Origin of the sequence: Corallococcus sp. AS-1-12 (assembly GCF_020036995.1) — a bacterium.
GTDB lineage: Bacteria > Myxococcota > Myxococcia > Myxococcales > Myxococcaceae > Corallococcus.
The window spans coordinates 57239-112875 of the sequence record NZ_JAIQDD010000026.1; the positions used below are offsets into that span (position 1 = coordinate 57239).

Below are 55637 nucleotides of genomic sequence, written 5' to 3' on the forward strand. Positions count from 1 at the left end.
GTCGGCACGGCGCGGCCGCAGAAGGGGCACTCGAAGTCGGACCAGGCGACGATGGTGATGGGCGCGTTCTTCGGGCCGCGCACCGGCGCGTTGCCCAGATCCACCTTCTGCACGGCCGGCTCGGCGGGCGCCGCGGGGGCGGCCGGAGCGGCGTTCACGTTGTCCTGGTTCAGCTTGGCGTAGAGGTCCTCCGCCTTGGTGCCGGCGGCGAGCGCCTTGTCGGCCTTGGCGATCTCCTGGTCGATGAGGGGCTTGAAGGCCTCGAAGGGCTGCGCGCCGGAGAGGAAGCGGCCGTTGATGAAGAAGGCCGGGGTGCCGTTGGCGCCCACCGCGTTGCCCGCGGAGGAGTCCGCGTCCACCTTGGCGGAGATCTTGCCGGACTCCAGGTCGGCCTTGAACTTGTTCATGTTCAGGCCCAGCTCCTGGGCGTACTTCTCCAGGCTCTCGCGGTCCAGCGCGCGCTGGTTGGCGAAGAGCTTGTCGTGCATCTCCCAGAACTTGCCCTGCTCGTGGGCGGCCATGGAGGCCTGCGCGGCGAGCTTCGCGTGCGAGTGCATGGGCAGCGGCTGGTGGCGGAACACCACGCGCACGTCCTTGCCGTAGGTCTCCTTGATCTTGTTGAGGGTCGGCACGGCGCGGCTGCAGAACGGGCACTCGAAGTCCGACCACTCGACGATGGTCACCTTCGCGGTGGCCGGGCCGAAGGAGGGGGAGTCCGCGGGGATCTCGATCTTCTTCGCGGCGGCGGCGGGCTCCGCCTGCGGCTGGGCGGCGCGGGACGGGGCGCGCTCGACGCCCTTCTCGATGATGCGCGCGTACACCTGCGACGGCGCGACGCCGCTCTTCACCAGGCCCTCGGCCTTGGCGAGCTCCTCGTCGATGAGGGCCTTGAAGTTTTCGATGGGCTGCGCGCCGGACAGGAAGCGGCCGTTGATGAAGAAGGCCGGCGTGCCGCTGGCGCCCATCTGCTGGGCCAGGGCCTGATCCTTGTCGATGGTGGCGCCCAGGCGCGCATCCGCCATGTCCGCCTTCCACTTCGCCACGTCCAGGCCGAGCTGCTTGGCGTAGCCCTCCAGGCTCTCCCCATCCAGCTTCTTGTTGTTGGCGAAGAGCAGGTTGTGCATGTCCCAGTACTTGCCCTGCTCACCGGCCGCGAGCGCCGCGAGGGCCGCGGGCCGGGCGTGCGGGTGGAAGGACAGCGGGTTCTGGCGCATCACCACGCGCAGCTTGCTGCCGTAGTCCTTCTGGAGCTGCTCGACGGTGTTGTGCGCGCGGCTGCAGAACGGGCACTCGTAGTCGGAGAACTCCACGATGGTGACCAGCGCGTTGACGCTGCCCTTCGTGGGGGCGCCGTCGACGGGCACCTTGAAGACGGTGGGGTCCACGGCGCGCGCGGGCTTGTTGGCCGCCTGCGCGACGGAGGGCGTGTTGCCGGGGGTGGCTTTCGAGCCGGTGGCGGCACGGCCGCCAACGAACCCGAGCACCAGGCCGACCAGCAAGGCCACGATGACATTGGGCTTCATGGGTTGGGAATGCTCCTGCGCCATAGGTCCGACTCCGGGCCCCAAGCGGGTGTCTGGGTAGGGAAAGGGCGGGGTACTTAACAGAGGGAATTCCAGACACGCAAGCCGCGATGACCGCCTGCGTCCGCCCGATATCCAGAGGCCTCGAAGGGGCGGACAACGACGCTGGGGACACCAAAATTCCCTCTCAGCGCGCGTGTCGTGACGCTTCGTCCGTTCGGGTTCCGTGCCAGGATGCGCGGCCATGGAAGCCGGTGTGCGCGTGGATACGTCCGGGGCCCTCTGCCCGGTGCCCATCCTGGAGATCGCCAAGGCGATGCGCCGCCTCGCGCCCGGGACGCTGGTGGAGCTCGTCTCCACCGACCGTGGGCTGGAGGCGGACCTGCCCGCGTGGTGTGACGCGACGGGCAACGAGCTCGTCCGCATGGAGCGCCGGGGCGCCCACTACGTGGGCTGGGTGCGCAAGGCGGGGTGAGCGCCCGTGGGGCGAGGGCCTACAGCAACTGGAGGACGCGGTCCTCCAGGCGGCGGCCGCGGCTGACGCCGAGGATGAGCACCTGGTGCTGGAGGAGGTGGCCGACGGTGCGGCTGATGACCTCCTCGGCCTTGTGGGCCTGGCCGTCGAAGCGCACGCGCAGCACGTCCGTGCCCTCCATGCGCGCGTCGGTGACGCCGGGCAGGGAGGTGATTTCGGGGATGATGACGTCGCCCCGGGCGATCTGGACGCGGAACTCGGCGCCCTGGCCGGTGAGCTCCGACATGGTGCCGGACTGCGCGAGCGTCCCCTTGTCGAGGATGGCGGCGGCGTCGCACAGCTCCTCCAGCTCCTGGAGGTTGTGGCTGGAGACGACGACCGTCTGCGTGCCCTTCATGTCCTTGATGATCTGGCGCACCTGCGCGGCGATGCGCGGATCCAGGCCGGCGGTGGGCTCGTCCAGGAGGACGAGCGGCGGGCGGCCCATCAGGGCCTGGGCCATGGCGGCGCGCTTGGCCATGCCGTGGCTGAGCGCCTGCGTCTGGACCTTCCAGGCCTCCATCAGGCCCACCTTCTCCAGGGCGCCGCGGGCCTCGTGCTCGGGCTGGGGCAGGTCCGACAGGCGGGCCCAGTAGGTGAGCAGCGCGCCCACCTCCCAGCCGGGGGGCAGCACCGCGTCCTGGGGCAGCGCGCCCACGCGGCCCTTGAGGGCGCCGGGCGTGGTGGGGGACACGCCCATCACCTGGAGCGAGCCCTCGGACGGGTAGAGGTAGCCGCACATCATGGAGAAGGTGGTCGTCTTGCCGGCGCCGTTGGGGCCGATGAGGCCGAACACCTCGCCCTGGCGCACCTGGAGGCTCACCGCCTTGACGGCGACCTTGGGGCCGAAGTGCTTGGAGACGTTGTTCAACTGGATGGCCAGGTCGCTCACAGGTCCCTCGCGCGCAGGACGCCGTAGGCGCCGAAGAGGAAGAGGGCCGCGAAGGCCGCGTAGGCCGCGCCGCTCATGGCGAACTCCGCGAGCTTCGGGTGCAGCAGGTTGCCCGAGTAGTACGACGGGGACAGGTAGCGCAGGAAGCGCAGCACGTTGTCCTCGCTCACGGCGCGCCCCACGGAGTCCATCAGCCAGAAGACGAAGAGCAGGATGAAGTTGAAGACGAGGCTCACCGCGGGGACGCGGAAGAGGCTGGAGCACAGGGTGGTGAGGGACACGTACGCCAGCGAGAAGACGATGGTGGCGCTCCAGAACTTCAGGAGGTTGAGCACCAGCACCCCGAAGGCGAAGTCCTCGTTGATGATGCGCGCGTAGATGAAGATGGCCAGGTCGATGATCAGCACCAGCCCCACCAGCAGCGTGGCCTGGGAGAGGAACTTGCCCAGCAGCACCGAGGAGCGGCGCGCGCGCACCGTGAGGTAGCGCATGGAGCGCGGGCCGACTTCGCCGCTCACCTGGTCGAAGCCCATCAGCGCGACGTAGGCGGGCAGGAAGAAGAGGGTGATCTTGAAGACGATGAGCACCACGATGGGCACCTTCGCCAGCGCCTCCATCATCGCGGCGTCGTTGCTGGCGAGGAAGCCCAGCACCCCCTGGCGCATCTGCTCCGCGGCCTGCGTGGCCATCTCCGAGTCGCCGCCGGACTCGGCGAGCTTCGCGTTCACCTGGGCCTGCAACTCCCGGGTGACGAAGCCCACCACGAGCAGCACCAGCGCGGAGAACATGCTGTAGAGCCCGAGCAGCACGATGGCCCGGCCGCTTCGTACGGCCCGGCGCAGCTCGGCTCCCCAGATCACCAATGTCTCTTTGAGTCCGTCCAAGGTGCACAGGACCCTACTGGACCTCCGGGCACCTTCCCAGGTTTCTCGCGGACGAAGGCAGCGGTCGAGGAGGCAAGCCGTGGACAGCGCGCCCTCAGCGACTAGGATCCGGCGGCCTGCTCCCTGCCCCCCCAAGGAGAGCCCCGAAGCATGACGATGCGCCGCCTCCTCGCCGCCCTGCCGCTGTTCCCCCTCACGCTGCTCCTGGGTGCCTCCGCGCCCGGGCCGGACGCGAACACCGCGCCGTCACCCGCCGCACCGTCGGATGCCCAGGCCCTGGCGCAGTCGTTGAGCGCCCTGGGAACGGACGCGGGGCCCGTGGGTGCCCGTGCGCTGGTGGAGAGGGTGGAGGCCGAGCAGCGCGGCGCCCAGGCCTCGGCTTCCCCGGACGCCGGGGCCTCCGCGAGCGTCGCGAAGGCGCCGGGCGCTCCGGCCGAGCCCTCGTCGAGCGGGGCCGCTACCGCGCAGGCTTCGGGTGCGACCGCGGCTCCCGCGTCGAGCGGGGCCGCCACCGCGCAGGCTTCGGGGGCGGCTGCCGTCGTGGGGGCGGAGGAGGCCTCCGTCGCGCAGGGCCCGGACACGCGCCCCGTGGATGCCCGCGCGCTGGCGGAGGCGCTGGCCGCGAAGGACGCCGCCGCGCTGGAGCCCGGGATGGTGCCTCCCATGCCGGTGCCGTCGCGGGAGAAGGCGCCGCCGTTCGGCAAGCTCCAGGGGCTGCCTCGCGCGCAGGACCTGGTGGCCCGCGCGAAGCTGGAGGGCAACAAGCTGGTGGTGAAGGGCGGCAAGAGCGCGCCGGATCAGGTGCTCACCATCGACCCCGGCCTCCAGGCGTCCCTCACGAAGATCATGCAGAACTACCAGGTGCCGTACGGCGCCGCGGTGGTGCTGGAGCCCTCCACCGGCCGCGTCCTCGCGATGGCGGAGCACTCGGAGGCGAAGCCGGAGCTGCGGGGGCTCCCCATCCGCGCGGTGTACCCGGCCGCGAGCATCTTCAAGATCGTCACCGGCAGCGCGCTCCTGGAGGCCGGCGTGTCGCCCGACACCGAGGCGTGCTTCCACGGCGGCAAGCGCCGCCTCAACGAGCGGCAGTTGGAGGACACCGACCGCGACGGCGCCTGCTATTCGCTGGCGCTGGCCATGGGCAAGAGCGCCAACGTCATCTTCGCCAAGATGACCAGCAAGCACCTGACCGCGGAGTCCCTCAAGCGCATGGCGGCGCGCCTGCGCTTCAACCGCGAGATTCCTTTCGCCCAGCCGCTGGACGTGTCGCTCGCGTACATCCCGGAGGACGGCTTCGCGCTCGCCAACACCGGCGCGGGCTTCGGTGACGTGTACCTGTCCCCGCTGCACGGCGCGCTGCTGGCCGCCGTCGCCGCCAACGACGGCCGCTGGGTGGACCCCGTGCTGGTGGAGCCGGAGCCCTTCATGCCCCTGCCGGAGCCAGAGCCCGTGCTCACCCCCACCGCCGCGCACGAGCTCACGCGGATGCTGGAGGAGACCGTCACCCACGGCACCGCGCGCGGCGTCTTCCGCGAGCGCGGCTTCCAGGTGAAGGACGCGGTGGGCAAGACGGGCACGCTCGCGGACCGCGAGCCCTTCCGCGACTACTCGTGGTTCGTCGGCTTCGCGCCCAAGGACAACCCGCGCGTGGCCGTGGCCGCCCTCATCGTGAACGACCCCAAGTGGCGCATCCGCGGCTCCTACCTGGGCCGCGAGGCCCTGCGCCTGGCGCTGGAGCGCATCCCCGCGCCGGTGGAGCTGACGGCCCCCGCGGGCGCCGCCGGCAAGCACTGAGGCGCGACGTCAGGACAGCGGACGCGCGGTGAGCTTCACCAGCCCCGTGTCCACGAAGCCCTGGAAGAACTTCAGCGCCTCCAGCTCCTGGAGGGGTGACACGTGCACGATGGCGGCCACGTCCCGCCGCCCGTCGATGCGCGACAGCAGGTAGCGCTCCGGTGACGTGAGGGGCAGCGTCTTCAGGTGCGCGGGCGTCACCATCAGCGCCGGCACCCGCGACGGCTCCATCAGCGCCTTGCGCAGCTCCGCGAGCAGCCGGCCTTCCGCGTCGCGCAGCAGCTTCGTGGTGTGCTCGGTGGGCGCGATTTCATGCGCGCGCCGGGCCAGCGCCTCGCCGTCGCGCAGGTTGCCCGCGTCCAGGAAGAGCTGGGCGGCCTGGAGCACCTCGTCGGAGGAGGACTCGGAGCCGATGACGCCGCCCGCGTTCAGGTCGTCCTCGTCGTCGTCCTCCACCACGACGACGGTGTGCGCGCCGGGGTCCGGGGCGGGCAGGGGGGCTTCGTCCGACACCCGCAGCGCGTCCTGGCGGTAGAGCGCGTACAGCCGCTGATAGAGGAAGAAGTCGGTGGCGTGCAGCGCCAGCGCGATGCCGTCGATGCTGAGGCCGTCCTTCGCGAGCTGCACGATGCGCTCGTCCATGCTGCCGGCCTTGCGGTCCGTCAGCTTGCGCTCGTCCACCTCCAGGCGCACGCGGCCGGAGGGGAACACCGCGCGGATGGCCTGCCACGCCGTCTCGCGGAACTCGCCCTCGCGGCTGACGTCCAGCAGGTCCACGCTGACGTCCAGGCCCTCCAGCTCCGGCGCGGCGTCCGTGGGCCGGAAGTCGAAGCCGCCTTCCTCCCACGTGAAGGCATCCAGCAGCATCTCCCGGAACTTGTGGGAGAGCACCGTGCGCACGGTGGCCTCGGACACCGTGCCCGTCATGATGAGGATCTTCCCCAGCAGGATGTGCGTCTCCGCCTGCGTGGCGAACGCGCGCTCCAACTGGTCCTCCGTCAGGTGACCCTGGTTGATCAGGAACTGGCCGAAGTACTCGCGCGGCTGGTTGGAGCTGGCGGTGATGACGTTGCCGTCGCGCAGGAGCAACTGCTTGCGCACGTCTCCCCGCTCCACGTTCAGGGTGCCGGTGGCCCGGCGATTCCCGAGGTGGACGACCAGGTCCTTGAGGGGCATCGTCGAAAAATCACCACACACGCCGCGCATCGAGCGCCCATCCTGCAACGCATGCGAGTCGATATCTACTCGAAACCCCGGTGTTCCCTCTGTGAGCAGGCCCTCGCCGTGGTCACCGAGGTGCAGGCCCGGCTGCCGTTCGAGCTCTACGTCACCGACATCCTCCAGAGCCCGGACCTCTTCGAGGCCTGGCGTTACGACATCCCCGTGGTCCTCCTCGACGGGGTGCCCGCCTTCAAACACCGCGTCGACGCGGAGACCCTGGAAGTCCGGATCCGCGAGGTGATGAATGGCATACCCATTGCTAAAACCGTGGGCCAGGATGGGTAACGGAGTGCCCTTCCCTAAGAAATCCAAGGGGATACGTAGGGCGCGAAAGTAGCGGGGCTGTAAATCTGGGCAGGCGGGCAGGGTGGTGGGGAAGAAAATGCTGGAAGGGAGGGCACGGCGGTGGGTGTGAAGCGCAAGCGAGCGGGAAGGTCGGGCCAGCCTCCCACGGTGCTGCTGGTGGAGCCGCGGGCGGAGGACCTGGAGCGCACCCGGGCGCTCCTGGGCGAGGCCGGCTTCCGCGTGGTGCCGCTGACGCGCTTCGACGCGGCGGTGCCCCTCTTCGAGGTGATCCGTCCGGATGCCGTCCTGCTGGCCGCGCAGCCACCGGACTTCGCGGCCATCCAGACGGCGCGGCGCCTGCGCCAGGTGGGCAAGGGCACGGTGCCGATGATGTACCTGGTGGATTCGCACGACCGGGACGCGTGGAAGTTCTGCGTGGAGAAGGGGCAGTGCGTGGACGTGGTGCCGCGCACGGTGGATGGCGCGGAGCTGTCCATGAAGCTGCACGCGCAGATGCGGCTCAAGCAGTCGGTGGAGCGCGCGGCCTCGGGTGAGGAGGCCGGCACGGCGCTGGCGCTGCACGACCCGGTGACGGGGCTCTACAACCGGCCCTTCCTGCTGGCCCTCATCGGCCTGGAGGCCCGGCGGACGGAGCGCTACGGCGGGACGTTCTCGGTGGTGGCGGCGGAGGTGACGGGGTGGAGCGCGCTTCGCAAGGAGCACGGCAAGAGCATGGCGGAGCGGCTGCTCGTCTACAGCGCGGTGGTGCTGGGGCAGACGGTGCGCGAGGCCGACGCGGTGGCGCGGGTGGGGGACAGTCAGTTCGCCATGCTGCTGCCGGGCACGCCCGCGGAGGCGGTGCCGGAGGTGCTGGCGCGGGTGGAGGCCCGGTTCGAGGCCGCCCGGTTCCAGATGGAGGGTCGGGTGGTGCGCACGGGGCTGGAGCTGGGGGCGGTGAGCTTCCCGGACACGGTGGGGGCTCCCACCCAGTTGCTGGGCGCGGCACTGCAGACCTTGAGGCGTACACGCGAGCTTCGGCGGGCGGCCGGTCCAGCCCGTCTGATGTCGGTTTGATTCAGTTCACGAGGGTTTGATGCACAGGGCGAGCGGAGGCGTGGGGATGGATCGGATCGCGGTGCTGGTGGTGGATGACGAGGAGTCGGTGCGCACGTTCCTGTCCGAGCTGCTGGGCAGCTCGGGGTACCAGGTGCGCTGTGCGTCGAGCGGTTCGCAGGCGCTGGAGATGCTCTCTGGTGGCTCGTTCGACGCGGTGCTGCTGGACGTGGTGATGCCGGAGATGAGCGGGCTGGAGGTGCTGCGCCGCTACCGGAGCACGGGCGGCACGGCGCCGGTCATCGTGTTGAGCGCGCTGTCGGGCGCGGACGACGCGGTGCGCGCGCTGAAGATGGGCGCCTCCGACTATCTGGCGAAGCCCTTTGGGAACGACGAGCTGCAGGACGTGCTCGCGCGCGCCCTGGGGACCCGGGTGCCGGAGCGGCAGGCGACCGCGCCCGCGCCCCGCGTGGTGTTGACGCCCGCGGAGGCCGCGGCGGAGGCCCGCGTGCTCATCTCCACGTCGCCGGCCATGCGCCGCGCGCGTGCGCTGGTGGAGCGCATCGCGGACACGGACGTGCCGGTGCTGCTGCTGGGTGAGTCCGGGACGGGCAAGGAAGTGATTGCCCGGGAGATCCACGCGCGCAGCCAGCGCCATGGCCGGCCGTTCATCAAGGTGAACTGCGCGGCGCTGCCGGGGGAGCTCCTGGAGAGCGAGCTGTTCGGCCACGAGCGCGGCGCCTTCACGGGCGCCACGGCGGAGAAGCCGGGCAAGTTCGAGCTGGCGGATCAGGGCACCATCTTCCTGGACGAGATTGGCGAGATGGCCATCCGCCTCCAGGCGAAGCTGCTCCAGGTGCTGCAGGACGAGGAGTTCTTCCGCGTCGGCGGCAAGAAGAGCGTCCGCGTGGACAGCCGCGTGGTGGTGGCGACGAACCGCGACCTGGAGAAGGAGATCGCGCTCGGCAACTTCCGCGAGGACCTGTACTACCGCCTCAACGTGGTGGCCATCCGCCTGCCGCCGCTTCGCGAGCGCCGCGAGGACGTGGTGCCGCTCACCGACCACTTCCTGAAGAAGTACGGCCGGGGCTTCATGACGAACGTGTCGGAGCTGCCCTCGGAGGTGCTCCACGCGTTCAGCGACTACGAGTGGCCGGGCAACGTGCGCGAGCTGGAGAACATGGTGCGCCGGCTGTGCGTGCTGAAGGACCCGACCCTGGTGCTGGATGAAATCCACGCCGGTGGCCGTGCTCCGGCGAGCGCGCCGTCGCTGCCCACGTCGTTCGGCGGTGGGGACGAATACATGCCGCCCCCGTCGCGCCACGTGGAGGAGTCCGCCCGCGTCTTCGCGGCGCCGCCGTCCGCGCTCGCGACGTCTTCGGGCGCGGGTGTGCAGGTGCTGGAGATGCCCGCGCGCGGCGTGTCGATGACGCCGCCTCCGGTGATGACGGAGGCCACGCCGTTCAACGCCGTGGCGCCGCAGCGGTACGCGAACCCGTTCGACGCGCCTCAGCCTCCGCCCCCGCCGCCTCCGGCCGGGGAGCTGTCGCTCAAGGACATCGGCAAGCGCGCGGCGATGCTCGCGGAGCGCGAGGCCATCCTCGCGATGCTTCAGCGCACCGCGTGGAACAAGCGCCGCGCGGCGGGCAAGCTGCGCATCAGCTACAAGGCGCTGCTCTACAAGATCAAGGAGTGCGGCATCATCGACCCGCGCGCGAGCGCGGAGTTCTGAGCCGCGACTGACGAAGTGAGGTGACGGCCCTTCTTCCGGATGACGGGAGGAGGGCCGTTCTCTTCGCGCGGTCTTGCGCGGAGCGGCCGTTGCCCGGTATCGCGGGGCCATGACCGCTCCGCTCCTTCTGCTTGGCTGTGGCTATACGCTGACGCGGCTCGCGGTGGTGGAGGCCCGCGCGGGCCGGGAGGTCCTGGCCACGACCCGGGATGCTGCTCGGCACTCGGTGCTGGAGGGCGCGGGTGTCCACGTGGTGTCCATTGACGACGCGCTGTCTCGGGCCGGGGGCGCGCACGTCGTGGACTCCGTTCCTCCGGATGCCGGGCTGGATGCCCGCCTCGCGGAAGCGCTGTCCCGCGCTCGTCCCTCCCGGCTCGTCTACCTGTCGTCCACGGGCGTCTACGGCTCCGCTCGCGGACACGTGGACGAGTCCACGCCGGTCGACACGACCTCCCCGGCCTCCCGCGCGCGCCTGGAGGCGGAGGCCCTGTTCCGTCCCCTAGGCGCGAGCGTCATGCGCATCGCGGGCATCTACGGTCCGGGGCGCGGGACTTCCGGCCGCTTGAAGGCGGGCACGCTGCGCATCCCGGAATCGGGTGGGGGGCGGCTGTCGCGCATCCATGTGGACGACCTGGTGGACGCGGTGCGCGTGGTGCTCGAACGCGGCGCGCCCGGTGAGGTGTACTGCGTGGCCGACCGCCGGCCCGCGACCCAGGAGGAGACGGCCTCCTGGCTCTGTCAGCGGCTGGGCCTCCCCATGCCGCCGCGCGTGCCCCTGGAATCCCTCCATGAGTCCCTGCGCGGCGACCGAGCCATCCGCGCCGCGAAGCTGGAGGCCCTGGGCTGGACGCCGCGCTACCCGGACTTCACCACCGGCTTCCTCGCGGCGATGGAGGAGGAGGCGCGCGGCTGAAGCACTACCCGGGTGACTCCGCCAGCAGGAGCTGTTGCAGGTCGAGCTCCGACCAGTCCAGCTCCTGCTCCACCTGCTGGAACGCCGCGTCCCCGATGGTGCCGTTCGCCCGGAGCTCCGCCAGCTTCCGCCGCCCCGCGGCCATCGCTGCACGCACCGTCTCCGCGTCCGCGGTGGGCGGCCCCCAGGGGGAAGCGCTGGGGCGCCCGGAGCTCGTGAGGGTGTGCTCGTCCAGGAGCTGCCTCGCGCGCCGCAGTTGCAGCTCGTACCGGCGCCGGACCAGCGTCGCCATCTCCGTGCCCGGTGAGTCCTGCGTGGCCTCCAGCCCCGCGCGCAGCGTCTCCACCCGGGCGAGCCGCACCTCGTGGTCCACCTCGCCGTCGTCGTCCAGCTTCAGGCGCGTCATCAGGGGCTTGAGCGTCATCCCCTGCACCACGAGCGTCCCCAGCACCACGGAGAACGACGTGAAGAGGATGAGGTCCCGGTAGGGGAAGGCCGCGACCCCGTCATGCCCCGTGGGCAGCGCCAGCGCCGCCGCGAGCGTCACGATGCCCCGCATCCCGCACCAGCCCACCAGCACGGCCGCGCCCGGCGAGAGCGTGACGGGGCTGGACTTCGACCTGCGCTGCCTCCAGCGGTTGACCGCCGCCGCCCCCATCACCCAGGCGATGCGCGCGAGGATGGCCGCCCCCGTCACCACCGCCGCGATGGCCGTGTATTCCCACCACGTCTCCCGGTCGAAGCGCGCGACGATGCCCTTCAACTGGAAGCCCACGAGCACGAAGGCCAGCACGTTCAACACGAACGTCGCCACCTCCCATACGGCATAGGACGGGATGCGGATCCGCGCGGGCGTCACCACGGAGGCCGTGCGGGAGATGGTCATCGCGTACACCACCGTCGTCAGGATGCCGGACAGGTGCAGCCGCTCCGCGAGCATCCACACCGCGAACGTGCTGCCGAACTGGGTGATGACGGCCGTGGACACGTCCTCGACGCCGGCGTTGATGCGCAGGCTCACCCGGGACAGCACCACGCCCAGCAGCACGCTGCCCACCGTGACGACGAGCAAGGTGGGCACCGCGCTCCAGCCCAGCACGCCGCCCGCGGCCACGGCCCCCAGCGCGAGCCGGTAGATGAGCAGGGCGCTCGCGTCGTTGAAGAGGCTTTCGCCCTCCAGGATGACCATCAGCCGGTGCGGGGGCTTGAGCTGCTTCAGCACCGCCGTGGCCGCCGCCGCGTCCGGAGGCGCGACGATGGCGCCCAGCGCGATGGCCGCGGCCCAGGGCATCTCCGGCACCATTGCCTTCACCACCACCGCGACGGCGATGACCGTGAGCACCACCGCCCCCAGGGCCAGGCTCGCCACCGGCCGCCAGTTCGCGCGCAGGTCGCGAGGGGACGCGTCGAACGCCGCGTCCAGCAGCACCGGCGCGACGAACAGGGTGAGCGCCAGCTCTGGATCCAACACCAGCTCCGGGCTGCCCGGCACGAGCGCCAGCACCGCCCCGGCGAGCGCCACCAGCGCGGGGTAGGGCGTGCCCACCCGCCGGGACAGCGCCGCCAGTCCCGCGCCTCCCAGCAGGAGCGCGATGACGATCTCGAACACCAGCATGAGGGCCTCGGGAGCAGTCCACCCTGGACTTCCGGCGACCTAGCGCAGGAGGGCCCGCGGGGGACAGTGGCGGATTCCGGACGGCGGAACCCCGCGTCCCACGGGAGGCCGGCCGCGTCATCAGCCGAACGCGATGGGTGCCATCAGCCGGGGAAGGGGCGCGCCTTTGCGAGGCGTGGGCCCCCGGTGACAGGCTTGCGCTTTCGGGCCGCGTGAAGTGCGCGGCCTTGCGAACCCTGTCCCAGGGGGGAACCGAAGATGTCCAGGTCGTTGCTGTTGGCGTCGTTCAACGAGGGCGTCCACCGCTCCATGGCCGGCCACCACGAGGCCGCGCTCCAGTCGTTCGATCAGGTCCTCGCCGTGGATCCACGCCACTTCCCCGCGCTCACCGCGAAGTCCTTCGCCCTCAAGCAACTGGGGCGGACCGAGGAGGCCCTGAAGGGCTTCCAGCGCGCCATCGAGCTGGACCCCACCGCGGCGGACCCCCACCGCGAGGCCGCGCTCTGCCAACTGGAGCTGGGGGAGCCGGAGGCCGCCGCCCTGCTGATGAACCGGGCGGTGCAGCTCAACCCCACCCCCGGCTACCGCGAGGCCGCCGCCATCGAGGTCTACCATCTGGGTAACGCGCTGCTGACCCAGGGCCGGCGGCCGGACAAGGCCCGCTACCGGCTGGCCCGTCAGGTCTTCGAACTGGCGCTGGAGCTGTCGCCTGCCTACGTGGAGGCGGCCAAGGCCCTGGCGGACGTGTGGGAGCACCTGGGCGACCCTACCCAGCGGGAGCACTACACCCAGCTAGCGACCCGGCTGCGCCCCGCCTCCTCCTGAGTCGCCCCGCGTCAAATTCCATACAAATGCGGAGGGAAAGGGCGGTGTGCCGGTGTTGAATACCGAAGCGCCCCCCCACCAGGAGAACCCTTCGCATGATCGTGATGCTCGAGCCGGATTCCCCCGAATCCGTCGTGAACGCCGTCCTCCAACTCGCGTCGCAGTACGAGGGCGTCACCCCGCGTGCCCACGTGGTCCAGGGCGCCGAGTCCACCATCACCGAGCTGTACCTGCTGGGCTCCACGTCGCAGGTGCCGCTGGAGCCGTTCCAGCAACTGCCCGGCGTGCGCCAGGTGGTCCGCGTCTCGCAGAAGTACCGCATCATCGGCCGGCACGGCGGTCAGCGCACCACGGCGGGCTTCGAGTACAACGGCGTCACCTTCGACGACAACTCGGTGAACCTCTTCGCGGGCCTGTGCGCGGTGGATTCGCTGGAGAGCGTGGACGCGATGATGGCGGCGCTCGCCCGCTGCGGCATCAACACCACGCGCATGGGCGCGTACAAGCCGCGCACCAACCCGTACGAGTTCCAGGGCCTGGGCGCGAAGTGCCTGCCCTGGGTGTTCGACTCCGCGGGCAAGCACGGCATCAAGGTCATCGCGATGGAGGTGACGCACCCGCGCCACATCGACGAAATCAATGACGCGCTGAAGAAGTCGGGGGCCCCCACGGGCGTGATGCTCCAGGTGGGCACGCGCAACGCGCAGAACTTCGAGCTGCTCAAGGTGATTGGCCAGCAGCGCACCTTCCCGGTGCTCTTCAAGCGCGGCATGGGCATCACGCTGGAGGAGTCCCTCAACGCGTGCGAGTACGTGGCGAGCGAGGGCAACCCGAAGATCGTCTTCTGCCTCCGCGGCGTGAAGACGCACCTGGGCGACCCGCACCGCAACATGGTGGACTTCGCGCACGTGCCGGTGGTGCGCCGCCTCACGCGCATGCCGGTGTGCGTGGACCCCTCGCACGCGATTGGCCGCGCGGAGGCCCCGCCGGACGGGCTGCCGGACATCTTCCACGCCATTGGCCAGGGCCTCATCGCGGGCGCGTCCATGGTGCTGGTGGACTTCCACCCGACGCCGGAGAAGGCGCTGTGCGACGGGCCACAGGCGCTGCGCCTGGAGCAACTGGCCGCGCTCCAGCGCTACACGAGCATCGTGCGCTCCGCGTACACGGAGGCCGTGCGCAACGGCGACGGGACGCAGGCCGCCGCTCCGGCCAAGGCCGTCAGTCGCTGAGCGCGTAGCTGCCCAGCACCCGGAGCGACGTGCAGGCGCTCCGGGCTTCCGCCAGGGCCGCCTTCACGGGCGCGGACGTCAGCGCGCCCTCCACGTCCAGGCACCAGCGGTAGTCCCAGGCGCGGACGCCGCCGGGCCTCGACTCCAGCCGCGCGACGTTCACCCCGTGCGCGGCGAAGGCCGTGAGCACGCCCGCGAGCGCGCCAGGGCCGTTGTCGAGCGTGAGCACCAGGGACGTCTTCCACCGCGAGCCCAGATTCGGCGGCACGGCCGGCCCCACCGCGAGGAAGCGGGTGGCGTTGTCCGGCGAGTCCGCGATGCCCTCCGCGAGCACGGCGAGGCCGTAAAGCTCCGCCGCGGTCCGGCTGGCGATGGCGGCCGTGCCCTCCAGCGCCTCCTGCGCCACGCGCCGCGCCGCCACGGCGGTGTTCGCCTCGGGCACGGGGTGCAGGTGGTGCTTCCTGAGCCAGCCTCCGCACTGCGCCAGCGCCTGGGGATGCGACAGCGCGCGCGTGAGCCCCTCCAGCGTGCGGCCCGGCGGCGCGAGCAGGCAGTGGCGCACGGGCAGGCGCAGTTCGCCGGAGAGGGTGGGGGTGAACTCCAGGAGCAGGTCCACCACCTCCGCCACCGGCCCCGCGAGCGCGCTCTCCATGGGCACCACGCCGCCGTCCACCGCGCCCCGGGCCACGGCCTCGAAGACGTCGCGGAAGGTGGGGCAGGGGATGCGCGTCACGGAGGCGCCGAAGAGGGCGCCCGTGGCCTCGTCGCCGTACGCGCCGCGCTCACCCTGGAAGGCGATGCGGCGGGGGGCGGCGTCGTCAGCCATCGATGGGCTCCGCGCGCGGGTAGGTGCCCAGCACGCGAAGGGACGACGTGAGCGGGCGCAGGTCCTCCAGCGCCGCCGTCACCGCGGCGGACGCGGCGTGGCCCTCCACGTCCAGGTAGAAGCGGTACTTCCACGGCGAGCCCGGGATGGGCCGCGACTCCAGCTTGGAGAGGTTCACCCCTCGCTGCGTGAGCCGCTGCAGCACCTGGCCCAGCGCGCCCGGGCGGTGCTCCAGCACGACGAGCAGTGACGTCTTGCACGGCACGTCCGGCGCGAGCGGCGTGGGCTGGCGCGACACCTCCACGAAGCGCGTGAAGTCCGAGCCGGGCTGAAGGTCGCTGGCGAGCACCACGAGCCCGAAGCGGCCCGCCGCGGACTCGCTGGCGATGGCTGCCACGGTCGGGTCATTGCGGTCCGCGACCATCTGCGCCGCGATGGCGGTGTCCGGTCCCGGCACGGCGCGGGCCCGGGGCACGTGCGTGCTCAAGAAGTCCTCGCACTGCGCCAGGGCCTGCGGGTGGGACAGCACCTCGCGCAGGTCCTCCAGCTTCGAGCCCTTCACGCCCAGCAGCCGGTGGTCCACCTGGCTCACCACCTCGCCGGTGATGACGGCGTCGCCCGCGGCGAGCACGTCGTACGTCTCATTCATGCTGCCGGCGGTGGTGTTCTCGATGGGCAGCAGCAGCACGTCCTGCTCGCTCTGCTTGAGGGCCTCCACGGCCTGGCGGGCGGTGTCGAAGCCGGTGAGGAGCACGCCGCCCGGCCGGTGGCCATAGCGCTGGCGGGCGGCCAGGTGGCTGTAGGAGCCCTCGACGCCCAGGTACCCCACGCGCAGGGGGGTGGTGTCCAGGCGGGTGACCAGGGCCTGCTGCCGGGCCACGGACATGTCCAGGATGACGCGGTAGAGGCGCTCCACCTCATGCGGGTCCAGGCCGCGGTCCGCCGCCCGGCCGCGCAGCTTGCGCAGGAGCAGGTCCTCGCGCTGCGGGTCCCGGAAGGGCCAGGCCGTCACCAGCTTGGCGCGCGCGACGTCGTCGGCCAGGGCCATGCGCCGCTGGAGGGCATCGAGGACGTCCTCGTCGATGCGTTCGATTTGCGTCCGCAGGGTCTCCAGGGAGGGGATGTCCGCCATGCCCGGAACATAACAACTCGCGTCGAAGGCGCGGACTCCTCTGACGCGCCGCTCACATTCCCAGGCGCCGGGCGAGGTCCGAAGGGACCGGGTAGACGGACTCCTTCGGCAGGTGGCGCGTGGCCTGGTCGGAGCGGCCGTCGTCCAGGTGCTTGCGCAGCTTCTGGACCCGGGGCGTGAGGTCGGTGATGGACACGGTCCAGTCGTCCACGAAGCGCTGGATGACGGCGCGGCTCAAGCCCACCTGGATGCTGTCGTGGGGCAGGCCCGCGCCGCGCAGGCTGCGCTCCGGGTCCCACTGGATGTGGACGGGCGCGGAGTCGAAGGCCTTGCGCCACGCGTCCGGCGAGCCGTGGGCCTTCGGCTCGAAGCCGGTGAGGACGCCGGCAGCAAGTGCTTCCTCCCAGCCGGAGCGTTTGATGCGCACCGCGAGCGTGCGCTCCTGGCCGCTCTTGCGGCCCCAGTTGGAGCGGTGCATGAGCCACAGGAAGCTGGGTTTGATCCACGTCATCCGGCCCACGGAGAAGGGCGGGCCGAACTTCTGCTGCTTCACGGCCACGTCCGCGATGGCGTCGGAGTAGGCCTGGTACACGACGATGGTGGCTCGGTCGAAGTCGGCGCGGACTTCGCGGGCTGCGCTCATGGGCGGGCTCTGGGCCTGGCCTTCGGCTTGGGTGTGGCGGTGGTGGCCTTGGGGAGCTTCGTCTTGCCCATCTTGAGGACGAGCTCGAAGTGCTCCACGGGGGTGGGGGTGACGCTGAGGCGGCTGCGGGTGAGCAGCGGGAAGTCCTTGAGCGCGGGGGTGGCCTTGATGGTGGCGAGCGTCACCGGCGTGGTGAAGGCGACCACGGGGCCCACCTCCACGGAGGCCCAGTCCTCGCCGGGAGCGGTGGGGTCGGGGCCGGGCTTGGAGAGGACGCGCGCCACGCCGACGACGGCCTTGTCCTCATTGGAGTGGTAGTAGAGGCACAGGTCCCCGGGCGTCATGGCCCGCAGGTTGTTGCGCGCCTCGAAGTTGCGCACGCCCGTCCACTCCGTCCTGCCGTCCTCCTCCAGCTTCGCGTACGCGTAGACGGAGGGCTCGCTCTTGATCAACCAGTACCGCGGAGTCGCCATGGCGGCGCACCCTAGCGCAGGGCTGACTCGGTGCTCCACAGACCCACGGTTCCATCCCCCTGGGCACAGGCGATGAGGCGGCCATCGGGTGAGGAGATCGCATCACCTGTAGGAAGCTCACTGTCGTCCGAGTGGCTGAACAGCACCTCGCCGGTATCGAAGTGGTAGAGCGCGAAGCCATGGTTGTCAGAGGCGGAGACCATCCACTCCCCATCCGGGCTGAAGTCGACGTTGCTCACGTAGTGAGTGAAGTCGGTGAACGTCCTCAAGACGCGACGCTCATGCACATCCATCACCACGACCTCGTGGACACCTCTCGCGACGAGCAGGGGCCGCGTGGGGTGGAATGCAACGCCCGCCGCGAACTGAAACCCAAGGGGATGAACCCAGGGATGGGAGCTCGCCTTCAGGTCCCAGAGGTAGAGCGCCGCCTGGTCATGGTCGTAGTACGTCACGATCACCGCCGCGAAGCGTGAGTCACGGGAGAATGCACACGCCTTGACCGAGGCCTGCCACTGAACGCCGAGCAGGTCACGAATCCGCTTCCAGCCCGCCACGTCCCAGAGGAGGGCCTCGCCACGTTCGAGGATGGCCAGCAGCATGCCGTCCCGGGACATGGCCAGCCCGATGGCGGGCGCGGAGAGGGTCTCCTCCCGCCAGAGTGAACCGTCCGTCGTGGAGAAGGCCATGAGCCGGGGCCGCCAGGTGACAGCGGCCTCCGCGACCGGCGGCCCCGCGGTCACGATGTGATTCGAGCCGTGGAAGAGGGCCTCGATGGGCTCCATTTTCAGTTCCACCGAGCCGCTGGGGACGTCCGTGGCCGCGTCCAGGTTCCACCACCGCAGCCGGGAGTCGGCTTTCGCGAGCAGCCGGGCGCCTGAGGGGTCGAAGCAAAGCTTGTCCCAGAGGACGGAGCTGAGCTGGGAACCCAACTGCCGCACACGCTTCAGGCCGGGCGCATTCGTCGGGGTGATGACCGCACGGGTCAGGTCTGTCGGGTTCATGTCGTGTAGGCCGGAATGGAAACGCGTATGCGAAGGAAGGCTCCAACCGTCAGGTCCCTGGCGGACGCGGCCATGGACCGGGCTTGGACGATCGAGGAGACGCGGCCTGACGACCGCAAGGCCCTCTTCGAGGCCTACCTCGCGGCGGCGCGGCTCGGGAAGATGGAGGCCATGACGAACGTGGGGCTCCATTTCCTCTACGGAGACGGCGTCCGGCGTGACCCGAAGCGCTCCCGGATGTGGACGGAAAAGGCAGCCGCCCTGGGAGACGACGTCGCTGCCTTCAACCTGGGCCTCGCCTATGACAATGGACGGGGGGCCCGGAAGAACAAGACCCTCGCGGAGGCGTGGTATCGCCGGGCCGCCAACATGGGATTCGCCGTCGCCGAGGGAAACCTGGCGTATCTCCTGTTCGAAAGCACCGAGTCCCATCTGCAGCAGGAAGCGGTCCGGATCTACCGGAAGCACGCTCGGCAAGGACACCCGATTCCGGCCTACAACGTCGGGCTTGCGTATGAGCTGGGAAAGGGCGTCCGCAAGAACCTGAAGCGAGCCAATGCGTATTACGAAATGGCCGCGAAGGGTGGCTACGCGGAAGCCCAGTTGGCCCTGGGCTACAACCATTCCAACGGCGTGGGCCTTCCTACGAATGCCTTGTGTGCCTTTGGTTGGTTCCGGCTGGCAGCGCAGCAGGGGAACGCCAGTGCGTCCTTCAATCTGGGCTTGATGTTCGCGAACGGAGAGGGCGTGCCCCAGTCCAAGGCGCGCGCCATGCGTCACTTTCGTGATGCCGCGAGCCAGGGACATGCGAAGTCCGCCAGATGGCTGCGGAAGCTTGAGAAAGCCTGAGCACCACTCCATGCCTGGGCGAAGCATCCCCGCGGATGGTAGGGCTCGGTCACGCGAGGAGTTCCAAAAGTCCGTCCAATCCTCGCATGCGACAAGGGGTCCTCCATTCCCAACAGCACGTCACGGCTTGTCAGCCATGTCGTCAAGCTGCCCCTGTGCCGTCTCAAGGTAGAAGGGCACGACTTCGACGGCGAGCACGTCGCGCATCTCCTGTCGCGCGCCCTCCCAGTCGCCCGAGTCCTGGAGCCGGTGCATCCGATAGAGTGCGTCCACGAGTCGGTTGGAGCCGTCGGTGATGCGGCGGGCACACTCGCGGAGGAGCGCAAGAGTCCCTGCTTCCGTTTGCAGTGCCGCGGCGGCGTCTGAGACGGCCACTTCATCGGCGGTCCGGAGCAGGAGCGCGCGCACGTCATCGGTGACGACGAGTGGCGCACCCTCACGGAGGACTCGCCGCGACAGGTTGCGGATCTCGTCCCAATTGGGGTGGGTGGACATCTAGCGCCTCCTCTTCGGACCGCACATGTCGATGGGCCATTCGTGCTGGCCTTCGCATCGTCGCAAGCAGGCGGTGCAGTCGCCGCCATATCGGCCGTCAGCGCACTCGTTCCAGGTTCGAAGGCATCTGTTCTTCCAGTCGGGAAGGCGCGGGTCGTCAACGTAGTCGCTTGCGTTCGCGCTGGAGTGTGCGCCCGTGGCCCCGACGGCAGCGGCCATGAGGGCGGCGGCCTCGGCGGCGGTGAGCCCGCATGCTTCCGGGAGGCCGGGGTGTCGCTGGATGCAGTCGGTTTCGGTGTCCATGGCGACGGTGGCGCATCCCAGGCTCAAGGCCGCGAGGATGGGGGCGAGGTGCCGCCGCCAGTGGGCGTGCTTCGGGGCTGTCATGGCGCGCGCACCCTACAGCATGCCATGCGCCTTCTATCAGGCGAGCACCTCCTGTGACCGCTCAACCCACGTTGGTCTTGCTGAACACCCGCAGCGCCTCCGCCACACTCCAGGCCTGGGCGAAGCAGCCTCGCGGACGGTAGGGCTCCGTCGCGTCGAAGATCTCCGAAATCTGTCCAATCCCCGCGTGCGACAGGTGGTCCTCCATTCCAGACAGCAGGGCCCTCGCGGCCTTGAGGTCCGGGGACACCTTCAGCGTCGCGTCCACGTAGTGGCCCATCAGCCAGCCCCACACCGTGCCCTGGTGATAGGCCGCGTCGCGGGCTCGCAGGTCTCCGTCGTACTTCGGTTTGTAGTCCTTGCTCCCCGGCGCCAGGCTGCGCAGCCCCACGGGTGTCACCAGTTCGCGACGCACCACCTCCAGCACCTGCGCCCACTTGTCCCGCTTGAGCACTGGATGCTTCAACGAAATGGCGAAGACCTGGTTCGGCCGCACGCTCGCGTCCTCGCGGCCGTCCTCTCCGTCCACCACGTCGTAGAGACACCCGGCCGCTTCGTTCCAGAAGCGCCGGTTGAAGCTGCCCTGCGCCTTCTCCGCCGCGGCCCGGTACGGCCCTGATTCCAATCCCAGCCGCTCCGCCCAGCCCGCCATCAGCCGCAGGGCGTTGAACCACAGCGCGTTGATCTCCACCGCCTTGCCCCGGCGCGGCGTCACCACCCAGCCCTCCACCTTCGCGTCCATCCAGGTGAGCTGGTAGCCGTCCTGCCCCTGACTCAGGAGCCCGTCCGTAGGGTCCACTCCAATGTGGAAACGCGTGCCCTTCTGGTGGTGCGCAACGATGTCCTGCATCGTCGGGAACAGGTCCCTCAACAGCGCCTCGTCTCCCGTCTCCTCCAGGTAGCGGTCCACCGCGTGGAAGAACCAGAGCGTCGCGTCCGCCGTGTGGTAGACGCCCTCGTTCTCTCCGTCCGGGAAGTAGTTCGGAATCAGCCCGTCCCGCACGTAGTGCTGGAACGTGCGCAGGATGGCCGCCGCTTCTCGGTAACGCCCCGTGGCCAGCGTCAGCCCGTCCAGGCTGATCATCGTGTCCCGGCCCCAGTCCGTGAACCACGGGTAGCCCGCGATGACGCTCCTTGCGTCCAGACCCATCGACCGCGCCCACGCGGCGTCCGCGGGCCTTGGCGGGTCGATGATGAACTGGTCCGCCGCCAACACCAGCCGCGCCGGCACCCCCGTGCGTGCATGCTCCGGGGCACGCTCCAGCAGGCGCTCCTGCCTCCCCAGCTCCCGCTCGAACACCTCCTGGGGGTTCCGCTCCAACAGGTGCCCCGGCGCCTCCACCGTGAGCCCGAAGTACAGCGTGCCCCCCGGCTTCAGCGTCGCCGTGAAGTAACCCGGCGAGTGCTGCACCTCCGTGAAGTCGTAGCCGCGCGCCTTCTCCGTCCGCAGGTGCTGCGGCCGGGACGTCTCCGCCAGGCTCACGTACGGCGTGGGCCCGTCCGAATACAGCCGCATCCGCTGGAGCGGGCCGTCCTCGCCGTTGCGCAGCTCCACCAGCGGGCCTCGCAACGTGACGATGGGCGCTCCCACGGCCTTCAACAGCGGCCCGTCATGCGGGCGCAGCACCGGGTACGGCCGCAGGTGCAGCGTCACCTCCGGACCGGACAGGTGCTCCCACTGGAGGAACACCGTGTCCTCGCCGTGCACCATCACGCAGCGGCGCCTCAGCCGCGCACGCCCCACCGCGAACTCCCAGACGGGAATCAGCCCCTCCAGGTGGAAGTGCCGCAGGTGCCTCGCGCCGTCCTCCCACGCGCCGCCGTCGTCGTGCTCCTCGGACGTGAGCCGGTAGCGCTCCCCGTCCACCAGCGCCGTCTCCTCCAGCCTGGCCATCAGCACCGTGCGCCCCAGCTTCTCCAGCGTGGGGATGAACAGGCCGTGGTAGCGGCGCGTGTTGCAGCCCACCACCGTGCCGGAGGCGTAGCCTCCTCGGCCGTTGGTCAGGAGCCACTCGTAGTGCACGCTGTCGCTGAAGTCGGCGCCGTCCGGGAAGTCGAACGACAGGCGGGGCAGGGCAGGGGCTGGTTCATTCACGCCGTCGTCTCCTCCGCTCCCGTCTCCCTGGGCGGAGACGCGCGGGAAAGGGTAGGAAGCAGGAATCCGTCGGACATCGCCCTCGCGGAGAGGTTGCTCATGCAGGCCCGCGCCACAAAGCGCATCCCCCGGCCCCGGGGCTCGAGGGGAGGACAGCCGGGCAGCCAGGCCCTCGACGCCAGCGCGAGCGCCCTGGAGTCCCTTCACGCAAAACCCTTGCGACCGTCCCCAGGGGACCGCACTTCACCCAGAGCCTTCGGGCGCGCCCCGATTTCCCGAGGAGACACGCCGTGGCCATCGTGAAGTCATCGGGCATCAGCGGCCGGCAGCACAACCTCGCTGAACAGGTCTTCTCCCGCGCCGCGGGCGCGCCGCTCGTGCCGGGCAACGACGTGCGCCTGCTGCGCGACGCGCGCGAGAACTACCCCGCGTGGCTGAGCGCCATCCAGCAGGCCCAGCGCTCCATCCTCTTCGAGAACTACATCATTGAAGACGATGACGTGGGCCGCGCCTTCGCGGACGCGCTGGCCGCCCGCGCCCGCGACGGCGTGCAGGTCCGCGTCCTCTATGACTGGCTGGGCTGCCAGGGCCCCGCGTCCCGCCGCTACTGGCGCTTCTTGCGCGACGCGGGCGTGGAGGTGCGCTCGTTCAATCCCTTCCAGTTCGACCGGCCCCTGGCGTGGCTGGGCCGCAACCACCGCAAGACGCTCACCGTGGACGGCGAGGTGGGCTTCGTCTCCGGCCTGTGCGTGAGCCACAAGTGGGTGGGCGACGCCCAGAAGGGCGTGGCCCCGTGGCGCGACACCGGCCTGGAGATTCGCGGCCCCGCCGTGACGGACCTGGTGCGCGCCTTCGCCCAGGGGTGGAGCACCGTGGGCCCTCCGCTGGACGAGGAGGGATGCCTGTCCGCTCGCGCCTCCCAGCCCATGGGCGACGTGTCCCTGCGCGTGGTGGCCGGCGTGCCCTGGAGCGCGGGCCTCTTCCGCGTGGACCAGCTCATCGCGTCGCTCGCGCGCAAGCGGCTGTGGCTCACCGACGCGTACTTCGTGGGCACCGCCACCTATGTCCAGGCGCTCCGGGCCGCGTCCCGCGACGGCGTGGACGTGCGGCTGCTCGTGCCCGGCAGCAGCGACATCCCCGCGCTGCGCCCGCTCACCCAGGCCGGCTACCGCCCGCTGCTGGAGGCCGGCATCCGCGTCTATGAATGGAACGGCACCATGCTCCACGCCAAGACGGCGGTGGCGGATGGCACCTGGGCGCGCGTCGGCTCCTCCAACCTCAACCCCGCCAGTTGGCTGGGCAACTCCGAGATCGACGTCGCCGTGGAGGACGCCCCCTTCGCCCGGTGCATGGAGGACATGTACCTCCAGGACCTGGAGCACGCGACGGAGGTGGTGCTCAGCGGAAGGGAGCGCCGCCTGGTCGCAGCGCCCGCGCTGCCTCGCGCGCGAAGGGGGGCTCCCGGACGGCGGGGCAGCATGAGCCGCGCGGCCGCGGGCGCGGTGCGCCTGGGCAACACCGTGGGCGCCGCCGTCACCAACCACCGCGAGCTGGGCCGCACCGAATCCAAGGTCGTCTTCGGCGCGGGCGTGGTGCCGCTGGCCCTGGCGGGCGTGGCGCTCTACTGGCCCCACGTCGTGGCCGTGCCGGCGGCGCTCCTGGGGGCGTGGGCCGGCATCGCCTTGTGGAGCCGGGCCCTGCGCCTGCGCCGCCAGGAGGCCCAGGGCACCGAACAGCAGCCGCTGCCGGAGCAGGAGGTGCCGCCCCAGGCCGCCGTCCCGGAGCCGCCCGCGCTGCCGGAGGCGCACGCCTCCCACGCTCCGGAGGCCGGGCCCCGCCAGCCTTGAGGTGAAGGGAAGGGCAGGGCCTGGAAACGAAGAGGGCCCACGGGCCGGCAGCGGGTGGAAGCGTGCTTCCCACTCCGCTGAGCCGGCCCGAAGGCCCTGTGATTCCTACAGCGCTTCAGACCGCGCTGGCGTGTGGCGCTACGCCTGCTTCGCGACCCCCGTGGGCTCCGCCGCCTTGCCGCTCAAGAGCGAGCTGCCGCCGTACAGGGCCAGGCCCACCATGCCCAGCACGCCCGCCTCGACGCCGCCGCCCAGCGAAGCTCCCATCAGCCCCACGATGCTGGTTCCGAGCATGAAGACCACCCCCACCGCCCCTGCCACCTTGCCCATCCGCTGTCCCCCTCTGGACTGAATTGGACCCCTGAAACAGTACCGCTGTCCGACGCCCATACCCTTATCAAGTCCCGTGCCAGGGCTTTGGCACGGGCGCCCCAGAGGGAGCCCGGAAGTGCGAGGAAGGTACGGGGCTCACGTTGGGCAAAGGTCTTCCACCCCGTGGAAGCGATCGGCAGAAAGCACAGGGGCGAACACCGGGGTAGGACCGGAATTTTTCCCGGATGCGCCCAGGTGCGCCTGATGTGGCACGCCGTAACCCACTGCATTCCAAGGGATTTCCCTCCCCCCAAGCGCTGGCACACGCGCTGCTAGGAGCCTCCGCCAGAAGCGAACCACCCGGCCCTTCAGGGCGTGTGAACGGTGGATCGCGCGGAACATCAGTGAACGAAGGAGAGCGGAAGATGGGAATGCGGCGCACGGGGTTCTGGACGGTGATGGGGATGCTCCTCCTGTCGGGTTGTGCTCACCAGCAGACGCTGAAGGTCGACAACGCGGATCAGCCGTACCGCATCGGCCGCGAGGACGTGCTCGACGTGAGCGTGTGGCGCGACCAGGAGCTGTCGCGCACGGTGCCGGTGCGCCCCGACGGCTACATCTCCATTCCGATGGTGGGCGAGATTGAGGCCGCGGGCAAGACGCCCACGGAGCTGGCCGAGGCGCTCAAGACGGGCCTGTCGCCGTACGTGCAGGAGCCGCGCGTGACGGTCATCGTCCGCGAGGTGAACAGCAGCCGCGTGTTCGTCACGGGCGAGGTGGCCCACCCGGGCGCCTACCCGCTGCGCGGCCGCGTGTCCCTGCTGCAGGCCATCGCGCTGGCCGGCGGCTTCACGGACTTCGCCAACTCCGACGGCATCGTCGTCATCCGCACGGACGGCAAGGGCGGGCAGATCCCGGTGCGCTACAGCGACCTGGTCTCCCCGGACGGCGAGAGCGTCATCCTGCGGCCGGGTGACACCGTCGTCGTCCCGTGAAGCGGGACGGGCGCGCGGACGGCAAGGACAGACATCGGGAAGCAGCGAACGTGGGCGTGGGTCAGGACGGGAGGGCGGCGGTGAGGGGCAACTGGAAGCGAGCAGTGATTGCGGGCTGTCTCATCGCCGCGCCGGCCGCGCAGGCGGCCACCATCCTGGAGCCGCGCCTGCGCCTCACGGCGGAGGAGCGCTTCGACAATGACATCCGTCTGGGCGGAGCCGGCACCAACGGGCAGTTCATGACGAAGCTGTCCCCGCGGCTGGGCCTGGACGTGAAGAACGAGCAGTTGACGCTCGAGTCCTTCTACGCCACGGACCTGCTCGCGCGGCACGGCTCCGGGACGACGACGGTGGACCACCGCGCGGGCGTGGGCTTCCGGGACGTGCTGTCCCGGCGGCTGCGGCTGGACGCCAGCGCGCGGGTGTTCCGCGTCACCGACCCCACGTCGCTGCCGCGCGACGGCCTGGCGCGCTCCACGGCGCCCACCTTCTATGCGCAGACGAAGGTGGGCATCACGGGGCGCGTCACCGAGCGCATGGACGTGCGCGGCAACTACATGTTCGAGGCGACGCGCATCATCGAGCCGGGGCGGGTGGCGGGCTATGCGCACACCCCGTCCGTGGAGCTGTGGTACCGCACCACGCGCCGGCTGTCCCTGGGCGCCGAGTACCGCTACCAGGGCTTCCTGTACGACCAGGACTACAGCCAGGCGCATGGCGCTTCCGCGGCCCTGCGCTACCGGCTGACGCGGCCCACCACGCTCACCGTCCGGGGCGGGCCGGTGCGCTACATGCCGTCGGACGCGTCGCGCGGCGGGTGGTTGCCCCGCGTGGCGCTGGAGCTGGTGCGCGAGGGCGAGCGCAGTGACTTCGGCTTCGCCATCGGTCACGACCTGGTGGGCGCGAGCGGTTTCTCCGGCGCGGTGTGGGCGGACTACGCGTCGGTGATGGGGGCGCATCGTTTCTCGCAGAAGCTGTCCGCCTTCGGGGCGGCCAGCTTCTTCCGGAACGGCACGGCGCCCGATGAGAACTACACGCAGTGGCGCAACACCACGAACGTGTCGCAGGGCTATGCGGTGGGTGGAGGCGTCGAGTACCGGCTGAGCCGGAAGCTGGCGCTGCAGGGCGCGTTCGACCGCATCGCGCAGGTGGGTGCGGCGGATGTCGCTGGGGCGGGGGACCTGACACGCAACGTGTTCGCCCTCCGTCTGGTCATGACAGCTTGGTAGGCAACCTTTGAGAGCTACGAGGATGGAGGAGCGGATCATGGAGCGTGGGATGACGGCGGACCAGTTGCTTTCGGCGCTGTGGCGCCGCAAGGCCCTGGTGGGGGCGATCGCTGCAGCAATCTTCGTGTTGGGTGCGGCCATCGTGATGACCCGGCCGAGCATTTATGAAGCGTCCGTGGTGGTGCGCGTGGAGCCGCAGCGCCCCGGCGAGGAGATGGTCCAGCGCACGGTGAGCGAGCTCATCGAGCAGCGGCTCGTCACCGTCCGCCAGGAGCTGCTGGCGCGGCCGGTGCTCCAGAAGGCCATCGAGGAGATGAACCTCTACCCGGAGCTGGTGTCCGACAAGGGCATCGAGGCGGCGGTGGAGCAGATGCGCAAGGACCTCACCGTGCGCGTCGAGGGTGAGACGGCCTTCGAGCTCACCTACGCGGGCCGCGACCCGCAGGTGGTGGCGCAGGTGGCCAACCGCCTGCCGGCCATCTTCTCCGAGGAGACGCTGAAGATCCGCCAGGCGCAGGCGGCCCGCGCCACGGACCTCTTCAACGAGGAGATGGTCTCCATGGGCAAGGCCGTGTCCTCCTGGGAGACGAAGATCTCCAAGTTCAAGGTGGACCACCTGGGCGAGCTGCCCGAGCAGATGGAGATGAACATGCGCGGCCTGGAGCGCATCAGCGCCCAGTTGCAGACGAAGTCCGAGGAGCTGCGCACGGCCGAGGCGCGCCGCTCCGACCTGGCCCGCGCCCGCAACGCCGCGGACAGCGAGGCGGGCCGGCTGGAGGCCACGGAGAGCGGCCTGTCCCGCACCCTCACGCAGGCCAAGACGCAGTGGACGCCGGACCACCCGGAGGTGAAGCGGATGGAGCGTGAGCTCAACGACATCAGCGCCCAGCGCAAGGACGCCGAGGGCCGCATGTTCGCCGAGCGCAACGAGCGCACCCGCGTGGCCACGCTCATCACCAACATCCAGAAGGACATCGTGGACCTCCAGAAGCAGGCCGAGGCGTACCAGGCGCGGCTGAACAACACCCCGCGCTGGGCCCAGGAGCTGGCGGTCATGAACCGGGACTACGAGATCGCCCGCACCAAGTACCAGAGCGTGGTGAGCCGCAAGGTGGAGGCGGAGATCGCCCAGGAGCTGGAGGCCAAGAGCGCCAAGAGCCTGTTCAACGTCATCTCGCCCGCCGGGGTGCCTTCCTCGCCTGCTCGCCCGGACCGCATGACGGGCCTGCTCATCGCCGCCCTGGTGGCCCTGGCGCTGGGCGTCCTCACCGGCACCGTCCTGGAGATGCGCGACGACAGCCTGCGCGACGGCACGGAGGTCCGCGAGCGCCTGACGCTGCCGGTCCTGGCGGTGGTCCCGAACATGCAAGGCAAGACGGAGAAGCGGATTCTGATGCCGATGGCTGGGAGCAAGAACAGCGTCTCCTCGCCTACTTCCCTGAACTAATTGCCGCCCCCCTACGGAAAGGATTGGAGAACTCAGATGGATTCGACGATGGAGCGGGCCGGTAACTTCCTCCCCCGCGTGGACGACAGCGCGGCTTCCTCGAACGCGGTGGACCGCCGGGTGGTGACGCTCACGGCCCCTGCTTCCGCGGCCGCCGAGCAGTACCGCAGCCTGTACTACCGCCTGGAGCGGATGCGCGAGCAGCGCCCGATGAAGGTGGTGGCGCTCACCTCCGCGATGCCCGGCGAGGGCAAGACGGTGACGAGCGTGAACCTGGCCCTGGCCGCCGCCCGGGCGAACCCGGAGCGCCGCATCCTGCTGGTGGACGCGGACCTGCGCCGGGGGCAGGTGGCCCCCACGCTGGGCATGCGCAACAAGCAGGGCCTGGCGGAGCTGCTGGCCGGTGAGTGCGACGTGCGCGACGTGGTGCGCCGCTTCAACTCCACGCGCCTGGCCGTCATCCCCGCCGGCGCCACGCCGGAGGAGAGCACCCAGGTGCTGGCGAGCGCCCGCATGAAGCAGTTCCTCAAGGCGGTGCGCGAGGGCTTCGACGAGGTGTACGTGGACCTGCCGCCCACGCTGCCGTTCGCGGACGCGGCCATCCTGGGCCACCAGATGGACGGCGTGCTGATGGTCATCCGCGCCAACGTCACCCCCTCCAAGGTGGTGAACCAGGCGGTGGAGCAGTTGGCGGGCGCGGCGCTGGTGGGCTGCGTGCTCAACGGGGCGGAGGTGAACGCGACCCCGTACCTGAAGAACTACGTGAAGAAGTAGCGGTCGGTTGTCGAGGTGAGTGTTTCACGGGCCCGGACCCGCTCCTCGCGCCGATGAGGTGCGAAGGGCGGGGGGCCTGGAGCGGCGGCGGGTCGGGGTTGGAGGAGTCACGTGCTTCGCGTTTTCCACCACTATTTTTCAGCCAAGAAACTGACGTTCTTCCTCGCCGAGTCCTCGGCGATCGCGCTGGCCTGTGTCGCGGGTGCCGCGGCCTGCGCGGCCCTCTTCGCGCCCCTGGGCTCCACGCCCCCGTTCGCCACGATGTGGCCGACGCTGGTGGGGCTGGGCCTGGCCTTCGTCGTCACCTTCCAGTTCACGCTGTACCTGTTGGACCTGTACGACCTGCGCATCGCGGCCGAGGACCGCACGCGCGGCTACCGCTTCCTCAAGGCCGCGGGCGTCACCGCGATGGTGGCGGGCGGCGTGATGCTCCTCCTGCCGCTGGCCCTTCCGGTGGTGCTGCCCCCCGGGACGCTGCTGGGCGGCGCGATGGGCGCCCTGGCCGGCACGCTGGTGGTGCGCGTGTCCATCCGGGCGCTGGTGGGTGAACCCGACGCGGTGCTCATCGTGGGGGATGGCCTCAAGGCCCGCGCGGTGGCCAGCGCGATTGAAGATGGCGGCGAGGGGTCCTTCCGCGTGGTGGCCCTGGTGGAGCCGCGCAAGGTGGAGGAGCCGCTGGACGCGATGGCGGCGCGCCTCAACGCCTCCTACGTGGTGCAGGCCGCGGACGACATGCGCGGCGCCAACTGGGTGGACTCGCTCTTGCGCTGCCGGCTGGACGGGCGGCGGGTGTACGACGCGGCGGGCTTCTGCGAGCGCGTACTGCGCCGCATCCCGGTGCAGTTCCTGCGCGCCAGCGACTTCGCCTTCGCGGATGAGATGACGGTGTCGCCCCTGCGCCGGGCCTTCAAGCGCGTGTTCGACGTGGCGGTGGCGTCGCTGCTCCTGCTGCTGGCGTCGCCCTTCCTGGTGCTGGTGGCGCTGGCCATCAAGCTGGACTCCAAGGGCCCCGTCTTCTACCGGCAGGACCGCGTGGGCCTGGGCGGCAAGGCGTACCCGCTCTGGAAGTTCCGCAGCATGCGCACCGACGCGGAGAAGAACGGCGCGGTGTGGGCGCGCTCCAACGACGACCGCGTCACGCGGGTGGGCAAGTTCATCCGCAAGACGCGCATCGACGAGATTCCGCAGGTGTTCAACGTGCTCCTGGGCCACATGAGCTTCGTGGGCCCCCGGCCGGAGCGCCCGGTGTTCACCGAGCAGCTCAAGCAGCAGATTCCGTTCTACGGCGTGCGCGAGGCGGTGAAGCCGGGCATCACGGGCTGGGCGCAGATCCGCTACCCCTACGGGGCCTCGGTGGAGGACGCGCGCAACAAGCTGGAGTTCGACCTGTACTACGTGAAGAACGGGTCGCTGTTCCTGGACGTCGGCATCATCTTCCACACGGTCCGGCACGTGCTGCTGGGACGAGGGGCGCGGTAACCGTTCAGCAGTGGATGGGGATGACCATCCGCGGCCTCTGGTTGTCGGGGGAGGCCGGGATGCCAAGGGTGGGTAGCCATGGATTGGGATGGGCGAGGGGGTTGGCACATGGTGGGCATGGACGTGGACGCACCGTTCTCAGAGCAGTGGAGCCAGGACGACGCGCGCAACAGGCAGCAGGGCGTGGAGCGCAACGAGCTGCTGCAGGCGCCGAAGCACCGTCCCACGCGCATCGTCGCGATGGGCGGCGGGACGGGCTTGCCCATGGTGCTCAAGGGGCTGGCCCGCCGCGCGGCCCCCAAGGGCGGCCAGCCTGGCGTGGACATCACCGCGGTCGTGGCGATGAGCGACGACGGCGGCAGCTCCGGGCGCCTGCGCCGGCTGCACGGCGCGCTGCCCCCGGGGGACATCCGCAACTGCCTGGTGGCGCTCGCGGGCGGCAAGAGCGCGCTGAGGGACGTGTTCCAGTACCGCTTCGGCGGCGCGAAGGGGCTCGCGGGGCACGCGGTGGGCAACCTGCTCATCGCGGCGCTCGCGGAGCTGAAGGGCGACTTCCTGGAGGCGGTGCGGCTGTCCGGGGAACTCTTGGGCGCCAAGGGCCAGGTGCTGCCCAGCACGCTCGCGTCCGTGCAGCTCGTGGCCCAGATGCATGACGACACGGAGGTCGTGGGCGAGCGCAACATCTGCCGCGCCCAGGGCCGCGTGCGCCGCGTGTCGCTCAGCCCCCGCTCACCGCCGGCGGTGGACGGCCTGCTGGAGGCCATCTACTCGGCGGACCTCATCGCCATCGGGCCGGGGTCGCTGTACTCGAGCGTGCTGCCCAACCTGCTGGTGGACGGCGTGGCCCAGGCGCTGAAGGAGACGCGCGCGCTGAAGGTCATGGTGGCCAACCTGATGACCCAGCCGGGTGAGACGGACGGGATGAACTGCCTGGACCACGTGCAGGCCGTCATCGACCACGTGGGGCCGGTGCTGGACGCGGTGCTCGTCAACGGCCGGATGCCTTCCGAGGAGTCCATCCAGCGCTATGCGCGCAAGGGCTCCTTCATGGTCACGGCGGAGACGCGGGAGCTGCTGTCCTCCGGGGTGATTCCGGTGCAGGCGGATCTGCTCAAGGAAGGTTCCAAGATCCGACACGACAGCCGCAAGGTCGCCGCCTGCCTGCTGAAGATGGCGCGCAGCGGGTTGTAGGCCGCCCTGTCCATCACCACCTTGGGGCCCTCGAACATGGAAGCCATTCAACTTTCGACCGCCTCCCAGGTCGTGGAAGTCAACGACCGGGCGGCCTTCATGTCCCTGGAAGCCGAGTGGAACCAGCTCGTGGAGACGACCTCCCACGAGCTGTTCTACCGGCATGAGTTCCTGCGGCTGTGGCTGGACAACTTCGCCGCCGGGGCGCGCATGCGCGTGCTGCTGCTGCGCGGCGAGGACGGAGCGCTCACCGCCGCGCTGCCGCTGGTGGAGGAGCGCACGTCGATGTACGGCGTGCCCGTGCGCCAGCTCACCTCCGCGGCCAACGCGCACTCCTGCCGCTTCGACATGCTGGCGCGGGAGCCGGATGCCGCGGCCCGGGCCTTCCTCGCGCACCTGCGCGCGACGGGCGGCTGGGACGTGCTGCGGCTGACGGACGTGCCGGACGGCGGCGTGGGCTTCCGCCTGCTGGAGGCCGCGAAGCAGGGCGGGCTCCCGGTGGGCGAGTGGGAGTCGCTGCAATCGCCCTACGTGCCCCTGCCCGCGAAGAAGGACGCGTACTTCGCGAAGCTGCCGTCCAAGTTCAAGGCCAACTGCCGCCGCCGGCGCCGCAAGCTGGAGGAGAAGGGGAAGGTCACCTTCGAGCGCGTCCCTGGCGGGTTGGACCTGGAGGGCACGCTGGAGGAGGGGCTGCTGCTGGAGCAGAGCGGCTGGAAGGGCGCGAATGGCACGGCCATGGCGCAGGACGCGAAGACGCGCGGCTTCTACACGGAGCTGGCGCGGGACGCGGCCTACCGCGGCCGCCTGGCGCTGTACTTCCTGCGCCTGGACGGGCGCGCGGTGGCGTTCCAGTACGGCCTGGAGTTCGGCGGGCGCTACTTCCTGCTGAAGCCCGGCTACGACGAGTCCCTGAAGGAATGCAGCCCGGGGCAGCTCCTGATGGAGGAGGTGCTGGGGGACTGCCTGGACCGGGGGCTCACCGAGTTCGATTTCCTGGGGCCGGACATGGTGTGGAAGCGCGACTGGACGGATCAGGTCCGGCGGCACACCTGGCTCTATGTGTTCAACGACACCGCCTTCGGCCGGGCCCTGTGCGCGGCGAAGTTCCGGTGGGTACCGGCGGCGAAAGAGGTGGTGGCGAGATGGAAGAAGTGAAGTCGACCGACAGGCTGTTCGTGCCGTCCCTGCCCACGCTGTGGCCCAGCATGTTGGTGGCCCCGCCGCGCCCGGGGGCCCTGCCGCCGTTCTCGTCTCCCAACGCGCGCTACTTCTACTTCGCGCGCAACGCCGTCTGGCTGACCATCAAGATGCTGCGCCTGGACGGCGGCGAGGTGCTGATGCCCGCCTACCACCACGGCGTGGAGGTGGAGGCGGTGGTGGACGCGGGCGCCATTCCGCGCTTCTACCGCGTGGGCAGCCGCTGGGACGTGGACGTGGCGGACGTGGCGAAGCGCATCACGCCGAAGACGCGCGCGCTCTACCTCATCCACTACGCGGGCTTCCCGGGGCCGGTGGACGCCATGCGCAAGCTGGCGGACGAGCATGGCATCCCGCTGATTGAGGACTGCGCGCTGTCGCTCCTGTCGTCCGACGGCGCGACGCCGCTGGGCACCACGGGCGACGTGGGCATCTTCTGTCTCTACAAGACGCTCCCGGTACCCAATGGAGGCGCGCTGGTCGTCAACGGCAAGCGCTCCTACAGCCTGCCGGAGCCGCCCGCGCCGCCGCTGGCGTCCACCTTCAGCCACACCGTGTCCGCGCTGCTGCAGAACCTGGAGCTGCGCGGCGGGGCGGTGGGCCGGGGGCTGCGCGGCCTGGTGCGCTCGGTGGGGCACGGCACGGTGAAGGCCGCGAGCATCGAGCGGGTGGCCACGGGCACGCAGCACTTCGACCGGCGGCACGTGGACCTGGGCATGAGCCCGCTGACGAAGCGGATTGCCCTGGCGCAGGACCTGGAGGCCATCGTCGAGGCGCGCCGCCGCAACTACTTCCTCCTGCTGGGCCGGCTGCGCGACGTGTCGCCGCCGCTCTTCAACCAATTGCCCCCGGGCGTCAGCCCCCTGTTCTACCCGATGGTGGTGCAGGACAAGGAGCTGCTGCTGGCGAAGCTGCGCGAGAGGGGCATCGACGCCATCGACTTCTGGAAGCGCTTCCATCCCGCGTGCGACCCGTCGGAGTTCCCGGAGGTCGCGCAGTTGCGGCGCACCATCCTGGAGATTCCCTGCCACCAGGACCTGACGCCGGAGGTGATGGGGCAGGTGGTGGACGTGGTCCGGGAGGCGCTGAAGTCCGAGCGCCGGCCGAGCAAGCGCGCGTCGTGAGGGAACAGGGGCTGGCTCCCGGGTTGCAATGGCCCCCGGGGGCCGGGGCATTGCTTCGGGAAAGGCATCAGGGTGACGCGGTGATCCGCGAAGACGAGTTGACGTCGGGGCCAAGGTTGACGCCGCGGTTGGACGTGGCGGCGGTGGGCAGTGCCTCGCGGCTGGCGGGGATGCGGGCGGAGTGGAACGCGCTCTTGGACGCGAGCACGGCCGGTCCGTTCAACGCGTGGGAGTGGCTGTATCCGTGGTGCCGGCGCATCGCGCCCGACGTGCGGCCGCTGGTGCTGACGGCGCGCGACAGGCTGGGCACGCTGGTGGGGCTGCTGCCGCTGGGCTTGGAGCACCGCTGGGTGAACGGCGTGCGCGTGCGGCGCCTGGGCTTCCTGGGTGAGACGCACGTGGGCAGCGACTACCTGGACGTGGTGGCGCGCAGGGGCCGCGAGGCGGAGGTGGCCCGGGCGTTCTTCAACGTGCTCCAGGGCCTGCGCGACGAGTGGGACGTGCTGGACTTGACGGACCTGCGCGAGGGGTCGACGACGCTCGGCGTGGCGCGCGAGGTGTTTGGCGACGTGCGCGTGACGGAGCGCTACGTGTGCCCGTACGAGACGCTGGTGCCGGGCGAGCCGTTCGACGCGTTCTTGAAGCGCACGGGGCGGCGGGACAACTACCTGCGCCGGCGCAAGTGGCTGGAGAAGCAGGACGGCTACCGCATCGAGCGCACGGACGCGCCGGGCGCGCTGTCCGGGCCCATGACGGACTTCTTCCGGCTGCACGCGCTGCGCTGGTCCTCGGATGGCGGTTCGCAGGGCATCAAGGGCGCCGGGGTGGAGGCGTTCCACCGGGACGCGACGCAGTGGCTGGCGGAGCGGGGCCGGCTGCGGATGTACACGATGAAGGTGGGCGGCCAGGCGGTGGCGTCCGTGTACGGCATCCTGCATGGCCAGACGTTCGTGTACTTCCAGTCCGGCTATGACCCGGCGTGGCGCAACCGCAGCGTGGGCCTGGTGCTGGTGGGCGAGACGTTCAAGGACGCCATCGAGATGGGCCTGACGGAGTACGACTTCCTGCGAGGCACGGAGACGTACAAGTCCGACTGGGTGACGAAGCAGCGCCAGACGGTGTCCCTGCGCGCGCACGGCGCGGGCTTCGCGGGCACGTGGTTCACCCGCTCCGAGGAGTGGGCCCGGCAGACGCGCAACGCGGTGAAGGGTGTCCTGTCCGACGAGCTGGTGGAGAAGGTGCGCCGGTTCCGCCGGCGGAAGGCCGCGGTGAATTGACGCCTGGTGGAGGCGCGGCGGATCCTGGCGGGTGCCATGGAGAAGCTGCGCTGCGCCGTCCTGGATGACTATCAGGGTGTTTCGACAAGGCTCGCGGACTGGTCTTCCGTGAGCGGACAGGTCGAGGTGACGGTGTTCCGCGAGCACTTCTCCGGTGAGGAGGAGTTGGTCGCGGCGCTGTCGCCGTTCGACCTGCTCGTCGTCATGCGGGAGCGCACGCCGTTTCCGAAGGCGCTGATTGAACGGCTGCCACGGCTGCGGCTGCTGGTGACGACGGGGATGCGGAATGCGTCCATCGACGTGGCCGCGGCCACCGCGCGCGGCGTGACGGTGTGCGGGACGGCGAGCGCGACCGAGCCTCCGGTGGAGCTGACGTGGGCGTTGCTGCTGGCGCTCGCGAGGAACGTGGTGGGGGAGAGCACCGCGTTCCGGCAGGGCGGCCCGTGGCAGCACTCCGTGGGCGTGGACCTGCACGGGAAGCGGCTGGGGCTCCTGGGCTTGGGGAAGATTGGGAGCAGGGTGGCCCGGGTGGGCGCGGCGTTTGGGATGGACGTGGTCGCGTGGAGCCCGAACCTCACGGACGCGAGGGCCGCGGAGGTGGGGGTGACGCGGCCCGCGTCGAAGGAGGCGCTCCTGGAGACGAGCGACTTCGTGTCCATTCACCTGGTGCTGGGGGAGCGCTCGCGGGGGCTGGTGGGGCGCGCGGAGCTCGCGAGGATGCGGCCCACGGCGTACCTCATCAACACGTCTCGCGCGGCCATCGTGGATCAGGCGGCGCTGGTGGAGGCGTTGCAGCAGGGTGTCATCGCGGGCGCGGCGGTGGATGTCTTTGAAACAGAGCCGGTGCCCGTGGACGACGTGCTGCGGAAGCTGCCGAACCTGCTCGCCACGCCGCACCTGGGTTACGTGTCCCAGGGGAACTACGCGACGTACTTCCGTGAAGCCGTGGAGGACATCCGCGCGTTCCTCGACGGTGCGCCCATCCGCAGGCTGGGGTGAGGCTCAGGGGAGGTTGTCTGGATAGCTGGTGAAGAGGGCGTGGAAGAGCGTCGTTTTCGGAGGGGACTTCCAGCCCACGAAGACGGGTGCTGGATGGTTGGCGATATCTGGGGGCAGCAGGCTCAACCCCATCGTGGACTCCATGAGTCTCGCCATCGTGACCGCTGGCTCCACCGCGGGAGGCTCCAGGTCGAGCTGCCGGAAGATGCGGCGCTCGCCGTATTCAAACTGGACCCGATACACCGTGTAGACCGGCGCGATGATGCTGGCGCAGCCGACGTAGACCCAGTGCAGTCCGGAACGCTCACGGTCACGACTTGGATAGATGGCGCACCAGAAGCATCCATCCCGAGACGTCGTGATGTCTCCGATGGGGTTCTGGGGAAATGCTTGATCGAGCTGATCCATCAATACGTCCCAGGGCCCAGGCTCCGCGAGCTTCTTGCGCCAGAGTGCATGAAGCACATGTTCTTCGGGGCTGGGTTCCTGATTGGGATCTTCATACGAGGGCCAATAGGTTCTCGCTATCTCCAGCAACACCTTGGTGGATGGAACCATGGGCTACCTGCCTCCGCTGGTGGTCGGCCCCGTGGGGGTCACGACCACGGGCTCAATGCCTTGGGCACAGACCTTGGGAACACGTGCACCCGCAATGGCAGCCTTGAGCGTGAGTTCGTAGAAAGTCTTGAACTCCTCACAGGCGATTCCGATCGGCGTAGCTGGCGTCACACCAGAAAAGGTGACCCTTGCTGCCTGGTTCGCGCAGCTCGCGGAGAGGCTCTGGGCTTGCTCCATGGAGATCGCTCCCTGCGCACCATTGGCAATGGGCATCTCCACGCCGAACCTGCAGTAGAACAATTCTCCCGTGTCGCGGGCGATGCCGACGTGGAGGCATGCCGCCATCCATCCGCCCGGCTTCTTCCCGCGCTGCTTCACCACTTCATGAAAGACGAAGTGACGGGGGCGCAGGGCGCCTTCCACATACGTCGCGGAACCGCCCGTCGCGCAGGCGGATGACAACGCGACGCCGCACAGCGTGACAGTGGCCTTCCAGCAGCCGGATGCACCCATGGCCCACCTCCAGGGGTGACACACTTCACGGGGCCGGAAGCCCGGCCCCTCACGGCGCACAGCCTACGCCTACTGCTGCGCGACCTCAGCGCGCAGTTGGGCGATGGCGGGGGCCAACTGCGGCGGCTGCATGTTCTTGGGCACTTCCACCGTGAAGCGTTCGAAATGCTCCAGCGCTCCGGCCTTGTCGCCCCGGCGCAGCGACAGGCTGCCCAGGAAGATGAGCGCCTCCTGCGCGTCCGGCCACGTGTCCACCAGCTCCGTCAGCTCCGCTTCCGCGCCCTGCAGGTCGCCCTGCGACGCCGCGCGCAGCACGCCCCGGTGCACCCGCAGCTCCACGTTGAACGGATCCACCGCCAGGCCCTTCAGCGTCACCTTCAGCGCTTCGTCGAACTGCTGCTGACGGATGAGCTCGTGGCTCAACATCGACGCGGCCTCGACGTCGCCCGGGTTCGACGCCAGCCGCTGACGCGCCTGCTCCAGCTCGTCGTTCACCTCGGGCATCTGCTGCATCTGCTGCTGGGCCATGCCCGGCGGCGTCGCGCCCGTGCCCATCTGGCCCTCCTCGCGCGGCTTCTGCTCCGACACGAGCAGGTAGCCCAGCCCGCCGAAGAACACGACCACGCCCGCCCCCCACATCGCGCCCACCATCTGCGGGTTGCGCGACGCCCAACCGGAGGGCGCCGGCACGTTGCGCGCGGGCGCCTTCGCTCCCGCCGCCTGCCGCTTCTGGTGCTCGTCCTTCGCGCGCAGCGCCGCGGCCGCTTCCTTCTCCAGCCGCGCCTTCTCCGCCGTGTAGTGCTCCGCGGTGAAGTGGTGCTTCTCCGCCTCCAGCGTGCGCAGTTGCTCGATGAGCGACTGCGCCCGCTGCGCCAGGTCGTCCACCGTGCCGTCCGTCTTCGGCGTCGTGTCCGGCAGCGCGCTCCCCGTCTTCATCTTCATGTAGAGGAGCCACGCGGCCGCCAGCACGAAGGCGACCGAGAGGACGATGATTCCGGGCAACCAGTTGGTGGGCTCGGGCTGCATGGCTTAGCGCTCCAGCTCCCGGCGCACGGCCTGGAGGTAGGGGTCCGCTTCGTCCGTGGACGGCGCGGGCGTGGAAGGGGAGGGGACCGGCGCGGCGTCCGCGGGCGCGGCGCCCTCGGGCAATGGCTGACGCTGCTTCAGGATGACGAAGAGGCCGCCCAGCACCAGCGCGACGGGCCCCAGCCACACGAACCAGTTGAAGCCCTCCGCGCGCGGCTCCAGCAACACCCACTCGCCGTAGCGCGCCACGAAGTAGTCGACGATCTCGGTGTCCGTCTTTCCGTCGGAGACCAGCTCGCGCACCTTGTCCAACTGCGCGCGCGCCATGGACGACGGGCTGTCCGCCACCGACAGGCCCTGGCAGACCGCGCAGCGCAGCTTCTTCGCCAACTGCTGGACCCGCGCCTCCTGGGCCGGCGCGAGCGGTTCACTCGCGGCCTGCTGCGGCGCGAACTGCCCCGTGGCAAGGCTCAGGGCGAGGGTCAACGAGACGAGGACGGCATTCATCGGGGGCTCCAGCGGGGGCCGTCCCTAACTACCGCCCCCTGACGGGTATTGCACACGGAATCCTGGGCCGCACGCCCGCCGCCCGGGCAGCCCCTCCGACGGAAAGGCGAGGGGCCTAGCCCCGGTAGCCCGAGTCCGGCTCGGTCTCCAGGTCCTGGTCCGGGTCGTAGGGGTCGTCCTCGGGCGGCAGGTACTCCGCCGGCGCGTCGCGGCCCAGCGCGTGGCGCACGGCGTGGAAGCCCACCGCCCCCAGGCCCGCGAGGAACGCGATGGGCCCCACCGCGAGCTTCACCCCCGCGAGCGCCCAGAGCAGGCTCACGCTCACCGCGCCCACCGGCGCCCACCTGAGGAAGGCCGGGCGCTCCACGTCCGGCCGCAGCGCCGCGAGCACCAGCACCGACAGGAGCGCCAGCAGCGGCAGCTCCGACAGGGGCAGGTCCCAGCCCGAGCGCGACGCGACGCCGCCCCCCGCGCTGTAGAGCGAGTCATCCGAGGGCCGCGTCGAGGGAATCACGCGCAGCTCCGGCGGCCCCCCACGCACGCTGCCCGGCACCGGCGCGTTGTCTGGCACCGGCGAGCCGTCCGCCGTCACCTTGCCCCACGACAGGAAGAGCGCCACCACGCACACCGCCACGCCCGCCAGCGCCAGCACCCGGGGAAAGCCCAGGAGCGAGCGCGGGTCGAAGTGGCGCGCCACGCCGTCCGGCTCCGCGATGACGAGCTTGTACTGCTCCACGGCGATGAGCAGCGTCCCCGCCGCCCAGAGGGGGAAGAGCAGGTTGAACCCGGACAGGAGCCGCACCGACAGCGCCACCAGCAGCAGCGTGAACGCGGCGGGCATCTCCGGCCGCATCAGCACCAGCGGCACCGAGTCCACCCAGCCGGGCGCGTTGCCGTCCCGGCGCAGCTCCCGCGCGACGAGCGCCACGCTGCCCACGAGCGTCAGCAGCGTCCCCAGCACGCCCACGCTGGGGAAGAAGGGCAGGATGGACAGCACCAGCGAGAACGCCACCAGCCCCACGCCCAGCACGCTCTGCGAGTGACCCGGCACGTCCTTCAGCCAGCGGGGCCCTGTGTACGGATCCTCGTCCTCGAAGGCCTCGTCAGGGGGAGGCTGCGCCTTGGAGCCGCGCGGGGGGGGCGCGCCGCTGCCCTGCCGCCGGGCCTCCTCCTCCTCGTCCAATATCTCCGCCGCGTAGGCCGGCTCGGTCATGGGGCGGCTGGGACGCTGGCTCCTGGCGCTGCTGGCGCGGGGCGGGGGCGCGGGGCGCGCGGGCATCTTCGCGCCGCAGTTCTCGCAGTACATCAGGCGGACGTCCGCCGCGCTTTCACCGCACTCGGGGCACTGCATGGGAAGCCCACCTCGCTGGAGCAGGGGCCGGGGGAAGCCCTCGCGAACGACGCCGACAGCAGGGACTTACTACGGATTCCAGGCCTCCCGCGAGGCGGCCCCGGGACTCCCCCTGGGGGTCCCCGGGTGCCTGCCTTCCGAGCGGGCTCCCGTTGACTTCAGTCCCGGCGCGCGGCTTCCGCGGTCTTGCCGGGCGCGGGCTGGGACAGCTCCTTCACCCGCGTGGCCAGCGTCTGCGGGTCGATGGGACCCACGTGCTTGCCGCGGATGATGCCCTGCGCGTCGATGAAGTACGTCTCCGGCACGCCCGCGACGCCGTAGTCCACCGCCATGCGCGAGCGCTCATCCATCAACTGCGGGAAGCTCGCGCCCATGCGGCGCAGGAAGTCGCGCGCGTTGGGCTCCGTGTCCTCGAAGACGACGCCCATGAACACGGCCTGGGCGCCCAGCTCGCGCGCGCCCCACTCGAGCACCGGGTGCTCGTACTTGCAGGGCCCGCACCACGACGCCCAGAAGTTGATGACCACCGGCCGGCCCTTCAGGTCCGCCAGCGTCACCGCGTCGCCGCCGTCCAGCGGCTTGAGCGAGAACGCCGGCGCGGGCGCGCCCTTCAGCATGAAGGGCACCTCGTGCGGGTCGCGCCCGAAGCCCTGGAAGAGGACGAAGAGCAGCGCCGCCCCCACGGCGGCGAACACCAGGGGAAGCCGCCAGCGCTTCACGCCGCACCCCGCTCGGCGTCCGTGCCCGGCAGGGGAGGCGCCGCGCCCACCGGCGCCGCGTCCGCGCGCAGCACCGCCGCCCGGCGCGAAGGCCATACGGCGATGAGCGTGCCCAGCAGCAGGAGCGGCAGGCTGTACCAGATCCACCCCACCAGCGGGAACACCCAGACGTTGAAGCTCGCCGTGCCCGTCGTCTCGCTGAAGGCCATCAGGGAGATGTACAGGTCCTCCTTCGGCGACTCACGCACCGCGGGCGTGCCCACGGGGTCCGTGCTCCGCTCGTAGTAGTTCATGCGCGGGCGCAGCTCCGTCACGTCGCCGTTGGGCGCCGTCACCTCCAGGCGCGCGGCGACGTAGGTGCGGTGCGGCTCCTCGCCGCTGGACAGGCCCACGTACTTCAACTGGTAGCCGTCCAGCATCATCGTGCCGTCCTTCTTCAGCGTGCCGGACGTGTGCTTCACGTACGCGCTGGAGGCCGCCACGGCGACGATGATGAGCACGATGCCCAGGTGCACCACGTAGCCGCCGAAGCGCCGGCGCGCCTTGCCCGTCGCGGTGGTCAGCGCCGTGACGAAGCCCTCCTTGCGCTCGGTCATGCGCACGCGCACCGGCACCACCAGCTCGCGCAGGGTGATGAGGGTGACGAAGCCCGCCAGGCCGAACGTGAGCAGCGGGTACACGCCGCGAAGCCCCGCCGCGTAGCAGGCAATCGTGATGACCCCGCCCACCACGCTGGGGATGAGGAACTGGCGGCGCAGCGTGGCCTTGTCCGGCGTGCCCCACGGCAGCACCGGGCCCACGCCCATGAGGAAGAGCACCGCGATGCCGCCCGGCACGGCCATCTTGTTGAAGTACGGCTCGCCCACGCTCACGCGGATGCCGCGCACGGCCTCCGACACCAGCGGGTAGAGCGTGCCCAAAAGCACCGTGAAGGTGATGGCCACGAACACCAGGTTGTTCACCAGGATGCTCGCCTCGCGCGACATCATCGACGACAGGCGGCCCTCCGGCGCCAGCAGGTGGCCGCGCGTGGCCAGCAGGCCAATGCACACCACCAGCAGGATGGCGATGAACACCAGGAACGTGGGCCCGATGTCCGACTGGGTGAACGAGTGCACCGAGTTGAAGATGCCGGAGCGGGTCATGAACGTGCCCAGGATGGTGAGCACGAACGACGCGAGCGCGAGGCTCAGCGTCCACAGCTTCAGCATCCGCTTGCGCTCCTGCACCATGGTGGAGTGCATGAACGCCGTCGCGGTCAGCCACGGCAGGAACGACGCGTTCTCCACCGGGTCCCACGCCCAGTAACCGCCCCAGCCCAGCACGGCGTACGCCCACCACGAGCCCAGCACGATGCCCAGCGTGAGGAACATCCACGCGATGAGCGTCCAGCGCCGCAGGGGCGCCATCCACGCTTCACCAATCTCCCCGCGCAGCAGGCCCGCCACGGCGACGCCGAACGGCACCGTCATGCCCACGTAGCCCGCGTAGAGCATGGGCGGGTGGATGATCATCAGGAAGTGGTTCTGCAGCAGCGGGTTGGGGCCCGGCCCGTCCGCCGGCACCGGCGACACGGCGCCCCAGGGGTTGGCGGGGCCCGCGATGAGGAACGCGAAGAAGACGCCCACGGCCAGCATGGTGCCCAGCGCCAACTGCATGTAGCGCGCGTGCTCCTTGCGGTGCACCCAGGCGAACGCCGCCAGGTACACGCCCATGATGAGGCCCCAGAAGAGGATGGAGCCTTCCAGCGCGCTCCACAGCGACACGATGGTGTAGATGAGCGGCGTGGCGCGGCTGCCCACCTGGGCCACGTACTTCACGCTGAAGTCGTGGTTGATGAGCGCTTCCACCATCACCAGGTTGCTGCCGACCATGCACGCGGCGAAGCCCCACACCGCGCGCAGCACCCAGGGGTAGCTGGCGTCGTTGCGGCGCATGCCGCCCACCAGCCCCAGGATGGCGCCGAACGCGGCGAAGGCCAGGCCCGCGAGGACCAGCCCGTAGCCCAGCATTCCGTTCACGGCGCCCCCGGCGGAGTCGCGGTCGCGGTGGTGGCGCCTTCAGCCAGCGTGTCCTGCCACTTGCGCGGCTCCTCGCCTTCCTTGGGCGCGCGGTACTCGTTGGAGTGGTTCACCATCAGCCGGTTGGACGTGAAGACGCCGGACTTGTCGTAGGTGCCCTCCACCACGACGCCGATCTTCTCGCGGAACATCTGCGGGGGCGTCTCCAGCGAGCGCACGTGCACGCTCTTCGCGTCCGCGTTCGGGCCGTCCGCCACGCGGAAGTCCAGGGTGGTGTGGCCCTCGTTCCACTGGATGCTGCCCGGCTGCACCACGCCGCCCAGGCGGATGGTGGCCGTGTAGGCCTTGTCCCCGTTGGAGAGCAGCTCCGACGGGCTCCAGTAGTAGACGAGGTTGTCCCCGATGTTGCCGAAGGCGATGAAGCCAAGGCCGGCGCCGGCGAAGAGCAGGGCTCCCAGCGCGATGAGGCGGTTGCGGTTGACGGGCGTCATGGGCTCACTCCTTCGAGTCGGTGGCGCGGGGACGGCGCGCCCAGAGGGACGCCGAGTAGAGCACGAAGGCGGCCACGGAGATGCCGTAGCAGGCCCACACATAGCCCCAGCCGCCCTGGAGCCGGCCGCTGCCCACCTGGGCCAGCAGCATCAAAGACGTCAGCGAGGTCATGTTCAGGCCACCTTCGAGGAATGGGACGCGCGCAGCGCGGGGTCATCCGTGGGCAGCGCCTCCGGCAGCGCCACCTCCGCCTTCCGCTCCGCGAGCGCGATGCGGTAGCGGTGCACCATGAAGACGATGAGCAGCGCCAGCATGCCGAACGCCGACACGCGCAGGGGCAGCACCATCTGCGGGTCCACCGTCTTGGGGCTGGACTGCACCTGATGGAGGCTGCGCCACCAGCGCACGGAGAACCACACGATGGGCAGGTTGATGGCCCCGATGATGGCCACCACCGCGCTCCACACCGCGCGCTTCTCCGGGTCCTCCACGAAGCGCCGCAGCACCAGGTAGCCCGTGTAGGAGACCAGCAGGATGGCCTCCGACGTCAGGCGCGGATCCCACGACCAGTACACGCCCCAGGTGGGGCGGCCCCAGATGGAGCCGGTGATCATCCCCAGCGTGCCGAAGAGCAGGCCGACCTCCGCGGAGGCCTCCGCCATCGCGTCCGTCTTCCACGACTGACGCATGAGGTACGTCACCGCGGCCACGAAGTTGATGAACATGGCCATCATGGCCATCCACTGGAGCGGCACGTGGACGTACATGATGCGCTGCACTTCGCCCATCTCCCGGTCCGGCGGCGCCCACGCGAGCCCCAGCCACCAGCCCGCGCCCAGCAGCGCCAGCGTCAGCGCCGGCAACCCGAACTTGACGAACTTGTTCATCCTTCAGTCCTCGATGACCCGGGGAAACAGCACGAAGCCCACGCCCCAGTAAATCAGATTGAACCCCAGCAGCAGCCCCTGCCATGAGCCCAACTGCTGCATCGGGTCACCCTGGAGTACGAGCGTGGTGCCCTTGGCGGCGGAGAGGAGGGCCGGGATGACGAGCGGGAACAATAGCAGAGGCAGCAGCACATCCCGGGCCCGGGCATTGCTGGAGATGGCCGCGTAGACGGTCCCCGGGGCGCTGAGCGCCAGGCTGCCCAGGACCAGGATGCTCGCCAGGTCACCGACCCCGGTGACGATGCGCACGCCGTACAAGGCCACCATCACCGGCACCAGCAGCACGCCCAGTGCCAACAGCAGCAGGGCATTGCCCAGCGCCTTGGAGAGGAAGATGGCGCGCGCGTCCGCCGGGGCCAGCCGCACGCCGTCCAGGCAGGCGTTCTCCGTCTCCACGCGGAAGGACTCGCCCAGGGACAGCACGCTGGCGAAGAGGATGGCCAGCCACAGGTAGCCGCCCGCGTTGCGCTCCAGCAGCTTCGTGTCCGGGCCCAGCGCGAAGGAGAAGAGGAGCAGCGTGGCCATGGCGAAGAACACCAGGGCGTTGAGCCGCGCGCGGGTGCGCCACTCGATGAGCAGGTCCTTGCGCATCAGGACGAGCGTCGTCGTCAGCAGGCCCGGGCGGCGCTTCGCGTTCGGGGGGCTCATGCCGCCACCGCCCGGCCGTCCTGCAGGTGCAGCCGTTCCTCGCACAGGCTCAGGCCCTGTTCGATGAGGTGCGTGGCCAGCACCACCGTGGTTCCGCCCGCCTTCAGCTCCGCGATGACGCCCTCCATGTCCTGGATGCCCTGCGGGTCCAGCTCCCCGAAGGGCTCGTCCAGGAGGGCGAGGGCCGGTGCCTTCAGCAACAGTCGCGCAATGGCCAGGCGCTTGCGCATGCCCGCGCTGAAGCCCCGCACCGGGCTGTCCGTGCGGCGGTTGAGGCCCACCCGGTTGAGCAGCGCGTCCGCGACGTCCCGCGGCGCGTCCACGCCCAACAGGCGCCCCAGCACCATCAGGTTCTGCTGCGCGGTGAGGTCCTCGTAGAGGAAGCTGGCGTGGGACAGGAGCGCCACGTCACGGCGCACCGCTTCACGGTCCGTCACGGCGTCCCGGCCCAGCACCTCCACCCGGCCCGCGGTGGGCCCTAGCGCGGTGGCGACGAGGCGCAGGAGCGTCGTCTTCCCGGAGCCATTGTGGCCGGTGAGCAGCAGGGAGCGGCCAGCGGGCAGTGCGTAGGTGAGCCGCGCCAGCGCCCACCTTCGTCCATAGCGCTTGCTCACGTCATGGAGGGCGAGCGCGGGCGCTGATCCAGAGGGGAGAGGAGGCATCGGCGGGCCGTTTCGTAGCCTTAAACCCCGTTGTTCACCAGTGAAACCCCCGGGGTCGCCCGCCGGAGGACAAGAAGTTTTTACGCCTGCTTCTTCCGCCGCTTTCGCCGGGGGGCTGAAAGGTTTTCGCCACGGGTGGGCGCTCGACTGCCCTGGTACACCCAGGTACGACCCCCACAGGTGCGTTCCTGCCCTCCAGGGCACGGGGTTTCCCGGGGTTACGGGTGATTTCCACCACCTTCCTGCCCTGGCATCCAGCATGCACACAGGCGGCGCGGGGCCCGCTCCATTGGGGGGAGCGGGCAGACGGCGAAAGCCGCGAGGGAGGCGTGATGGCAGGCAGGGTGTTGCGGCGGGCGGCGAAGGCGGCGGCGGCGGGATTCCTCCACTACAGCGGGGCGCGCAAGGCGATGGCGGCGTACCGCCGTTCGCAGTCGGGGGGCCGGCGCATCCTCATCGTGAGCTACCACCGCGTGGTGAGCGACTTCACCGGGGAGCTGCAGCGCTCCATCCCGGGGCTGCTCATCTCCCAGGAGACGTTCCGCCGTCACCTGGAGCAGGCGCACGCGGCGGGCTTCGAGCTGGCGAGCCTTGGCGACGCGGTGGACGTGATGGCGGGCCGCCGCGCCGCGAAGAAGGACCTGTTCGTGGTGACGTTCGACGACGGCTACCGCGACGTGTACCGGTACGCGTACCCGGTGCTGAAGCAGATGGGCGTGCCGGCCATCACCTACCTGCCCACGGCGTTCATCAACACGGACAAGCGCTTCAACCACGACCGGCTGTTCCACCTGCTGCGCCGCGTGCAGGAGCGCCGCTTCCGTCCGGACTACGCCACCATGCCCGGCCCGTCGGTGGAGCTGCTGGGGCCCATCCTCACCGGGCAGAAGACGACGTCCGCGGCGCTGGACGACTTCATCGGCGAGCACCCGACGCGCGTGCTCACGGGCATCATCGACGCGCTGGAGCAGCAGTTGGGCGGCGGCGCGGACCTCCTGCCCGAGCAGGGCGACGTGATGAACTGGGACGAGGTGCGCCAGATGGCGCGCGACGGCTTCGAGTTCGGCGCGCACACGCTGGGCCACACGGTGCTGACGCTGGAGCCCACGGCGGTGGTGGAGAAGGAGATCCTGGAGTCCAAGCAGACCATCGAGCGCGAGGTGGGCGTCCAGGTGAAGGACTTCGCGTACTGCAACGGCTGGTACTCGGATGAGATGATCCGCGTGCTCAGCCAGAACGGCTTCCGCTCCGGCGTCACCACGGAGGACCTGCCCAACCGCGTGGGCGGCGACCCGTTCACCCTGAAGCGCAAGGTGATGTGGGAGAACTTCAGCCTGGGGATGATGGGGGACTACTCCTCGTCCCTCACGGTGTGCCAGTTCGACGACTGCTTCGGCGTCCTGGGCATGAGCCACCCGGTGCTGGGCCGCCGGCCCCACGTGCTGTCGCAGGCGACGGGCACCACCAACGTGCTGGTCCAGGAGGCCGCCGCCGCGGAGGCCGCGCTCGCCCGGGCGACGCCGGTGGAAGTCGTGGACGTGACAGCTCCGGTGATCGTGACGGACCCCCGGGTTGCGGCCGCGGTGACGGGTGCGCAGGTCGTGGTGGCGCCGAACGTGGCCCTTGCCCCGGAGGCGGCGAAGCCGGAGGAGCTCCAGTGAGTGCGTCACCCAAGCCGGCCCCGTCCCCGTCGTTCCTGGGGCGGGCCGGCCCGTTGGTGTTGGCCCGGTTGTTCACCGCCGGGCTGACGCTGTCCATCCCGCTCGTGCTCGCCCGGGTGCTGCACCTGGACGAGTACGGCACCTACTACCAGTTGTTCCTCATCGCCACGACGCTGTCGTACGTGCTGCCGTTCGGCGTGGCGCAGAGCCTCTACTACTTCCTGCCCCGCGCGGAGGCGAAGCGGCCGTACCTGGGCCACGCGCTGCTCTTCGTCACGGGCGCGGGCGTGGTGGCGGCGGGGCTGGTGTGGTTCTTCCTGGGCCACGTGGCGGCCTACTTCAACAACCCCGCGCTCATGAACCACCGCGCGGCGCTGGCGCTCTACACGGCGTTCTTCCTGGGCAGCTACCCGCTGGAGATTTCGCTCACCAGCCAGGGGAAGACGAAGGCGTCCGCGGTGGTGTACCTGGCGTCGGACGCGGTGCGCTCGGGCGTGATGGTGCTGCCGCCGCTCCTGGGCTTCTCCCTGCACGGGATGATGATCGCCGTGGCCTGCTTCGCGGGCCTGCGCTACGTGGCCACGTGGGTGGTGTCCCTGCGTGGATCCACGGGCCCGCTGGTGGACTGGAAGCTGTTCAAGGAGCAGTTGGTGTACGCGGCGCCCTTTGGCGCGGCGATGTGCCTGGCCATCCCCCAGCAGAACGCGCACATGTACGCGGTGGCGGGCGTGGTGGCCCCCGCGGTGTACGCGCTCTACCGGGTGGGCTGCTTCCAGTTGCCGGTGGTGGACCTGCTCTACACGCCCACCAGCGAGGTGCTGATGGTGCGCCTGGGCGAACTGGAGCGCGAGGGCCGGCTGGAGGAGGGCGTGGAGGCCTTCCGGGAGGCGGCCGGCAAGCTGGCGTACGTGTTCCTGCCCTTCGCGGCGTTCCTCTTCGCGGCGGCGCCGGAGTTCGTGGGGGCCATGTTCGGCCAGAAGTTCCTGCCCGCGGTCCCCATCTTCCGGGTGAGCGTGCTGGGCGTGGTGCTGTCCATCCTGCCCATGGACGGGACGCTCCGGGCCCGGGGCCAGACGCGGGCCATCTTCGCGTCGTACCTGGTGAAGGCGGTGGTGACGGTGCCGCTGCTGTGGTTCGGCGTGAAGCACTTCGGGATGATGGGCGGCATCGCGTCCTGGGCGCTGGCGGAGATGGTGGGCAAGGGGATGCTGCTCATCCGCGTGCCGCGCGCGCTGTCCACGCCCGAGCGCAAGCTGGGCCTCAAGGACGTCATCCCGTGGCGGGAGCTGGCGCAGGCGTCGCTGGCGGCGTTCGCGGCGGGCGGGAGCATCTTCCTGCTGCGCTCCGGCGTGCACGACACGTGGGTGAACCTGCCGGCGGGGTTCCTGTGGCGGGTGCTGCCGCTGGCGGTGGCGGGGCTGCTCTTCGTGGTGGGGTACGTGGTGGGCCTGTATGCGCAAGGCGTTCGTCCCTGGAGCGCACTGCAGTCCCTCCGCCCCCGCCGGACGGCCTGATCCACCGTCGGGTACCGCACGCGTGGGGGGCACTTCCCTCCCCACGCGTGGGTACCTACCTTCCAGGCGTCACGGAGTTCGGGTGAGGGCGAGGAGAGGCGTGATGGGATTCGACGCGATGACGTTGTACCGGGTGGCGCATGGACTGAAGAAGCGCGGCGTGCCGTTGCTGCCCGCGGTCCTGCGCAAGGCCATCTACTACCTGCACAGCTCCTACATCCCTGAGGACGCGGAGCTGGGCGAGGGGACGCAACTGGGCTACGGCGGGATTGGCGTGGTCATCCACAAGGCGGCGAAGGTGGGCCGTCACGTCCTCATCTCGCAGCAGGTGACCATTGGCGGACGCTCCGGGCTGGAGGGCGCGCCGGTGATTGGCGACTACGTGCGCATCGGCGCGGGCGCCAAGGTGCTGGGCAACATCCACGTGGGCGACTTCGCGGTGATTGGCGCCAACGCGGTGGTGGTGAAGGACGTGCCGTCGGGCGCGGTGGTGGCGGGCGTGCCCGCGAAGCTCATCCGCCAGGACGCGGATCCGCTGACCACGTACCAGCGTGAGATGGGCCTGTTGCCCACGCGGACGACGCCGAAGCTCACCCAGGTTCCACGCCCCTCCGCGCAGGCTTCCGCGCGCTAGGCACCTCGCTTCGTTGGAGAAGGGGACTTCCTTCATGCGCGTGCTGCTCGTCGGGGACTACCCGCCGCCGTACGGGGGCGTGGCCATCCACGTCCGTCAACTCCATCAATTTCTGCGCGACCGCGGGGTCGAGGCGAAGGTGCTCGATATCGGGAAGGGTGGCCGGCCGGCTCCGGACGTCCTCCCCGTGCACGGCGCCGCCGCCTTCGGCCTGCGGCTCGCGGGATTCACCGCCGCGGGCTGGACGGTCCACCTGCACACCAGCGGCAACAACCCGAAGGCGTGGGTGCTGGCGGCGCTGGTGGGCACCATGCCCGGGCCGCGTTCGCCCCGCGTCATCACGCTGCACTCGGGGTTGATCCCGGACTACCTGGCGGAGTCGCAGGCCCGGCGCGCCTTCGCGCGCACGGCGCTGGCGGGCTACGCGCGGGTGGTGGCCGTCTCTCCGGCGGTGCGCGACGCGGTGGTCGCGTGCGGCGTGCCGGCGGAGAAGGTCCTGGTGCATCCGGCCTTCTGCGGTTCGCAGGTCCAGCCCGGCCCGGTGACGCCGGAGGTGGAGGCCGCGCGGGCCCGGCGCCATCCGCTGATCGCGATGGCGCACCACCCCTCGCCCGTGTACGGGCGCAAGCAGATGTTCCGCGCGCTGAAGCTCGTGGCGGAGACGCACCCGGGCGTGGGCCTGGCGCTGTTCGGCCCGGGCACGCGCTCCGAGGAGTTCATCCGCGACGCGCGCGAGCTGGGCGTGGCGGGGCTCCTGGAGGACCTGGGCGAGTTGGAGCACGCGAAGGCGCTGGGGCTCATTTCCCAGAGCGACGTCTTCATCCGGCCCACGACGCACGACGGGGACTCCATCTCCGTGCGCGAGGCGCTGGCGCTGGGCGTGCCGTGCGTGGCCAGCGACGTGTGCGGCCGGCCGGAGGGCACGCGGTTGTTCAAGGCCGGGGACGCGCGGGCGCTGGCGCAGGCGGTGCGCGATGCGCTGGCGGCGGGCCCGGCGAAGGTGACGGCTCCGGATGCGGGGCCGGTGATGCTGGACTTGTACGCGGAGTTGCTGCCGTCCGGCATGGCGGGTGCAGGAACCGTGAACGCGGCGTGACGGAGTGGGGACGGGTTGGGGCGCCTTCGAGGGAGAGGGCGCGCTTCAGGGCTTTCAGCACGGAACTTTTGACTTCAGGAGCAGACGATGCGGCGCAGTGAAGAGATGGACCTGTCGAAGCGGGCCCTTCGTGGGCGGGACCTGGTGGTGTTCTCCAACGACTGGGACGGGGATCCGCTGTCGAAGGTCCACATCATGCGGATCCTCTCGCGGGACAACCGGGTGCTGTGGGTGAACAGCATTGGCAACCGCGCGCCCAAGGCGAACGCGCACGACGCGCAGCGGATCATCAAGAAGCTGAAGACGTTCACCCAGGGCATCCGCGAGGTGGAGCCCAACCTGCACGTGCTGGCGCCGCTGGCGATTCCGTTCTACGGCTCGGAGACGGTGCGCCAGGCGAACCGCCACCTGCTGCGGCTCCAGGTGCTGCGCGCGATGAAGCAGTTGAAGTTCGAGCGCCCCATCTCCTGGAGCTTCCTGCCCGCGTCCGCGCCGGTGTCCGGCACCCTGGGCGAGGACTTCGTCGTGTACCACTGCGTGGACGAGTTCTCCGCGTTCAGCGACACGAACGGCAAGCACATCGCGGAGCTGGAGGAGCGCCTGCTGCGCCGCGCGGACATGTGCATCACGTCCGCGGAGCGCCTGTACGAGAACAAGAAGCGCCTCAACCCGCGCACGGTGCTGGTGCGCCACGGCACGGACTTCTCGCACTTCGTGAAGGCGTGCGACCCGGCGACGAAGATTCCGGAGGACATCGCGAAGCTGCCCAAGCCCATCATCGGCTTCTTCGGGCTGGTGGCGGACTGGATTGATCAGGACGCCATCATCGCGTGCGCGAAGGCGCACCCGGAGGGCTCGGTGGTCATCGTGGGCAAGACGACGCCGGACTGCGACGACAGCCGCCTGCGCGCGGTGCCCAACATCCACATGCTGGGGCGCAAGCCGTACGCGGACCTGCCGGGCTACAACAAGGCGTTCGACGTGGCGCTCAACCCGTTCGTCATCAACGAGCTGACGCTCAACTCCAACCCGCTGAAGGTGCGCGAGTACCTGGCGTCCGGCCTGCCGGTGGTGTCGTCCGACCTGCCGGAGGTCCGCAAGGTGGGGCTGTGCCGCATCGCCACCACGCCGGAGGACTACGTGAAGCAGGTCAACGCGGCGCTGGCGGACAACCCGGGCCCGAACCGGGAGCGCGCGGAGAAGATCTTCCACGAGAGTTGGGAGGCGCGCGTCGCCGAAATCCGTCAGCACGTGGGTGAGGCGATGCTCGCGGCGGGCAAGAAGCTGTAGGTCCGGTCCGGTACCGGGCGACAAGAGGGCGCGGGTCCGGAGCGTGCGAGCGCCCCGGGCACCGCGCCTTCGTCATTCCCGGAGGTCACCCGCGGCCGGTCACGCGGCGCTCCAACAGGGCGTAGTGGCGGGCGAGGCGGGTGTAGTCGGCGGGGCGGATGGGGGTGCGCTCCTTCGTGCGCAGCAGGTCCTCCTTCGCGTCCAGGTAGTCGCGCGCGGGCACGCCGCAGGTCTCCTCCAGGAGCCGCGCGGCCTCCGTGTCCGGCAGGGAGGGGGAGATGCCCAGGCGCTCGTGCATCAGGCGCCGCAGGCCGGTGTCGAGCTCCGGCAGCAGCTCCGCCTCCACCTTCGCGCGGCGCATGAGCCAGCCCAGGGAGCGCACGTACTCGCGAGACGAGCGGTGCCGCTCCACGTGCACGGGGCGGGGGGCACCGAAGCGCGTGCCTCGGGAGACGACGTAGACGAGCCCCACGGCGAGGCTCTGCGCGATGAAGACCCAGAGGCCCTGGGACAGGGGCGGGCGGGTGATGACCGCGTGGTGGAACTCGTCGAAGCGCAGGGGGCCGCGCGCGGCGAGCGCATCCCAGAACCGCAGGTTGTCGAGCAGCTCCAGCCGCCGGTTCTCCGCGAGGTCCGGGCCCGCGGCGACGTAGACCTCGCCCTGGCCCAAGCCCCAGCGCCACAGCACGCCCGCGCTGCCCAGGCCCGCCAGCGGCACCGCGTCCTCGTGTTCCAACCGGATGCTCCGGTCCCGGGCCACGCGCAGGAGCGACAGGTCGCGCAGCGCGCCCGCGGGCAGCCACACGTCCACGGTGACGCCCGCGGGATCCACCCATTCGGAGGCAAGGCCCTGGTGGTTCGTGCCGGGCAGCGCGCCAGAGACGATGTGCAGCCAGTCCTCCATGCCCGGCTGGTGCTCCGCCAGCGCATGCGGAGACAGGTACACCAGCGTGCCGCCGCCCCGGACGAAGCGCTCCAGCGCGGCGACCTCCTCCTTCGTCACGGGCTGGGCCTGCGGCGCGGCGATGACCAGCGTGCGCGTGCCGGCGGGAAGCGAGTCCAGGGACGACGTCTGCGCGCTGACGTCCCGTCCGCGTTCTTGCAGGTAGACGAAGAGGGCCTTGAGCCCCAACGGGCCCGGGTTCGTGACGGACGGCACGGGGGAATCCGGCGGGGCCTCGTGCGAGGCCAGGCCCACCGCCAGCGCCACGGCGATCATCAACCCCAGGACGACCGCGACGCGCGCGTTCTTCACGGGCGGACCTCCGCGAGCGAGCCGTGCAGTTGCTCCACGGACTCCACGAAGCGCGTGGCCTCTTCGCGTGACACCGGCTCCAGCGAATAGAAGGCACGGTCGTACCAGCCGACCAGCCGCTCCACTTCACCCGTCACGCGTGCGGGGGCGCCTCGTGTGGGCAGCTCCGCGGCGAGCTCCCGGTTCGTCTTCACGCGGTCCGGCCGCGCCAGCTTGCGCTGCTCCAGCGTGGACAACAGGCCCAACAAGCCTTCGCGGATGGCCTCGCGCGCGTCCTCCGTCTCCAGCGCGGTGCGCGCACGGCCCAGGTGTTCTCCGGGTGTGTCCAGATCCAGGGGCGCGGCTTCGCCCTCCACTCCCGGCGCGGTGACGGTCTTCCTGCTCCGGCGCCAGCGCACCCTCAGCACTCCGAACAACACCACCGCCAGCGCCAGCCCCAGCATCACCGCGCGCGTGGCCACCGCGAAGCCCTGCGCGCCCCGGGATTCGAACAGGCTCTCCAGCCAGTTCTGCAACTCGCGCAAGAGGCGCGTCAGCAGGTCGCTGTTGCGCTGCCGGGCTCTCGCGAACTCCGGCCGGTCGAGGATGGCGTGCAGCCGCTCCGGTTCGCTCGTCACGCCGGGTGACACGGACGGCTCCGCGTCCAGCGCGCACACGGCCTCCAGGTACACGGTGAGCTGCCGGGCTCGTTCAGGCTGCGTCTGTCCGGAGGTTCCGGGTGGCAGGGGCACGCCGTCCAGGGCCTCCACCAGCCGGTTCACCTCCGCGTTGAACGCGGCGGGCTGCGAGCGCGCCGTGTCCTCGAGCCGACGCGACACGGCCTCCCGGTCCGCGCACGGGGGCAGGGCAGCCAGCAGGAGGACGAGGGGCAGGGCGGGCACGGGCGGTCAGGGGGACGGCGTCGCCGGCTCCGCGGTCGCGATCCGCCGCTCCAGGTCCAGGCCCTCGCGGCGCACGCGCATGTCCACGTAGAAGAACGCGGACACCACGAAGCTCAGCGGCGTGAAGAAGGACTGCCCCACCACCTGCAACAGCTCCGCGGGGACGAGCAGCGCCTGCGGAATGGCCGCCTGCGCCGCCGGATCCAACAGGTTGCCGCCATAGGCGAGCCGGACGATCCACGCGGGCAGCCCCGACACCAGGCTCACCGCGATGAGGATGCCGCCCACCACCGTGGACAGCACCATGGCGCGCACCGTGCCCCGGCCCATGAAGCCCGGCTCGACGCGGCCCTTCAACAGGGCCCCGGAGCGCTTGAAGGCCGCCCACGCGCCCACGTCCTCCATGGCCAGCACGGGGGGCAGGAGCATGAAGCGCAGGAAGTACCAGAGCACCGCGGCCAGCGCGCCCAGCCCCAGCACGATGGCGCCGATGATGATCAGCGCGATGCTCAGCGCCGTGCCGCCGCCCGTGCCCCTCCCTGTCACGGCCGCGACCACGCCCATCCCCATGATGAGCGAGCCGGGCAGGCACAAGAGGAGCGTCACCCCCGCGGCCCACGCGATGGACAGCAGATAGGTCGCGGTCAGCGTGCCCAGGCGCGACACGGCCCGCCGCAGCCCTTCCGAGGGACGCACCGGCTCCCCCAGCCGCGCGGGAATCACGTACCGGGCCGCCGCCGTGGTGGCCACCCAGAAGTTCCACACGAGGAACACATACAGCACGAGCATCAGCCCCAACACGATGCCGGACTGGGCCAGGGTCTGTGAGGGATCCGCGCCCGAGGGGGCCTTGCCCAGCCCGGGCAGCACGCCCACCGTGCGCGTCATCGCGACGGTGAACGCCTTGACCGCGATGTAGTTGAGCAGGTCGAACCCCAGGACCAGCACGAACAGGGGCTTCAGGTGCGCGCGCCAGAACGTCGCCGCGCGGTCGATGATTTCTCCGATGGCGAGGGGGCGCAGCTCAACGGAGGTCGGGGAGGGCGTCACGGCCGCGCAGCATAGCGCCGCCTTCAGCGCACGGGTTCACCCATCACGAGCAAGGCCCAGGCATCCGCTTGCGCCGCGCAATCAGCCGCGAGGCGGCGCGCATGCGTCCAGCAGCGCCCGGGCCGCCGCGCGCGGATCCTCCGCCTCCAGTACGGCGGAGATGACCGCGGCACCCCAGGCCCCCGGCGCCTCCCGGGCCCGCTCCGGCGTCATGCCTCCCAGCGCCAGGGCAGGGCAGGGCAGCCGCTCCGCGAGGGCCTTGAATCCACGGGGCCCCAGCGTGTCACGCGTGTCCCCGGGCTTGGACCCCGGCGCGAAGACGGGGCTCACCAGCGCCAGGTCCGCGCCCACCGCTGCATCCGCCTCGCGCGCGTCGTGCACCGCCACGCTCACCCACCGGTCCGCGGGCAGGACCGGGCGCACGTCGCGGGGCGAAGGGCCGGAGGCGGGCAGATGCAGGTGCGCGCCCACGAGCAGCGCGACGTCCAGCCGGCCGTTCACGAACAGCGTCCGGCCCCGGCATACCTCCGCCAGGAGCCGCGCCTCCTCCAGGA

The 55637-nt window shown here is 70.5% G+C and carries 54 protein-coding genes (2 of these 54 running past the window's edge); 25 read left to right on the forward strand and 29 right to left on the reverse strand.

What is annotated here, in order from left to right:
* Window positions 1–1523: the 5' portion of a thioredoxin domain-containing protein gene (locus K8556_RS30425; RefSeq protein WP_223743613.1), read on the reverse strand. Its footprint begins 433 nt before the window's first position; the window shows 1523 of its 1956 coding nt (coding positions 1–1523); it begins with the start codon at window positions 1521–1523; its stop codon lies off the left edge, out of view.
* Window positions 1524–1767: 244 nt separating this feature from the next.
* On the opposite strand from K8556_RS30425, the gene K8556_RS30430 reads away from it, so the two are divergent.
* A complete protein-coding gene (locus K8556_RS30430) occupies window positions 1768–1998 on the forward strand; it encodes a sulfurtransferase TusA family protein (RefSeq protein ID WP_014395774.1) in 231 nt (76 codons plus the stop codon).
* Between the two features lie 19 nt (window positions 1999–2017).
* Here K8556_RS30430 and K8556_RS30435 read toward each other — a convergent pair whose 3' ends face one another.
* The gene (locus tag K8556_RS30435) at window positions 2018–2929 is read right to left on the reverse strand and encodes an ABC transporter ATP-binding protein (RefSeq protein WP_223743614.1); all 912 of its coding nucleotides are present in this window, start codon (window positions 2927–2929) and stop codon (window positions 2018–2020) included.
* Complete coding sequence (locus tag K8556_RS30440; RefSeq protein ID WP_370639986.1) at window positions 2926–3789, reverse strand: ABC transporter permease; 864 nt, start codon at window positions 3787–3789, stop codon at window positions 2926–2928. Before K8556_RS30440 ends, K8556_RS30435 begins: the two co-directional genes overlap by 4 nt.
* Before the next feature lie 174 nt (window positions 3790–3963).
* Between K8556_RS30440 and K8556_RS30445 the strand changes: the two genes are divergently transcribed.
* A complete protein-coding gene (locus tag K8556_RS30445) occupies window positions 3964–5607 on the forward strand; it encodes a penicillin-binding transpeptidase domain-containing protein (RefSeq protein ID WP_223743616.1) in 1644 nt (547 codons plus the stop codon).
* 9 nt (window positions 5608–5616) lie between these two features.
* Here K8556_RS30445 and K8556_RS30450 read toward each other — a convergent pair whose 3' ends face one another.
* Window positions 5617–6813 (reverse strand): DUF4388 domain-containing protein, encoded by a 1197-nt coding sequence (locus K8556_RS30450; RefSeq protein WP_223743617.1) that lies wholly within the window; start codon window positions 6811–6813, stop codon window positions 5617–5619.
* Between the two features lie 21 nt (window positions 6814–6834).
* Between K8556_RS30450 and K8556_RS30455 the strand changes: the two genes are divergently transcribed.
* The 4 genes from K8556_RS30455 (at window position 6835) to K8556_RS30470 (ending at window position 10811) form a co-directional block, all read left to right on the forward strand.
* On the forward strand, window positions 6835–7113 hold the full coding sequence (locus K8556_RS30455; RefSeq protein ID WP_223743618.1) for a glutaredoxin family protein: 279 nt from the start codon (window positions 6835–6837) through the stop codon (window positions 7111–7113).
* 120 nt (window positions 7114–7233) lie between these two features.
* Window positions 7234–8187, forward strand: a complete 954-nt coding sequence (locus K8556_RS30460) for a diguanylate cyclase domain-containing protein (protein WP_223743619.1) — start codon at window positions 7234–7236, stop codon at window positions 8185–8187.
* Window positions 8188–8233: 46 nt separating this feature from the next.
* A complete protein-coding gene (locus tag K8556_RS30465) occupies window positions 8234–9898 on the forward strand; it encodes a sigma-54 dependent transcriptional regulator (RefSeq protein ID WP_223743620.1) in 1665 nt (554 codons plus the stop codon).
* A gap of 109 nt (window positions 9899–10007) precedes the next feature.
* Window positions 10008–10811 carry an SDR family oxidoreductase gene (locus K8556_RS30470; RefSeq protein ID WP_223743621.1) on the forward strand — a complete coding sequence of 268 codons (804 nt, stop codon included), beginning with the start codon at window positions 10008–10010 and terminating at the stop codon, window positions 10809–10811.
* A gap of 4 nt (window positions 10812–10815) precedes the next feature.
* On the opposite strand, the gene K8556_RS30475 is transcribed toward K8556_RS30470, so the two are convergent.
* Window positions 10816–12426, reverse strand: coding sequence for a Na+/H+ antiporter (locus tag K8556_RS30475; RefSeq protein ID WP_223743622.1), 1611 nt, complete (start codon window positions 12424–12426; stop codon window positions 10816–10818).
* A 258-nt stretch (window positions 12427–12684) separates the two neighbouring features.
* Here K8556_RS30475 and K8556_RS30480 point away from each other — a divergent pair, with 258 nt between their 5' ends.
* Both K8556_RS30480 and K8556_RS30485 read left to right on the forward strand, forming a co-directional pair.
* Window positions 12685–13251, forward strand: coding sequence for a tetratricopeptide repeat protein (locus K8556_RS30480; RefSeq protein WP_223743623.1), 567 nt, complete (start codon window positions 12685–12687; stop codon window positions 13249–13251).
* A 95-nt stretch (window positions 13252–13346) separates the two neighbouring features.
* Window positions 13347–14483, forward strand: a complete 1137-nt coding sequence (locus K8556_RS30485) for a 3-deoxy-7-phosphoheptulonate synthase (protein WP_223743624.1) — start codon at window positions 13347–13349, stop codon at window positions 14481–14483.
* On the opposite strand, the gene K8556_RS30490 is transcribed toward K8556_RS30485, so the two are convergent.
* From K8556_RS30490 to K8556_RS30510, 5 genes are read right to left on the reverse strand one after another with little or no spacing between them, the layout of a single operon-like run.
* Window positions 14473–15309, reverse strand: coding sequence for a prephenate dehydratase (locus K8556_RS30490; protein ID WP_223743625.1), 837 nt, complete (start codon window positions 15307–15309; stop codon window positions 14473–14475). The genes K8556_RS30485 and K8556_RS30490 overlap by 11 nt on opposite strands.
* The gene (gene pheA, locus K8556_RS30495; RefSeq protein ID WP_223743626.1) at window positions 15302–16441 is read right to left on the reverse strand and encodes a prephenate dehydratase; all 1140 of its coding nucleotides are present in this window, start codon (window positions 16439–16441) and stop codon (window positions 15302–15304) included. The genes K8556_RS30490 and pheA overlap by 8 nt, the downstream gene beginning before the upstream one ends.
* A gap of 52 nt (window positions 16442–16493) precedes the next feature.
* Window positions 16494–17084, reverse strand: a complete 591-nt coding sequence (locus K8556_RS30500; protein ID WP_223743627.1) for a DUF4291 domain-containing protein — start codon at window positions 17082–17084, stop codon at window positions 16494–16496.
* Window positions 17081–17557, reverse strand: coding sequence for an EVE domain-containing protein (locus tag K8556_RS30505; protein ID WP_223743628.1), 477 nt, complete (start codon window positions 17555–17557; stop codon window positions 17081–17083). Before K8556_RS30505 ends, K8556_RS30500 begins: the two co-directional genes overlap by 4 nt.
* Before the next feature lie 11 nt (window positions 17558–17568).
* Window positions 17569–18561, reverse strand: a complete 993-nt coding sequence (locus K8556_RS30510; RefSeq protein ID WP_223743629.1) for a WD40 repeat domain-containing protein — start codon at window positions 18559–18561, stop codon at window positions 17569–17571.
* Between the two features lie 72 nt (window positions 18562–18633).
* Between K8556_RS30510 and K8556_RS30515 the strand changes: the two genes are divergently transcribed.
* On the forward strand, window positions 18634–19410 hold the full coding sequence (locus tag K8556_RS30515) for a tetratricopeptide repeat protein (protein ID WP_223743630.1): 777 nt from the start codon (window positions 18634–18636) through the stop codon (window positions 19408–19410).
* A 120-nt stretch (window positions 19411–19530) separates the two neighbouring features.
* Here K8556_RS30515 and K8556_RS30520 read toward each other — a convergent pair whose 3' ends face one another.
* Window positions 19531–19905 (reverse strand): DUSAM domain-containing protein, encoded by a 375-nt coding sequence (locus K8556_RS30520; RefSeq protein ID WP_223743631.1) that lies wholly within the window; start codon window positions 19903–19905, stop codon window positions 19531–19533.
* 448 nt (window positions 19906–20353) lie between these two features.
* Entirely contained in the window at window positions 20354–22387 is a 2034-nt protein-coding gene (locus K8556_RS30525) for an amylo-alpha-1,6-glucosidase (protein ID WP_223743632.1), read from the reverse strand.
* Window positions 22388–22677: 290 nt separating this feature from the next.
* Between K8556_RS30525 and K8556_RS30530 the strand changes: the two genes are divergently transcribed.
* Window positions 22678–24234: a phospholipase D-like domain-containing protein gene (locus tag K8556_RS30530; protein ID WP_223743633.1), complete on the forward strand. Its 1557-nt coding sequence runs from the start codon at window positions 22678–22680 to the stop codon at window positions 24232–24234.
* 138 nt (window positions 24235–24372) lie between these two features.
* Here K8556_RS30530 and K8556_RS30535 read toward each other — a convergent pair whose 3' ends face one another.
* Window positions 24373–24564 carry a hypothetical protein gene (locus K8556_RS30535; RefSeq protein WP_223743634.1) on the reverse strand — a complete coding sequence of 64 codons (192 nt, stop codon included), beginning with the start codon at window positions 24562–24564 and terminating at the stop codon, window positions 24373–24375.
* A gap of 407 nt (window positions 24565–24971) precedes the next feature.
* On the opposite strand from K8556_RS30535, the gene K8556_RS30540 reads away from it, so the two are divergent.
* The 10 genes from K8556_RS30540 to K8556_RS30585 all read left to right on the forward strand — a co-directional run bounded on the left by K8556_RS30540 (window position 24972) and on the right by K8556_RS30585 (window position 36258).
* Window positions 24972–25541 (forward strand): polysaccharide biosynthesis/export family protein, encoded by a 570-nt coding sequence (locus tag K8556_RS30540; RefSeq protein WP_223743635.1) that lies wholly within the window; start codon window positions 24972–24974, stop codon window positions 25539–25541.
* A gap of 50 nt (window positions 25542–25591) precedes the next feature.
* A complete protein-coding gene (locus tag K8556_RS30545) occupies window positions 25592–26770 on the forward strand; it encodes a hypothetical protein (RefSeq protein ID WP_370639987.1) in 1179 nt (392 codons plus the stop codon).
* A gap of 37 nt (window positions 26771–26807) precedes the next feature.
* On the forward strand, window positions 26808–28217 hold the full coding sequence (locus tag K8556_RS30550; RefSeq protein WP_223743637.1) for a Wzz/FepE/Etk N-terminal domain-containing protein: 1410 nt from the start codon (window positions 26808–26810) through the stop codon (window positions 28215–28217).
* A 36-nt stretch (window positions 28218–28253) separates the two neighbouring features.
* Window positions 28254–28991 (forward strand): CpsD/CapB family tyrosine-protein kinase, encoded by a 738-nt coding sequence (locus tag K8556_RS30555; protein ID WP_223743638.1) that lies wholly within the window; start codon window positions 28254–28256, stop codon window positions 28989–28991.
* A gap of 111 nt (window positions 28992–29102) precedes the next feature.
* The gene (gene exoE / locus K8556_RS30560; protein ID WP_223743639.1) at window positions 29103–30470 is read left to right on the forward strand and encodes a polyisoprenyl-phosphate hexose-1-phosphate transferase ExoE; all 1368 of its coding nucleotides are present in this window, start codon (window positions 29103–29105) and stop codon (window positions 30468–30470) included.
* Window positions 30471–30578: 108 nt separating this feature from the next.
* Entirely contained in the window at window positions 30579–31661 is a 1083-nt protein-coding gene (gene yvcK, locus K8556_RS30565) for a gluconeogenesis factor YvcK family protein (RefSeq protein ID WP_223743640.1), read from the forward strand.
* A 36-nt stretch (window positions 31662–31697) separates the two neighbouring features.
* Entirely contained in the window at window positions 31698–32816 is a 1119-nt protein-coding gene (locus K8556_RS30570) for a GNAT family N-acetyltransferase (RefSeq protein WP_223743641.1), read from the forward strand.
* Complete coding sequence (locus tag K8556_RS30575; RefSeq protein ID WP_223743642.1) at window positions 32804–33982, forward strand: DegT/DnrJ/EryC1/StrS family aminotransferase; 1179 nt, start codon at window positions 32804–32806, stop codon at window positions 33980–33982. Before K8556_RS30570 ends, K8556_RS30575 begins: the two co-directional genes overlap by 13 nt.
* Before the next feature lie 80 nt (window positions 33983–34062).
* Complete coding sequence (locus tag K8556_RS30580) at window positions 34063–35259, forward strand: GNAT family N-acetyltransferase (protein ID WP_223743643.1); 1197 nt, start codon at window positions 34063–34065, stop codon at window positions 35257–35259.
* A 36-nt stretch (window positions 35260–35295) separates the two neighbouring features.
* Window positions 35296–36258, forward strand: coding sequence for a D-2-hydroxyacid dehydrogenase family protein (locus K8556_RS30585; protein ID WP_223743644.1), 963 nt, complete (start codon window positions 35296–35298; stop codon window positions 36256–36258).
* Window positions 36259–36261: 3 nt separating this feature from the next.
* Here the strand turns inward: K8556_RS30585 and K8556_RS30590 are convergent, their stop codons facing one another.
* The 12 genes from K8556_RS30590 to ccmA all read right to left on the reverse strand — a co-directional run bounded on the left by K8556_RS30590 (window position 36262) and on the right by ccmA (window position 45702).
* Complete coding sequence (locus K8556_RS30590) at window positions 36262–36816, reverse strand: hypothetical protein (RefSeq protein ID WP_223743645.1); 555 nt, start codon at window positions 36814–36816, stop codon at window positions 36262–36264.
* Window positions 36817–36819: 3 nt separating this feature from the next.
* Entirely contained in the window at window positions 36820–37329 is a 510-nt protein-coding gene (locus K8556_RS30595) for a hypothetical protein (protein WP_223743646.1), read from the reverse strand.
* A gap of 69 nt (window positions 37330–37398) precedes the next feature.
* Window positions 37399–38355 (reverse strand): tetratricopeptide repeat protein, encoded by a 957-nt coding sequence (locus tag K8556_RS30600; protein ID WP_223743647.1) that lies wholly within the window; start codon window positions 38353–38355, stop codon window positions 37399–37401.
* 3 nt (window positions 38356–38358) lie between these two features.
* On the reverse strand, window positions 38359–38862 hold the full coding sequence (locus tag K8556_RS30605) for a cytochrome c-type biogenesis protein (protein WP_223743648.1): 504 nt from the start codon (window positions 38860–38862) through the stop codon (window positions 38359–38361).
* A gap of 115 nt (window positions 38863–38977) precedes the next feature.
* Window positions 38978–40213, reverse strand: coding sequence for a zinc ribbon domain-containing protein (locus K8556_RS30610; RefSeq protein WP_223743649.1), 1236 nt, complete (start codon window positions 40211–40213; stop codon window positions 38978–38980).
* Between the two features lie 158 nt (window positions 40214–40371).
* On the reverse strand, window positions 40372–40932 hold the full coding sequence (locus K8556_RS30615; protein ID WP_223743650.1) for a redoxin domain-containing protein: 561 nt from the start codon (window positions 40930–40932) through the stop codon (window positions 40372–40374).
* Window positions 40929–42953 (reverse strand): heme lyase CcmF/NrfE family subunit, encoded by a 2025-nt coding sequence (locus K8556_RS30620; RefSeq protein WP_223743651.1) that lies wholly within the window; start codon window positions 42951–42953, stop codon window positions 40929–40931. The genes K8556_RS30615 and K8556_RS30620 overlap by 4 nt, the downstream gene beginning before the upstream one ends.
* Complete coding sequence (locus K8556_RS30625; RefSeq protein ID WP_206797175.1) at window positions 42950–43444, reverse strand: cytochrome c maturation protein CcmE; 495 nt, start codon at window positions 43442–43444, stop codon at window positions 42950–42952. The genes K8556_RS30620 and K8556_RS30625 overlap by 4 nt, the downstream gene beginning before the upstream one ends.
* A gap of 4 nt (window positions 43445–43448) precedes the next feature.
* The gene (locus tag K8556_RS30630; protein ID WP_167510780.1) at window positions 43449–43616 is read right to left on the reverse strand and encodes a hypothetical protein; all 168 of its coding nucleotides are present in this window, start codon (window positions 43614–43616) and stop codon (window positions 43449–43451) included.
* Window positions 43617–43618: 2 nt separating this feature from the next.
* A complete protein-coding gene (ccsA, locus tag K8556_RS30635) occupies window positions 43619–44332 on the reverse strand; it encodes a cytochrome c biogenesis protein CcsA (protein ID WP_223743652.1) in 714 nt (237 codons plus the stop codon).
* A gap of 3 nt (window positions 44333–44335) precedes the next feature.
* The gene (locus K8556_RS30640; RefSeq protein ID WP_223743653.1) at window positions 44336–45040 is read right to left on the reverse strand and encodes a heme exporter protein CcmB; all 705 of its coding nucleotides are present in this window, start codon (window positions 45038–45040) and stop codon (window positions 44336–44338) included.
* Window positions 45037–45702, reverse strand: a complete 666-nt coding sequence (gene ccmA, locus K8556_RS30645) for a heme ABC exporter ATP-binding protein CcmA (protein WP_223743654.1) — start codon at window positions 45700–45702, stop codon at window positions 45037–45039. Before ccmA ends, K8556_RS30640 begins: the two co-directional genes overlap by 4 nt.
* 410 nt (window positions 45703–46112) lie before the next feature.
* Here ccmA and exoL point away from each other — a divergent pair, with 410 nt between their 5' ends.
* The 5 genes from exoL to exoP all read left to right on the forward strand — a co-directional run bounded on the left by exoL (window position 46113) and on the right by exoP (window position 51897).
* On the forward strand, window positions 46113–47363 hold the full coding sequence (exoL, locus tag K8556_RS30650; RefSeq protein ID WP_370639988.1) for a spore coat polysaccharide deacetylase ExoL: 1251 nt from the start codon (window positions 46113–46115) through the stop codon (window positions 47361–47363).
* The gene (locus tag K8556_RS30655; RefSeq protein ID WP_223743655.1) at window positions 47360–48877 is read left to right on the forward strand and encodes an oligosaccharide flippase family protein; all 1518 of its coding nucleotides are present in this window, start codon (window positions 47360–47362) and stop codon (window positions 48875–48877) included. The genes exoL and K8556_RS30655 overlap by 4 nt, the downstream gene beginning before the upstream one ends.
* A gap of 103 nt (window positions 48878–48980) precedes the next feature.
* Entirely contained in the window at window positions 48981–49511 is a 531-nt protein-coding gene (locus K8556_RS30660) for a serine O-acetyltransferase (protein WP_223743656.1), read from the forward strand.
* Between the two features lie 34 nt (window positions 49512–49545).
* Window positions 49546–50607, forward strand: a complete 1062-nt coding sequence (locus K8556_RS30665; RefSeq protein ID WP_223743657.1) for a glycosyltransferase family 4 protein — start codon at window positions 49546–49548, stop codon at window positions 50605–50607.
* An 87-nt stretch (window positions 50608–50694) separates the two neighbouring features.
* Window positions 50695–51897 carry a spore coat polysaccharide biosynthesis glycosyltransferase ExoP gene (exoP, locus tag K8556_RS30670; RefSeq protein ID WP_120548248.1) on the forward strand — a complete coding sequence of 401 codons (1203 nt, stop codon included), beginning with the start codon at window positions 50695–50697 and terminating at the stop codon, window positions 51895–51897.
* Between the two features lie 85 nt (window positions 51898–51982).
* Here exoP and K8556_RS30675 read toward each other — a convergent pair whose 3' ends face one another.
* The 4 genes from K8556_RS30675 to K8556_RS30690 all read right to left on the reverse strand — a co-directional run.
* Complete coding sequence (locus tag K8556_RS30675; protein ID WP_223743658.1) at window positions 51983–53152, reverse strand: DUF4350 domain-containing protein; 1170 nt, start codon at window positions 53150–53152, stop codon at window positions 51983–51985.
* Window positions 53149–54033 carry a DUF4129 domain-containing protein gene (locus tag K8556_RS30680; RefSeq protein WP_223743659.1) on the reverse strand — a complete coding sequence of 295 codons (885 nt, stop codon included), beginning with the start codon at window positions 54031–54033 and terminating at the stop codon, window positions 53149–53151. Before K8556_RS30680 ends, K8556_RS30675 begins: the two co-directional genes overlap by 4 nt.
* Before the next feature lie 6 nt (window positions 54034–54039).
* A complete protein-coding gene (locus K8556_RS30685) occupies window positions 54040–55083 on the reverse strand; it encodes a hypothetical protein (RefSeq protein ID WP_223743660.1) in 1044 nt (347 codons plus the stop codon).
* Window positions 55084–55164: 81 nt separating this feature from the next.
* Window positions 55165–55637: the 3' portion of a thiamine phosphate synthase gene (locus K8556_RS30690; RefSeq protein WP_223743661.1), read on the reverse strand. Its footprint extends 142 nt past the window's final position; the window shows 473 of its 615 coding nt (coding positions 143–615); the start codon falls outside the window, past its right edge; it ends in the stop codon at window positions 55165–55167.

Excerpts from the sequence above, each read along its gene's own strand:
- K8556_RS30630 (WP_167510780.1), bottom strand. The coding sequence starts at position 43,616 with ATGACCTCGCTGACGTCTTTGATGCTGCTGGCCCAGGTGGGCAGCGGC.
- K8556_RS30555 (WP_223743638.1), top strand. The coding sequence starts at position 28,254 with ATGGATTCGACGATGGAGCGGGCCGGTAACTTCCTCCCCCGCGTGGAC.
- exoL (WP_370639988.1), top strand. The coding sequence starts at position 46,113 with ATGGCGGCGTACCGCCGTTCGCAGTCGGGGGGCCGGCGCATCCTCATC.
- K8556_RS30455 (WP_223743618.1), top strand. The coding sequence starts at position 6,835 with ATGCGAGTCGATATCTACTCGAAACCCCGGTGTTCCCTCTGTGAGCAG.
- K8556_RS30640 (WP_223743653.1), bottom strand. The coding sequence starts at position 45,040 with ATGAGCCCCCCGAACGCGAAGCGCCGCCCGGGCCTGCTGACGACGACG.
- K8556_RS30510 (WP_223743629.1), bottom strand. The coding sequence starts at position 18,561 with ATGAACCCGACAGACCTGACCCGTGCGGTCATCACCCCGACGAATGCG.
- K8556_RS30515 (WP_223743630.1), top strand. The coding sequence starts at position 18,634 with ATGGACCGGGCTTGGACGATCGAGGAGACGCGGCCTGACGACCGCAAG.
- K8556_RS30520 (WP_223743631.1), bottom strand. The coding sequence starts at position 19,905 with ATGTCCACCCACCCCAATTGGGACGAGATCCGCAACCTGTCGCGGCGA.
- K8556_RS30595 (WP_223743646.1), bottom strand. The coding sequence starts at position 37,329 with ATGGGTGCATCCGGCTGCTGGAAGGCCACTGTCACGCTGTGCGGCGTC.
- K8556_RS30505 (WP_223743628.1), bottom strand. The coding sequence starts at position 17,557 with ATGGCGACTCCGCGGTACTGGTTGATCAAGAGCGAGCCCTCCGTCTAC.
- K8556_RS30430 (WP_014395774.1), top strand. The coding sequence starts at position 1,768 with ATGGAAGCCGGTGTGCGCGTGGATACGTCCGGGGCCCTCTGCCCGGTG.
- K8556_RS30485 (WP_223743624.1), top strand. The coding sequence starts at position 13,347 with ATGATCGTGATGCTCGAGCCGGATTCCCCCGAATCCGTCGTGAACGCC.
- K8556_RS30465 (WP_223743620.1), top strand. The coding sequence starts at position 8,234 with ATGGATCGGATCGCGGTGCTGGTGGTGGATGACGAGGAGTCGGTGCGC.
- K8556_RS30475 (WP_223743622.1), bottom strand. The coding sequence starts at position 12,426 with ATGCTGGTGTTCGAGATCGTCATCGCGCTCCTGCTGGGAGGCGCGGGA.
- K8556_RS30660 (WP_223743656.1), top strand. The coding sequence starts at position 48,981 with ATGGGATTCGACGCGATGACGTTGTACCGGGTGGCGCATGGACTGAAG.
- K8556_RS30570 (WP_223743641.1), top strand. The coding sequence starts at position 31,698 with ATGGAAGCCATTCAACTTTCGACCGCCTCCCAGGTCGTGGAAGTCAAC.
- K8556_RS30600 (WP_223743647.1), bottom strand. The coding sequence starts at position 38,355 with ATGCAGCCCGAGCCCACCAACTGGTTGCCCGGAATCATCGTCCTCTCG.
- K8556_RS30535 (WP_223743634.1), bottom strand. The coding sequence starts at position 24,564 with ATGGGCAAGGTGGCAGGGGCGGTGGGGGTGGTCTTCATGCTCGGAACC.
- K8556_RS30550 (WP_223743637.1), top strand. The coding sequence starts at position 26,808 with ATGGAGCGTGGGATGACGGCGGACCAGTTGCTTTCGGCGCTGTGGCGC.
- K8556_RS30490 (WP_223743625.1), bottom strand. The coding sequence starts at position 15,309 with ATGGCTGACGACGCCGCCCCCCGCCGCATCGCCTTCCAGGGTGAGCGC.
- ccsA (WP_223743652.1), bottom strand. The coding sequence starts at position 44,332 with ATGAACAAGTTCGTCAAGTTCGGGTTGCCGGCGCTGACGCTGGCGCTG.
- K8556_RS30605 (WP_223743648.1), bottom strand. The coding sequence starts at position 38,862 with ATGAATGCCGTCCTCGTCTCGTTGACCCTCGCCCTGAGCCTTGCCACG.
- K8556_RS30450 (WP_223743617.1), bottom strand. The coding sequence starts at position 6,813 with ATGCGCGGCGTGTGTGGTGATTTTTCGACGATGCCCCTCAAGGACCTG.
- yvcK (WP_223743640.1), top strand. The coding sequence starts at position 30,579 with ATGGTGGGCATGGACGTGGACGCACCGTTCTCAGAGCAGTGGAGCCAG.
- K8556_RS30625 (WP_206797175.1), bottom strand. The coding sequence starts at position 43,444 with ATGACGCCCGTCAACCGCAACCGCCTCATCGCGCTGGGAGCCCTGCTC.
- exoP (WP_120548248.1), top strand. The coding sequence starts at position 50,695 with ATGCGGCGCAGTGAAGAGATGGACCTGTCGAAGCGGGCCCTTCGTGGG.
- ccmA (WP_223743654.1), bottom strand. The coding sequence starts at position 45,702 with ATGCCTCCTCTCCCCTCTGGATCAGCGCCCGCGCTCGCCCTCCATGAC.
- K8556_RS30610 (WP_223743649.1), bottom strand. The coding sequence starts at position 40,213 with ATGCAGTGCCCCGAGTGCGGTGAAAGCGCGGCGGACGTCCGCCTGATG.
- K8556_RS30665 (WP_223743657.1), top strand. The coding sequence starts at position 49,546 with ATGCGCGTGCTGCTCGTCGGGGACTACCCGCCGCCGTACGGGGGCGTG.
- K8556_RS30500 (WP_223743627.1), bottom strand. The coding sequence starts at position 17,084 with ATGAGCGCAGCCCGCGAAGTCCGCGCCGACTTCGACCGAGCCACCATC.
- K8556_RS30540 (WP_223743635.1), top strand. The coding sequence starts at position 24,972 with ATGGGAATGCGGCGCACGGGGTTCTGGACGGTGATGGGGATGCTCCTC.
- K8556_RS30590 (WP_223743645.1), bottom strand. The coding sequence starts at position 36,816 with ATGGTTCCATCCACCAAGGTGTTGCTGGAGATAGCGAGAACCTATTGG.
- K8556_RS30445 (WP_223743616.1), top strand. The coding sequence starts at position 3,964 with ATGACGATGCGCCGCCTCCTCGCCGCCCTGCCGCTGTTCCCCCTCACG.
- K8556_RS30480 (WP_223743623.1), top strand. The coding sequence starts at position 12,685 with ATGTCCAGGTCGTTGCTGTTGGCGTCGTTCAACGAGGGCGTCCACCGC.
- pheA (WP_223743626.1), bottom strand. The coding sequence starts at position 16,441 with ATGGCGGACATCCCCTCCCTGGAGACCCTGCGGACGCAAATCGAACGC.
- K8556_RS30575 (WP_223743642.1), top strand. The coding sequence starts at position 32,804 with ATGGAAGAAGTGAAGTCGACCGACAGGCTGTTCGTGCCGTCCCTGCCC.
- K8556_RS30470 (WP_223743621.1), top strand. The coding sequence starts at position 10,008 with ATGACCGCTCCGCTCCTTCTGCTTGGCTGTGGCTATACGCTGACGCGG.
- K8556_RS30585 (WP_223743644.1), top strand. The coding sequence starts at position 35,296 with ATGGAGAAGCTGCGCTGCGCCGTCCTGGATGACTATCAGGGTGTTTCG.